The organism is Streptomyces sp. NPDC002309 (assembly GCF_053593375.1).
Genome location: NZ_JBSFCI010000033.1, coordinates 1 through 56,357, shown reverse-complemented (window position 1 = coordinate 56,357; position 56,357 = coordinate 1). Strand labels below are relative to the sequence as shown.

The window sequence follows — 56,357 nt, the reverse complement described above, 5'->3', positions numbered from 1 at the left end:
GGCGACACCGCGGCGGGCCGCTCCTGGCCCGCCCTGCTGAACGGCCTCCTGGACGGCCGTGACCTGGGTGCGGACGACACCGCGTGGGCGATGGACCTGATCATGCGGGGCGAGGCGACGGACGCGCAGATCGCCGGGTTCGCGGTGGCGCTGCGGGCCAAGGGCGAGACCGTCGAGGAGATCAGCGGGCTCGTGCGCACGATGTACGAGCACGCGAACGTGATCGAGGTGCCGGGCGAGACGGTCGACATCGTCGGCACCGGTGGCGACGGCGCGAAGACGGTGAACATCTCCACCATGTCGGCGATCGTCGTCGCCGGCACGGGCGCGAAGGTCGTCAAGCACGGCAACCGGGCGGCGTCCTCCGCCTCCGGGGCCTCCGACGTGCTGGAGAAGCTGGGCGTCAATCTGCAACTGACGCCGCAGCGGGTCGCCGAGGTCGCCGAGGAGGCGGGGATCACCTTCTGCTTCGCGGTGAAGTTCCATCCGGCGCTGCGTCATGTGGCGGCGGCGCGCGGACAGTTGGGCATCCGGACGACCTTCAACTTCCTGGGCCCGCTGACCAACCCGGCCAAGGTCAAGGCGCAGGCGGTGGGTGTCGCGGACCTCCGGATGGCGCCGATCGTCGCCGGTGTCTTCGCCGGGCGCGGCAACTCCTCGCTGGTCTTCCGCGGCGACGACGGCCTCGACGAGCTGACGACGACGTCGACCTCCCGGGTCTGGGTCGTGCGCGACGGCTCGGTGACCGAGGACGCCTTCGACCCGCGCGAGGTCGGCATCGACCTGGTGCCGGTGGAGGCGCTGCGCGGCGCGGACGCCTCGTACAACGCCGAGGTCGCCCGCCGGCTGCTGGACGGCGAGCCGGGGCCCGTGAGGGACGCGGTGCTGCTGAACGCGGCGGCGGCGCTGGTCGCCCTGGAGCCGGGCGGCGGCACGCTGGCCGAGCGGATCCGCGCCGGGATGGCGAAGGCGGCGGAGGCGATCGACTCGGGTGCCGCCAGGCGGGTGCTGGACCGCTGGGTCACGGTGAGCAACGCCTGACGCCGTGTGCGTCGGCGCGGGGCGCGGTCCAGCATCCGGACCGCCCTTGCGCGCCGAAGATCATGTGGCAGGATGCTGTACCAGGTCATGAGTGACAGCTGAAAGGCCCCGGCCGGCTGTCCGGCAACCCTCCGTCCGTGGCGGGGTGCCCCGGGTGAGGACCAGGTCGTGGGCAGCAAGGCCCACGACAAGCGCGGACCCCTCGCGTCACCAGGGGTCCTGGTCGTCGAGGGAGCCTTCCGTGAGCAAGCGAATGTCGTAGGGCGTGTTTCGGAAGTCCCTTCTGCCCCGCGAAGCCCGGCACGCACTCTCGCCGCACCGGACGAAATGCCGAGTACGCCCAGTACGAGGCATTCCGTCCGGCACGCCGAGCGCACGCACCGGACGCCGCGGGGCCGCCCTTCGGGCGACGAAGGCACTTCCGAAACACGCCCTGGGGCCGCAGAGCCCCGCCTCCGCATCCCCCTTTTCCCCATCGCCGCGCTCGAGCGTGCCGCTCGCGTGGTGGTGTCCCTCCGTCTCACGGGAGTGCACCCATGTCCGTCTCCACCCCTGCCGCCGGCCTGTCCGTCCGTGCCCCGCTGCCCGTGCTGGGCCTGGACGTCACCGTCCCGCTCGTGACCGGCGGCGAGGTCACCTACGCGGCCCTCGACTACGCCGCCAGCGCCCCCGCCCTCCAGCGCGTCTGGGACGACGTCGCCGCGTACGCGCCGTACTACGGCAGCGTCCACCGCGGTGCCGGCTACCTCTCCCAGCTCTCCACCGACCTGTTCGAGAACGCCCGCGCGACCGTCGCCGAGTTCCTCGACTGCCGTGACGACGACCAGGTGATCTTCACGCGGGCCACCACCGACTCGCTGAACCTGCTCGCCGGCGCCCTCCCCGCCGGCTGCCAGGTCTTCGTCTTCGAGACCGAGCACCACGCCGCGCTGCTGCCCTGGCGAAACGCCGACGTCACCTGCCTCGAGGCCCCGCGCAGCCCCCGGCAGGCGGTGCGGACCCTGGAGCGCGCGCTGGCCACCCGCGAGTCCCACCGCCCGGCCCTGGTCTGCGTCACCGGCGCCTCCAACGTCACCGGCGAGCTGTGGCCCGTGCGGGAACTGGCCGAGGCCGCGCACGCGCACGGCGCCCGGATCGTGCTGGACGCCGCCCAGCTCGCGCCCCACCGCCCGGTCTCCGTGCGGGAGCTGGACGTCGACTGGGTCGCCTTCTCCGGGCACAAGCTGTACGCCCCGTTCGGCTCCGGCGTGCTCGCCGGCCGCGCCGACTGGCTGCGCGAGGCCGAGCCGTACCTCGCGGGCGGCGGCGCGAGCCGCACCGTCGCCCGGCGCGCCGACGGCGGCGTCGACGTGGAGTGGCACGACAGCGCCGCCCGGCACGAGGCGGGCTCCCCGAACGTCATCGGCGCCCACGCCCTCGCGTCGGCCTGCAAGGCGCTCACCGAGGCCGGCCACGACACCCTGGTCGCCCGGGAGCAGCGTCTGATCCGCACGGTCCGGGACGGCCTCGCCGGGATTCCCGGGGTCCGGATCCTGTCCCTGTTCGGCGACGACGCCCCCCGCGTCGGGGTGCTCTCCTTCGTCGTCGAGGGCTGGAACAGCTCGCACTTCGCCGCCGCGCTGTCCGCCGAGTACGGCATCGGCGTCCGTGACGGGCTCTTCTGCGCGCACCCCCTGGTGCGTACGCTGCTCGGCAGCGACCCGCAGACCCAGGGCGCGTGCGGCGCCCCCGAGGCGGCGCCCGGCGAGAAGTCGCTGAACGCCGTCCGGGTCAGCTTCGGCGCGGGGACGCCGGACGAGCACGTCGAGCGGTTCGTCGGGGCGGTGCGGGAACTGGTCCGGGACGGCGCGAAGTGGAACTACCGCACGGTGGAAGGGCGTTGCGTCCCCGCCGTGTGATCCGCCGTCGCGCCCCCGGCGTATACGCTCCCCTCGGCAGCCGTACGCGGGACAGGGGGAGCACAGGGTGCAGGCGCTGCGGGACACGGATCCTCGGCGGATCGGGCCCTACGAGGTCCGGGGCAGACTCGGCGCCGGCGGCATGGGCGAGGTCTATCTCGCCGAGGCCCGGGACGGAGTACGGCTGGCGGTGAAGGTGGTGCGGGCCGAGCACGCGCAGGACCGCACCTTCCGGGCCCGGTTCCGGCAGGAGGTGCGGGCCGCGCAGACGGTCGGCGGGACGGGGACCTACACCGCGCGGGTCGTCGACGCCGACACGGAGGCCGAACGGCCCTGGATGGCGACGGAGTTCGTCGACGGGCCGAACCTGCGGGACGCCGTGCTGGACCACGGGGCGCTCCCCGCGCAGGCCGTGCTGCTGCTCGCGGCCGCGCTGGGCGAGGCGCTCGCCGCGATCCACGCCAAGGGGATGGTGCACCGCGACCTCAAGCCGTCCAACATCCTGCTGGCCCCCGACGGTCCGCGCGTCATCGACTTCGGCATCGTCCGGGCACTGGAGGCGACCGCGCTGACCCGGACCGGGGCCATCGTCGGGTCGGTCGGATACGTCGCCCCGGAGCAGGTCCGCAACGGCGGGCAGGTCGGGCCGGCCAGCGACGTCTTCGCCCTGGGCGCGGTGCTGGCGTACGCGTCCGGCGGCCGGGAGCCGTTCGGCGAGGGGCAGGACCCGGTGGTCCTGCTGCGCATCCTGACCGGTGACGTCGACCTCGCGGCGGTGCCGCAGGACGTGCGGCCGCTGGTGGAGTCCTGTCTGTCCGAGGACCCGGCCGCACGGCCCGCGCCCGCCCAGGTGGTCGAGGCGACCGGGCACACCGCGCAGTCCCTGCGCGCCGGGCTGCGGCGCGGCTGGCACACCGGCGCCGCCCCGCCCGGGCCGGCCGACGGGGCCGAGCGCTGGCTCCCCGAGCGGGACTCGGGGGAGCGGGCGAGCGGCGTGGAGTACGCGGCGCCGATGACCGTCACCGACGCTCCCACGCCCGCGCCGCCGTCGCGGCGCCGGTTGCTGAGGGGCCTCACGGGCGGTGCGACGGCCGCGGTGACGGCTGGGACGGGGGCGTGGCTGTGGCTGCGGGCGCAGGACGGTGGCGGCGGCCCGACGGGCGGCCCCGGTCCCGGTGCGGCCGTCCCGCGCACGGGCTGGGAGTACCGGGTCCAAGGGCTCGGCGGCCACCGGGGGCCCTGTGCCGCGCCGGCACCGCGCGGTGACCGGCTGTACGTGGGAGGCGCCGACGGCGCGCTGCACGCCGTCGGGCTGGACGGCACGGGCGTGTGGGACACCGATCTGGGCGGGGTGGTCATGTCCCCGCTGGCCACGGCGGAGGGTGTGTACTGCCTGCTGGCCGACGCCACCGACGGCGGTGCCGAGGCCACCGCGGTGTGCGCCGTGGGCCACGACGGCGAGGTCCGCTGGACCGAGGAGATCGAGGGCGGCAACGGGCAGTTCCCGGTGGCCGCGGGCGACCTGGTAGTCGTCGCGTACGGCGCGTCGGCCGAGGCGGGCGGGGTGCGCGCCTACGCCGCCGACGGGGCGGTGCGCTGGGACAGGGCGACCGGGGCGGCACCGACCGGCGACCCGACCTGGGCGGACGGCGTGGTGTACGTCGGCACGTTCGGGGACGAGGTGGAGGCCCTGGACGCCGGCAGCGGGCGGCGGCTGTGGGCGACGGAGGCGGGCTCCGACACCGGGCGGCCCATGGTGATCGGCGACCGGTTGCTGGTCGGGTCCGGCGGGGAGAAGTCGCTGCACGCCATCGGCCTGTCCGGCGAACAGCTGTGGCACGTGGGCAACGAGGACGTGTTCATCGGCCGGGACTTCACCTGTGTCGCGTTCGCCGGACTCGCGGTCATGTCCACCTCCTCCGAGCTGTCCGCCCTCGACCCGGCGGACGGCTCCGCGGTCTGGTCCTTTCCGCTGACCGGGAACAGCAGCCTCTACAGCGACCCCGTGGTCGCCGACGACACCGTCCACGTACGCCACGGCTCGATGCTCTTCGGCGTGGACCGCGAGGGCGGACAGCGGTGGGCGAAGCGGATCGAGGGCGGGGCGTCGGGCGGCACGCACAGCCCGGTCGTGGTCGGCGACCGCGCCTATGTGCCGACCGCGGACGGCATCACCGCGGTGCGGCTCGGCGCGCGGTAGGAACGCTAGCTGTCCAGCCCGATGGCGAACGCCGCCTCCAGGTCGTGCTGGGAGTAGGTCCGGAACGCCACGTGGGTGTCCGTGGCCTCCACGCCGGCGATCTTGCTGATGCTGCCGGGGATGACGTCCGCGAGGTTCTCGTGCCGGTTCACCCGCACCATGGCGATCAGGTCGTAGGTGCCGGTGACGGAGAAGACCTCGCTGACGGAGTCCAGCGCGGCGATCTGCTCGGCGATCTCGGGGATCCGGTCCACGCTGGTCTTGATCAGGACGATCGCGGTGATCACGGCTGGTTCTCTCCCTCAGGGGCCGGAGCAGGGGCGGCCTTCACTCTAGTCCCACGGCCGTACCGGGCCCACGCGTAGGCGAAGCCCAGGCCGAAGCCCACCAGGTGGGCCAGATAGGCCACCCCCGGACCGCTCGACGCCTGGCCCGCCGCGAACCACTGGAGGGCCACCCAGAAGGGCAGCACCACCCAGGCCGGGAAGCGCAGCGGGAGAAAGAACAGGAAGGGCAGCAGGCTGGTCACCCGGGCCCGGGGGAAGAGGAAGAGGAACGCGCCGAGGACCGCCGAGATCGCCCCCGACGCGCCGACCAGGGACTGCTCGGAGTCGGCGTTGGCCACCGCGTACCCCAGCAGCGCGAGGTAGCCGCAGCCGAGGTAGAAGAGGGTGAACTCGACGCGGCCCATCCGCTCCTCGGTCATCACGCCGAAGACGTAGAGGAAGAGCATGTTGCCGAGCAGGTGTACCCAGGTGCCGTGCACGAACAGGCCCGTGGCCGGGGTGAGGGCGGCCCGGGGGGAACCGTCGAACAGTTCTGCGGGCACCACTCCCCAGCGGCGGAAGTACGCGCGCTGCGCGGCGAGCAGCTCGTCGCCCAGGCCGTAGACCGGGTTCAGGCCCGAGGCGGGCCCGATCAGGAAGATCAGGCAGCACAGGGCGATCAGTGCGTACATCACCGGCGCCTGCCGTCGGTGGCCCGTCCCGCGGCCCGCCGTGCTCCAGAAGCTGATCATGGACACAGAGCATGACGTAAGTGGACGCAACCGTGCAGACCGCCTCGCCGCCCGGGAGGGGCGGGCGTCAAGGACCCGCCAGGCCGTAGGGTTACGAGCCACACGCTCCAGGGAAACTGGCGCGGCACGGAATCCAGGCATCACCGAAACTAGAAGGAAAGCGAACAGCCACGATGACGGTCCCCCTGCCGACGGACACCACGCGGTGGCGCTGCACCCTCTGCGGCAATCTGACCCGCTTCGACGTGACGCGCTCCTCGAAGGTCGTCGAGTACGTCCACCTCGACCTCGCCGGTGAGCCGAAGGTCGAGGAACGCGAGGTGGTCAGTGAGACCATCGAGTCGGTGCGGTGCCGGTGGTGCAACGCCGTGGATCAGGTGGAACTCGTGGACAGGCCGGGCGCCGACTCCTGACAGGGGCCGGCCCCGAAGGGGTAGTGGGGTGACGGATGGTGGAGACCGCAGGCGGGGGGCCGGGCGACGGCGCCGCTGAGGTGCTCGACCGCCCGCTGCCCGAAGGCGTGCGGCGCAAGGTCGTGCAGATCGTCTCCGACGGTTTCGGCGGGCTGACGATGGCCGAACTGCCCGCACAGCTGAGGCAGTACGCCCGTTTCGCACCGAATCGCCGGGCCAAGTTCGCCGGCAACGCGATGGCCGCGGCGCTGGAGACCGATCCGCTGTTCCGGCAGCGCATCGGGGAGAAGTTCCGCGAGGCCCAGCCCGAGCTGGCCGACGCGCTGGCCGCCGGTTCGCCGCCCCCGGCCGCGGACCCGCTGGACGTGGCCGCCGCCGCCTATGTGCTGCGTCCGGCCGACTGGGTCAAGCTGGTCGCGGCCGCGGGCGAGGAGGCCCAGCGGGCCGACGCCGAACGCGCCGACGAGGAGAGCCGCGCCGAACTGGAGCGGCTGCGCGCCGAGCTCGCCGCGGCCCGCGAGCACACCCGCGCCGAGACCGAGCGGCTGCGCTCCGACCTGGACAGCGCCCGTAAGGAAGCCGAATCGCTTCAGCGCAAGCTGCGCGCCGCGTTCAGCGACGTCAAGCGAGGCGAGGCGGCGCTGCGCAAGGCGCACGGCGAGATGGAGGCCGTGCGCGCGGAGGGGCACGCCCAGGTGTCGGCCGCCGAGAGCGAGACGCGGCGGCTCAAGGCCCGGCTCGGAGAGGTCGAGGCCGCCCTGGAGGCCACCCGGCGGGCCGCGCGCGAGGGTCGCAGCGTCGAGGACATGCGGGTGCGGCTGCTGCTCGACACCGTGCTCGACGCGGCGCAGGGACTGCGGCGGGAACTGGCGCTGCCCCCGGTGTCCGTACGCCCCGCCGAGACCGTGGACGCGGTCGAACCGGGACGGATGACCCCGAAGGACATCGCGGCGCGGGCGCTGTCCGACAGCGACCCCGCGGTCCTCGACCAGCTGCTCGCGCTGCCGCAGGTCCATCTGGTCGTCGACGGCTACAACGTCACCAAGACCGGTTATCCCCAAATGCCCCTGGAGAAGCAGCGGCTGCGGCTGCTCGGGCAGCTCTCGCAGCTCGCCGCCCAGTCCGGCGCCGAGGTGACCTGTGTCTTCGACGGTGCCGAACTGGCCGCGCCGGTGCTGCTGGCGCCGCCGCGCGGGGTGCGGGTGCTGTTCTCCAAGCCGGGTGTCACCGCCGACGAGCTGATCCGCCGGCTGGTGCGCGCCGAACCGCCCGGGCGGCCGGTCGTCGTCGTCTCCACCGACCGCGAGGTGGCCGACGGGGTGGCCCGGTCGGGGGCGCGGCCGGTGGCGTCGGCGGTCCTGCTGAAGCGTTTCTCGCGCGGCTGATACGCGCCCCTTGCGCGCCCTTGGTCCCCATCGTGGCTGAAACGCGTCCCTTGTGCACCCTTGGTCCCCACCGTGGCTGACACGCGCCCCTTGCGCACCCTTGGTCCCAACCGTGGAATGTGCCCCGGGAATGCCCGAATTGAGGGGACCGTGACGCAACGTAGCGTCAACACGCATCACTGCACGTGAGTTGTAGGTAAAGGATGCGCTCGGTCACCGAGATTTTTCAGGTGAGGATTTGATCTGATCACAGCTGGGTCACTAGGGTCTGGGCTCGAACCTCCGATCGGGTGATCACTCACAAGAAGGAGATTGCCCCCGTGGCGTCCCACCGTCGACCCAAGCAGCCGAGTCGCACCCGTGTGACCGTGCTGACCACCGCAGCCGCCGCTGCCGTCGCCCTCAGCTCGCAGGCCGCCAACGCGGCACCGAGCGAGAAGCCGAGCAAGGACGAGGTCAAGGCCAAGGTCGACAAGCTGTACGAGGAGGCCGAGCAGGCCACCGAGAAGTACAACGGCGCCAAGGAGAAGCAGGAGAAGCTCCAGAAGGAGATCTCCACGATCCAGGACAACGTCGCCCGTGGCCAGGAAGAGGTCAACGAGCTGCGCGACGGACTGGGTTCGATGGCCAGCGCCCAGTACCGCTCGGGCGGCATCGACCCCGCCCTGCAGCTCTTCCTCTCCGCCGACCCGGACGACTACCTGGACAAGGCCTCCACCCTCGACCAGCTGAGCGCCCAGCAGGTCGAGGCGCTGAAGGAGATCCAGGGGAAGCAGCGCGAACTCGCGCAGGACCGTGCCGAGGCCTCGGACAAGCTCAAGGACCTCGCCACCACCCGCACCGAACTCGGCAAGAAGAAGAGCGAGGTGCAGGGCAAGCTCGCCGAGGCGCAGAAGCTGCTCAACTCGCTGACCGCCGCGGAGAAGGCGGCCCTGGCGGCCGAGGAGGACCGGGCGAGCCGGGCCAGTGAGCGCACCGCCCTCGGCGGCTCGGGCGCCCCCGCCACCGGCCGCGCGTCCTCGGCGTACGCCGCCGCCCAGAGCGTGATCGGCTCGCCCTACGTGTACGGAGCCTCCGGCCCGTCCTCCTTCGACTGCTCGGGCCTGACCTCCTGGGCCTTCGCGCAGGCCGGCATCCAGATCCCGCGCATCTCGCAGGCGCAGGCCAACGCCGGCACCCGGATCTACTCGCAGAGCGACCTCCAGGTCGGCGACCTGGTCATCTTCTACGGCGACCTGCACCACGTCGGCTTCTACGCGGGCAACGGCCAGGTGCTGCACGCCCCGCGCTCCGGCACGGTCGTCCGCTACGAGTCGATCAACAACATGCCGTACCAGTTCGGCGTCCGGATCTGAGGCCTCCCGGGCCCCTTCGCGATCAGGACCCCGTACCGCCCGTTCGGGCGAATTACGGAAACGGGCTGTGACCCCGCACCCCGCCGATGACCTGCGTCAGCGGCGGGGTGTCACGTTGTGTGCCCGCCCGCGTCTTTGGCCGGTACCCCACCGCGGGGCTACTGTCTGCCGCGTTTCCCCCACCACCGGGCCGCCGCCCGGGGCCGGGGGATTTTCCTGTCCGCCAGTGGAAGGAGCGCGGCTTCCCGTGGGGTCCCATCGCCGCCTTGCACCGTCCGGGTTCGACCGGGGCGCCTGCGTGGCCCGTCTCGCCGTCGGTGTGCTCTCCGCCGCCGCGGCCGCCGTCGCCGCCCTGCCGGCGCACGCCGCTCCGCACGACGACACGCGCTCCGAGGTGGACCGCCTGTACGCGGAGGCGGAGAAGGCCACCGAGGCGTACAACAAGGCCGACGAGCGCGCCGACGTGCTGCGCGGGGAGGTGGGCCGGGCGCAGGACCGGATCGCCCTCCAGCAGGAGCGCATCAACTCCCTGCGTGAGGCGCTGGGTTCGCTGGCCGGGGCCCAGTACCGCTCCGGCGGTCTCGACCCCTCCCTCGCGCTGCTGTTCTCCGACGACCCGGAGGACTACCTGGACAAGGCCGCCGCCCTGGACCGGATCACCGTCCACCAGGCCGGGCAGCTGCGCGAGCTCCAGGAGGCCATGCGCGACCTGACCCAGGACCGCCTCCAGGCCGCCGGGAAACTCGGTGAACTGGAGCGGAGCCGCAAGGCCGTCGCCTCCCACAAGCGCACCGTCGAGAAGAAGCTCGCCACGGCCCGCGAGCTCCTCAACACCCTCCCGGCCGGCGAGCGCGCCGCCTACGACCGGGCGTCCCGTTCCGGCCGCGACGACATGCCCGGACTCGGCGAGACCGGCCCCGCCTCGGGCCGGGCGGCCGCCGCGGTCGCCGCCGCCCGTGCCGCGCTCGGCCGGCCCTACGTCTGGGGCGCGTCCGGGCCGAGCGGCTTCGACTGCTCCGGCCTGATGCAGTGGTCGTACGCCCAGGCCGGGGTCGCGCTGCCGCGCACCTCGCAGGGCCAGCGCGCGGCCGGCCACCAGGTCCCGCTCTCCCAGGCCCGGCCCGGCGACCTGATCACCTACCGGGGCGACGCCAGCCATGTCGCGATGTACATGGGCAACGGCCAGGTGGTCCACGCCCCCTACCCTGGCGCGCCGGTGCGCTACGACCCGGTCGGCATGATGGCGGTCTCGGGGGTCACCAGGGTCTGACCCGGCGCGGCCCGCCCCCGTACGATCGGGAACGTGGCAGGTCGAAGGCGGGCGTCGGGTTCCTCGGTGAGGGCGCTCTGCCTGCTGCTCGTCGCCCTGGTCGGCTGCGGGGCCGGGCCCGTCGCCGACAGTGCCCGCGAGGACGTGCAGCGGCTGCTCGACCGGCGGGCGGCCGCGGTCCTCGGGCGGGACGAGAGCGGATACCGGCGCACCGGGTCGGCGTCCGGGTTCGCCGCCGTGCGGGCACTGCCGCTGGCGGACTGGTCGTACCGGCTGACGGGTCTGGACCGCATCGGCGACCGGGCGAGCGCCGAGGCCGAACTGCGGTACCGGATCGACGGGTTCGACGCGGCGCCCGTGACGGCCAGGCGCACCCTGGGCCTGAGCCGGGACGCGGAGGGCGGCTGGTCCGTCACCTCCGACCGGCCCGCGCCGGAGTCGCCCGAGCAGTTGTGGGACCGGGGCGAGGTGACGGCCGTCCGCGGCGAGCACACCCTGGTGCTCGGGGCCGGGCAGCCGCGGCGGACGCTCGGGGCCTACGCCGATCTCGGCGACCGGGCCGTGCCCGCGGTGTCGAGGGCGTGGGGGGCGGACTGGAGCGGGCGCGTGGTCGTGCTCGTACCGGGCTCGCTGGAGGCGATGGGCGCCCTGCTCGGGTCGCCCGCGTCCTCGTACCGGGGGATCGCCGCCGTGACCACCGGGGAGACGGGAGCGGCGCGGGCGCCCGCCGACCGGATCGTCGTCAACCCCGAGGCGTACGGTGACCTGGGCTCCGTCGGCAAGCAGGTGGTCCTCACCCATGAGACCACCCATGTCGCCACCCGCGCCCACACCGGCAGCGGTACCCCGCTGTGGCTGTCCGAGGGGTACGCCGACTGGATCGGCTACCGCGACAGCGGGCACGGCCCGGCCGACGCGGCGCCGGAGCTGGCCCGCGCGGTGGCCGCGGGGGACGTCCCGGCCGCACTGCCGGACGACGCCGGCTTCGGTTTTACCGGCGACGCCACCGCGCTGGCCCGGGCGTACGAGGGCGGCTGGCTGGCCTGCCGGCTGATCGCGGAGCGGTGGGGAGAGGGTCGGCTGGGCGAGTTCTACCGCGCGGTGGGGGCCGGGGGTGTGGACGCCGCGACGGCGGATGTGCTGGGGACCACGCCGGGGGAGTTCACCCGGCTGTGGCGCGAGTACCTGCGGGACCGGCTCGGCTGAGGCGCGGCGGACGGGGCCCCGGAACGGTCAGGAATCGAGAAGCGCCGGCCTCCTGGGCACGCCTAGCGTGACGGGCATGGACAGAGGCGCTGGATCACGGTCGGCCCCACGGGTCAGGCTCGGCGCATCCCTCGTGCTCCGCGGCCGGCCGCCGGACCCGGCGTCACCGACGACGAGCGGCGCACCGTCGCCGAGATGACGGCCAAGGACACCTACGCCGGGATCCTCCTGCCGCGCACGACCTCGACGCGTCCTCGTCCGGCTGCGGGCCCGCGACGCCGGGGTCGTGCGGGTGCCGGGCGGGCGGCCCTGCGGAGGCTGGTACCGCGCCGCCCGGGACCTCGCGGGCGGCATGATCCGGGTCCAGGAACCCCGCTGAGCCGCTGACCTGGGCGGATGCCCAGGCCGACGAAGCACTGTCACGCGTGACGCCCGAAGCTGGTTGGATCGAGCGAGGCGACACCGGCGGAGACCGCGACGGTGGACCCGCCCCGAAGGATGGAGAGACGAGCATGCCCACGAGGAAGAACCCTCAGTCGCCCGCGCCGCACGCCGCCGACAGCCACGACATGATCCGTGTGCACGGCGCGCGCGAGAACAATCTCAAGGACGTCAGCATCGAGATCCCCAAGCGCAGGCTGACGGTGTTCACCGGTGTGTCCGGCTCGGGCAAGAGCTCCCTGGTGTTCGACACGATCGCCGCCGAGTCGCAGCGGCTGATCAACGAGACGTACAGCGCCTTCGTGCAGGGCTTCATGCCGACGTCGGCGCGGCCCGAGGTGGACGTGCTGGACGGGCTGACCACCGTGATCAGCGTCGACCAGCAGCGGATGGGCGCCGACCCGCGTTCCACCGTCGGCACCGCCACCGACGCCGACGCCATGCTGCGGATCCTCTTCAGCCGCCTCGGCGAGCCGCACATCGGCCCGCCCAGCGCCTACTCCTTCAACACCGCCTCCGTCCGGGCGAGCGGTGCGATCACCGTGCAGCGTGGCGCCAAGACCAAGTCCGAGAAGGCGACCTTCGAGCGCACCGGCGGCATGTGCGTACGCTGCGAGGGCCGCGGCGCGATCTCCGACATCGACCTCACCCAGCTCTACGACGACTCCAAGTCGATCTCCGAGGGCGCCTTCACCATCCCCGGCTGGAAGTCCGACAACGTCTGGACGGTGGGTCTCTACGCCCAGTCCGGCTTCCTCGACCCGGACAAGCCGATCAGCCGGTTCACCAAGAAGGAGATGCACGCCTTCCTCTACGGCGAGCCGACGAAGGTCAAGGTCAACGGCGTCAACCTCACCTACGAGGGCCTGATCCCCAAGATCCAGAAGTCGTTCCTGTCCAAGGACAAGGAGGCGATGCAGCCGCACATCCGGGCGTTCGTGGAGCGGGCCGTCACCTTCACCGTCTGCCCCGAGTGCGACGGCACCCGGCTCAGCGAGGGCGCCCGGTCCTCGAAGATCAACAAGATCAGCATCGCCGACGCCTGCGCGATGGAGATCCGGGACCTGGCCGAATGGGTCCGCGCCCTGCGGGAACCCTCGGTGGCGCCGCTGCTCACCGCGCTCCAGCAGACCCTCGACTCGTTCGTGGAGATCGGCCTCGGCTATCTCTCGCTGAACCGGCCCTCCGGCTCGCTGTCCGGCGGTGAGGCGCAGCGCGTGAAGATGATCCGCCACCTCGGCTCCTCGCTCACCGACGTGACCTATGTCTTCGACGAGCCCACCGTCGGTCTGCACCCGCACGACATCCAGCGGATGAACGACCTGCTGCTGCGGCTGCGCGACAAGGGCAACACGGTGCTCGTCGTGGAGCACAAGCCCGAGGCGATCGCCATCGCCGACCACGTCGTCGACCTCGGCCCCGGCGCCGGCACGGCGGGCGGCGCCGTCTGCTTCGAGGGCACCCTCGAGGGCCTGCGGGGCAGCGGCACCGTGACGGGCCGCCACCTCGACGACCGGGCGTCCCTGAAGGAGACCGTGCGGACGCCGAAGGGCGCGCTGGAGATCCGCGGGGCGGGCGCGAACAACCTGCGCGACGTCGACGTCGACATCCCGCTCGGGGTCCTGTGCGTCGTCACGGGCGTCGCCGGGTCCGGCAAGAGCTCACTCATCCACGGCTCGATCCCGGCCCGCGAGGGCGTGGTCTCGGTCGACCAGAGCCCCATCCGCGGCTCCCGGCGCAGCAACCCCGCCACCTACACCGGGTTGCTCGACCCGATCCGCAAGGCCTTCGCCAAGGCCAACGGCGTCAAGCCCGCGCTGTTCAGCGCCAACTCCGAGGGTGCCTGCCCCACCTGCAACGGCGCCGGGGTCATCTACACCGACCTGGCGATGATGGCCGGCGTGGCCACCACCTGCGAGGACTGCGACGGGAAGCGGTTCCAGGCCGAGGTGCTGGAGTACCGGTTCGGCGGACGCGACATCAGCGAGGTGCTCGCGATGTCGGTGACCGAGGCGGAGGAGTTCTTCGGCTCCGGGGAGGCGGCCACACCCGCCGCGCACAAGATCCTCGACCGGCTCGCCGACGTCGGGCTCGGCTACCTCACCCTCGGCCAGCCGCTCACCACGCTGTCGGGCGGCGAGCGGCAGCGTCTGAAGCTGGCCACGCACATGGCCGACAAGGGCGGCGTGTACGTCCTGGACGAGCCGACCACCGGCCTGCACCTCGCCGACGTGGAGCAGCTGCTCGGCCTGCTGGACCGGCTCGTGGAGTCCGGGAAGTCGGTCATCGTCATCGAGCACCACCAGGCGGTCATGGCGCACGCCGACTGGATCGTCGACCTCGGCCCCGGCGCCGGTCACGACGGCGGCAAGGTCGTCTTCGAGGGCACACCGGGCGACCTGGTGGCCGCCCGCTCCACCCTCACCGGTGAGCACCTCGCGGCGTACGTCGGCGGCTGAGGGTGCTTCTCGCGGACGCCCGGGTGACGGCTCGCTCCGGCACCCGGGCCCGCGGCATGTGCGAGACTCGCCGGGTGAGACGGCAGGATCTCGACGACCTCGTCCGGCTGCGGCGGGCCCGCGACCGGATGGACCGCGACTACGCCGAGCCGCTCGACGTCCCGGCGCTCGCGCGCGAGGCCCTGATGTCGGCGGGCCACTTCTCCCGCAGCTTCCGCGCCGCCTACGGCGAGACGCCGTACAGCCATCTGATGACGCGCCGCATCGAGCGTGCCAAGGCGCTGCTGCGGCGGGGCGACCTCACGGTGACGGAGGTGTGCTTCGCGGTGGGCTGCACCTCGCTCGGGTCGTTCAGCTCGCGCTTCACGGAGCTGGTCGGCGAGAGCCCGAGCGCCTACCGGGCCCGGAGCCACGACGACGGCGCCGCCGTCCCGGCCTGCATCGCAAAGATCTACACCAGACCGGTCAGGAACGGAGAAGCCGGCCGCGTCGATCGGCCGTAGCCTCGGCCGCATGGACCTCACGCTTTCCACCTGCTTCATCGCCGTCGACGACCACGACAAGGCGATCGCCTTCTACCGCGACGTGCTCGGCCTGGAGGTACGCGCCGACGTCGGGTTCGAGGGGATGCGCTGGGTGACCGTCGGGTCGCCCGCGCAGCCCGATGTGAGCCTCGTGCTGGAACCGCCCGCCGCCGACCCGAGCACCTCGCCGGCCGACAAGCAGGCGCTGGCGGAGCTGATGGCGAAGGGCCTGCTGCGGGGCGTCATCTTCACGACACAGGACTGCGACGCCACCTTCGAGCGCGTCAGCGGCGCGGGCGCCGAGGTGCTGCAGGAGCCGATGGACCAGCCCTACGGCGTCCGTGACTGCGCCTTCCGCGACCCGGCCGGCAACCTGCTGCGCTTCAACCAGCCCCTCGGGAAGCCCGGGAACTGAGCCCGGGCACGGCCCCGCTCAGGGAATCCGCCTCCGGGGCGGGGGCCACCCGCCCGTCGCCGGTGCCCCGCGGGGCGAAGGGCTCCTCCCCCCGCCGGGGCACCGAGGCGCGCCACAGCCCGCGCGCCGCGACGAGGGCGGCCAGCACCAGCAGGCCGTTGCGGACGAACAGGAGCGTGACGCCGAGCGTGTCGCCCGCGACGACGTGCGAGAACCAGAGCGGGAACTCCAGCAGCGTCACGAACGAGGCCAGCAGGACGAGGGCGGCCGGCACGCGCATGCCGGAACGGCCGAAGCACAGGCAGACCGCGGCGAGTCCGACCAGCCACACCATGTACTGCGGGCTGATCACCCGGCTCGTGATGGTGAACAGCAGCACCGCCACGAAGGCGGCGTCCGCCGGTGTGCGCGGCCCGGGCCTCGCGGCCGTCAGCCGCCACAGCAGCAGCCAGCCGAAGGCGACCCCGGACAGCACCAGGGCGGCCGTGCTCACCATGTCGACGTAGGGGCCGACGAACTCCACCGAGCCGTAGTTGAGCAGCACCTGCCCGTCCCAGCCGTGGTGCCGCGCCACGTGGAACACCAGCGCGCCCAGCGACTCCACCTCGGTGCCCCGGTCCCGCTGGAAGGTGAGGAACGCGAAGGCACCCGGCATGGCCAGCGCGAACAGTGCCGCCAGCGTCGCCGCCGTCAGCGCCGCCGCGGCCCAGGCCCGGCGGCGCACGGCACCGATCAGCAGCAGCACCGGCCACACCTTCAGCATCGCCCCGAAGCCCACGAGCGCCCCCATGAGGCGGGGCCGGCGGGCGCCCGCGAGCAGTGCGGCCACCGCGACGGCCGTGACCATCACGTCGTAGCGCGCGTACACGGTCGGACCCAGCAGCGGGACGCCCACCACCCACACCCAGGCGCCGAGCACCGTCCCGCCGGGGCGCCGGCCCGCACGCAGCAGCAGGACGAGGACGGCCAGGTCGGCGAGGAGGGCGAGGACGAAGAAGGCGTGCGTGTAGTCGAGGAAGAACAGCAGCGCCGGGGAGAGGACCGCGAGGGCCGCCGCGGGCGGGTACTGCCAGGTGATGTCGTCGAGGGGGAACGTCCCGGTGCGCAGCACCTCGTACCAGCTCTGGTAGATCACGGAGACGTCGCTCGTGACGTCCGGGCCGGGGAAGACGCGCACCTTGAGGACGAGCAGGAGCAGCAGCAGCCGGGTCGGCGCCCAGAGCGCGAGGGGTCCGGTCACGGATCGTGTCCCGTCCGTCCTGTCCACCTGCGCCCCTGTTCGTCTCGCCGCGGCCCGCGGCGCGCGGGTGCCGCCCGTCGTCCGACGGAGCCATGATCCCCGGCCATGGGTGCGGGAGCGGCGCAGCGCGGCCGTGCCGGGCCGCGTGTGTGCGTTCGGTAGGGTCGGCGCTGATGCGCAAGACCTTGATCGTGACGAACGACTTCCCGCCCAGACCCGGCGGCATCCAGGCGTTTCTGCACAACATGGCGCTGCGGCTGGATCCCGGCCGGCTCGTCGTGTACGCCTCGACATGGAAGCGGACCGGCGAGGGCCTGGAGGCCACCGCCGCGTTCGACGCCGAGCAGCCCTTCACCGTTGTGCGCGACCGGACGACCATGCTGCTGCCGACGCCCGCCGTGACCCGGCAGGCCGTCGCCCTGCTGCGGGCGCACGAGTGCACGGCGGTGTGGTTCGGCGCCGCGGCGCCCCTCGGCCTGATGGCGCCCGCGCTGCGCCGGGCGGGCGCCGAGCGGCTGGTGGCCACCACCCACGGGCACGAGGCGGGTTGGGCCGCGCTGCCCGCCGCCCGGCAGTTGCTGCGCCGGATCGGCGACTCCACCGACACCCTCACCTACCTCGGCGAGTACACCCGCTCGCGGATCGCGGGGGCGCTCACCCGGGACGCCGCCGCGCGGATGACCCGGCTGCCGCCCGGTGTCGACGAGAAGACCTTCCATCCCGGCTCCGGCGGCGACCGCGTGCGGGCCCGGCTCGGGCTCAGCGGCCGGCCCGTCGTCGTCTGCGTCTCCCGGCTCGTGCCGCGCAAGGGGCAGGACACGCTGATCCTCGCCATGCCCCGCATCCTGTCCAAGGAGCCGGACGCCGTGCTGCTCCTGGTCGGGGGCGGTCCCTACGAGGGGGAGCTGCGCAAGCTGGCGCGGGAGACCCGGGTCGAGGACTCCGTCGTCTTCACGGGGGCCGTGCCCTGGTCGGAACTGCCGGCCCACTACGGGGCGGGCGACGTCTTCGCCATGCCGTGCCGCACCCGGCGCGGCGGGCTCGACGTCGAGGGCCTCGGCATCGTCTACCTGGAGGCGTCCGCGACCGGACTGCCGGTCGTCGCCGGGGACTCCGGGGGCGCGCCCGACGCCGTGCTCGACGGGGAGACGGGGTGGGTCGTGCGCGGGGGTTCCGTGGAGGACGCCGCCGACCGGATCGTCACGCTCCTGGGGGACGCCGAACTGCGCCGCCGGATGGGGGAGCGGGGGCGCGCCTGGGTGGAGGAGCGGTGGCGGTGGGACCTGCTGGCCGAGCGCCTGAAGGAACTGCTGTAGTCGGGGAACCGCCGGGACAGCAAGCTGCCGGGGACGAGGAACCGCCGGGGACGAGGAACCGCCGGGGACGAGGAACCGCCGGGGACGAGGAACCGCCGGGGACGAGGAACCGCCGGGGACGAGGAACCGCCGGAGATGAGGAACCGCCGGACAGCGGGCCGCCGGGGACGAGGAACCGTCGGGACAGCGAACCGCCGGGAGGGCGAGCCGCCGGAGACGAGGAACCGTCGGGGACGGGGAACCGTCGAAGAGCGAACCGCCGGGGACCAGGAACCGCCGGCGATCAGCGACCACCGTCGTGGAAACGGCGTGGCGCGGGTCTCCCGTCGAACTCGACCGGGAGACCCGCGCCATGACGTTGCGTCACATGTCGCGCTACTTCTGGTAGAGCGCCTCGATCTCGGTCGCGAAGTCCTTCGCCACCACGTTCCGCTTCAGCTTCAGCGAGGGCGTCAGATGCCCCGAGTCCTCGGTGAACTGCGAGTCCAGGATGCGGAACCTGCGCACCGACTCCGCCTTGGAGACGGCCGCGTTGCCGTCGTCGACGGCGGACTGGACCGCCGCCAGCAGGTCGGCGTCCTCGCGCAGCGACGCGGCCGTGGAACCGGCCGGCTTGCCGTGGCCGGCGGCCCAACGGCCGAGGAACTCCTCGTCGATGGTGATGAGCGCGCCGACGAACGGGCGCGCGTCGCCGACCACCATGCACTCCGCGACCAGCGCGTGCGCCCGGATACGGTCCTCGATCACGGCCGGCGCCACGTTCTTGCCGCCCGCCGTGACGATGATCTCCTTCTTGCGGCCGGTGATCGCGAGGTACCCGTCCTCGTCGAGGGTGCCGATGTCGCCGGTGTGGAACCAGCCGTCGGCGAGGGCCTCCTCGGTGGCGGCCGGGTTGTTCCAGTACTCCTTGAACAGGTGCTCGCCGTGCAGCAGCACCTCGCCGTCGTCCGCGATCCGCACGACCGATCCCGGCAGCGGCTGGCCGACCGTGCCGATCTTCTGACGGTCCCACGGGTTGAAGGCGGTGGCGGCACAGGACTCGGTCAGGCCGTAGCCCTCCAGGACCGTGAAGCCGATGCCGCGGAAGAAGTGGCCGAGCCGCTCGCCGAGCGGTGCGCCGCCGGAGATGGCGTACTCGCCACGGCCGCCGAGGACCGCGCGCAGCTTGTTGTAGACGAGCTTGTCGAAGACCTTGTGCTTGATCCGCAGGCCCAGCGAGGGACCGGACGGCGTGTCCAGGGCCTTGCTGTACGCGATGGCCGTGTCCGTGGCCTTGTCGAAGATCTTGCCCTTGCCGTCCGCCTCGGCCTTGGCGCGGGCCGAGTTGTAGACCTTCTCGAAGACACGCGGCACACCGAGGATCAACGTCGGCCGGAACGAGGCCAGTTCGTCGGTGAGGTTCGAGATGTCCGGGAGGCAGCCCAGCTTGATCGGCGCCATCATCGGGGCGACCTGGACCAGCCGGCCGAAGACATGGGCGAGCGGCAGGAAGAGCAGCACGCTGCACTCGCCGGTGCGGAACAGCGGGCGCAGACGCTCGACCACGTTGCCGCACTCCGCGAAGAAGCTGCGGTGCGAGAGCACACAGCCCTTGGGGCGACCCGTCGTGCCGGAGGTGTAGACGATCGTCGCGGGGTCGTCGGCCTTCGCCAGCGAGCTGCGCTCCTCGACGGTCGCGTCGCTGACGTCCTGTCCGAGGCGGCGCAACTCGTCGACGCCGCCGCCCTCGATCTGCCAGACGTGCTTGAGCCCGGGCAGCCCGTCGCGCACCGACTCGACGGCGGCCGTGTGGCCGTCCGTCTCGACGACGCAGGCGGTCGCGCCCGAGTCGCCGAGGATCCACTGCACCTGCTCCGGCGAGCTGGTCTCGTAGACCGGCACGGTGACCGCGCCCGCGCTCCAGATCGCGAAGTCCAGCAGTGTCCACTCGTAGCGGCTGCGGGACATCAGGCCGACCCGGTCCCCCGGCTGCACGCCGGAGGCGATCAGGCCCTTGGCGGCGGCCCGGACCTCGTCGAGGAAGGCGGTCGCCGTCACGTCCTGCCAGACGGCGCCCTCCTTGCGGGCGATCACGGCGACGTCCGGATGCTGCGCGGCGTTTCTGCGGACGATGTCCGTCAGATTGCCGTCCGAGGGGACCTCGTACAAAGCCGGAAGGCTGAACTCGCGCAAGACTGCTGCTCCTCAAAGGGCGCCGGCGCCACGACGTTGTGTGGTTGAAAACCTGAGCTCGACTGGACTGGCCGGACGTTACCCGTCGGTATGGCCGCTAGGACAGGGGGGTCCGGCGAGATGTTCGCTGCGTCACACAGGGGGGTGCGTCGACGATGTTCCTGATGGTGCTCCTGCGCGCACAGTAGTCGACGGCTTTCCTGACTGGCGAGTAATCGCAGGTCCGGCCGCCACTGTTCACGTTTGTCCCACACGCTTACCCTTGATCGCCATGGCACCCACACCAGCCGGCGACCGCAGGACGCGCATCCACGTGGTCAGCGACGTGCACGGCAACGCGCGCGACCTGGCACGGGCAGGGGACGGCGCGGACGCGCTCGTCTGCCTCGGGGACCTGGTCCTGTTCCTGGACTACGCCGACCACTCACGCGGCATCTTCCCCGATCTGTTCGGGGTCGAGAACGCCGACCGCATCGTCGAACTGCGCACCGCCCGACGCTTCGAGGAGGCGCGTGAGCTGGGCGCACGGCTGTGGGCGGGGGTGGGGGAGGACCGGGCCGCGGTGATCGAGCGGGCGGTGCGCAAGCAGTACGCCGAGTTGTTCGCGGCCTTCCCGACACCGACGTACGCCACCTACGGCAACGTCGACATGCCGAAGTTGTGGCGCGAGTACGCCGGACCGGGCACGACGGTGCTGGACGGCGAGCGGGTGGAGATCGGCGGCTGGGTCTTCGGCTTCGTGGGCGGTGGCCTGCGCACGCCGATGCGCACGCCGTACGAGATCGGCGACGAGGAGTTCGCGGCGAAGATCGAGGCGGTGGGCGAGGTCGACGTGCTGTGCACGCACATCCCGCCGGAGGTGCCGGACCTGGTCTACGACACGGTGGCGCGGCGCTTCGAGCGGGGGAGCCGGGCGCTGCTCGACGCCATCCGCCGCACCCGGCCCCGCTATTCCCTCTTCGGACATGTCCACCAGCCGCTCGCCGCCCGGATGCGGATCGGGGCCACCGAGTGCGTGAACGTGGGGCACTTCGCGAGCACCGGGCGGCCATGGGCGCTGGAGTGGTGAGGGCGGTGCAGGTCGGCGCGGGCAGTGGTGACGGCGGCGGGTGCGCCGCGCGGTAGCCTTCACGCTGCACACACGTGCGCACTACCACCTCTTGCCCGACCACGTTCGGAGGAGCCACGGCGATGGCGGAACACACCAGCTCGAGCATCGAGATCGAGGCGGCTCCGGCCGACGTCATGGCGGTGATCGCCGACTTCGCCCGCTACCCGGACTGGACCGGTGAGGTGAAGGAGGCCGAGGTCCTCAAGACCGACGGACAGGGCCGTGCCGAGCACGTCCGGCTCGTCATGGACGCCGGCGCGATCAAGGACGACCAGACGCTGGCCTACACCTGGACCGGCGAGCACGAGGTCTCCTGGACGCTGGTGAAGTCCCAGATGCTGCGCTCCCTGGACGGTTCCTACCTCCTCAAGCCGGCCGGCGCCGGTGGTACCGAGGTCACCTACCAGCTCACGGTGGACGTCAAGATCCCGATGCTGGGGATGATCAAGCGCAAGGCGGAGAAGGTGATCACCGATCGCGCGCTGGCGGGGCTGAAGAAGCGCGTGGAGTCCGGCCGGTAGCTCCCCTCACGCCGCCGCCCGCGAGCGCCCGGGCCCCCACGCCCCGGTACGGTTCACCCTCATGCGCACCATCCTGATCACCGGTCCCGGCGGCAGCGGTCGTACCACCGTCGCCGCGGCCACCGCGCTCGCCGCCGCCCGTGAGGGCGCCCGCACCCTCCTCCTCGGCACCGACCAGGGGGACAGCCTCGGGAGCGCGCTGGGGACCGCGACCGGTCCGGACCCCGTGGTGGCCGCGCCCGGACTCACGGCCTGGCGGCCCGACCCCGCCACCGGCTTCCGCGAAGATCTCACCGGACTCCAGGAACGCGCCTCCGGACTGCTCGACCTGCTCGGCGCGACTCCCCTCGACCCGGAGGAGTTCACCCCCCTGCCCGGAGCCGGGGAACTCGCCGTGCTCCGCGCCCTGCGCGACGCCGCCCTGGCCGAGGCGCACGACCTGCTGGTCGTCGACCTGCCGCCCACCCCGGCGGCCCTCGCCCTCCTCGCCCTCCCGGAGGAACTGCGCCGGCTTCTGCGCCGGCTCCTCCCGCCCGAGCGGCAGGCCGCCCGCGCCCTGCGCCCCGTGCTCGGCCGGCTGGCCGGCGTGCCGATGCCCGCGGACCGGCTGTACGAGACGGCCGCCCGGTGGGACCTCGAACTCGCCGCCGTGGAAGCCGTGCTGGCCGATCGGGCGACGACCGTACGGCTCGTCGCCGAACCCTCACCGGCCGGTGGCGACGCCGTCCGCACCGCCACCCTCGGTCTCGCCCTGCGCGGGCTGCGCCCGGACGCGCTGATCGCCAACCGGGTGCTCCCCGAGAGCGAGGGCGACGGCTGGCTCGCCGGTCCGCTCGCCCAGCAGCGCAAGGCCCTCGACGACTGGCGCACCGCCCACGACCTGCACACCGTCCCCCACCTGGGGCACGACCCGCGCGGCACGGACGACCTCGCCGGCCTGGGGGCGCCCGTGCTCGGGACCGCCCCCGACAGGCCCGAGTGGCCCGTCGAGGACCGGCTCGCCGAGGACGGCCTGCTCGTCTGGCGCCTCCCGCTGCCCGGCGCCGTGCGCGAGGAGCTCGACCTCGTCCGGCGGGGCGACGAACTGGTCGTCGTCGCCGGTCCGTTCCGCCGGGTCCTGCGGCTGCCGTCCGCCCTGCGCCGCTGCGCCGTCGACGGGGCGGGGCTGCGCGAGGGCGAGCTGCGCGTCCGGTTCGCGCCGGACCCGGAGCTGTGGCCGCGGGCGCGGTGAAACCGCCGCGCCTGTTCGGGTAACGTCGTAAGGACGAGACGTAGTCAGGAGTCCGCCATGAGCGAAGAGCGCCCCTTCTCCGACGCCGCTCAGGACCAGCCGTCCGGCGAGCCGCTGCCCACGGGTGACGCCGACGCGTGGGCGACCGCGTGCGCCGAGGACCTGGAGGCGGAGAAGGTCCGCCGCCGGGAACAGCACGGGCCGCCGCCCGGATCGGCCGCCGAGGAGCTGCGCCGGCTCGTCGACACCGTCGCCGACAAGCTGTCCGGACTTCAGGCGCCGCTGTTCGGCGCGGTCGCCGGGCCCGCCGCCCAGCAGGTGGTGCAGCAGGTCGTGCAGCAGGCCAAGGCCGCCGTGGAACCCGTGATCGAGCGCAACCCGGACGTCTTCGACCACCTCGCCGCCGCCGGCCACGAACTGCTCGCCGCGTACCGCTCCGCGGTCCAGGTCCAGGAGCGCCGATGGACGGCCGGCCCGGACGCGGGCGACGCCTCCGACGAGCTGAAGAACCTCGACGAGACCGAGCGCGACCCCGGTGAGGGCACGGGTCCGGGGCAGCGCATCGACCTGGACTGAGCCCTGCTCGGGTACGGTTGGCCGTAGCGGGGCTCGACCGGAACTGAGGGATTCATGGGACTCACCATCGGCGTCGACATCGGCGGCACGAAGATCGCGGCCGGCGTGGTAGACGAGGAAGGCAACATCCTCTCGACCCACAAGGTGCCGACCCCGGGCACGCCCGAGGGCATCGTGGACGCCATCGCCTCCGCGGTGGAAGGCGCACGCGCGGGGCACGAGATCGTCGGCGTGGGCATCGGTGCCGCCGGATATGTCAACCGGCAGCGCTCGACGGTCTACTTCGCGCCCAACATCGACTGGCGCAACGAGCCGCTGAAGGAAAAGGTCGAGGCACGTACGGGGCTGCCCGTCGTGGTGGAGAACGACGCCAACGCCGCCGCCTGGGGCGAGTACAAGTTCGGCGCGGGCAAGGGCCACCGCAACGTCATCTGCATCACGCTCGGCACCGGCCTCGGCGGCGGCATCATCATCGGCAACAAGCTGCGCCGCGGCCACTTCGGCGTGGCCGCCGAGTTCGGCCACATCCGGATGGTGCCGGACGGGCTGCTGTGCGGCTGCGGTTCGCAGGGCTGCTGGGAGCAGTACGCCTCCGGCCGCGCCCTCGTGCGGTACGCCAAGCAGCGCGCCAACGCCACCCCGGAGAACGCCGAGGTGCTGCTCGGCCTCGGCGACGGCACCCCCGACGGCATCGAGGGCAAGCACATCTCCATGGCCGCCCGTCAGGGCGACGCCGTCGCCGTCGACTCCTACCGCGAGCTCGCCCGCTGGGCCGGCGCGGGTCTGGCCGACCTCGCCTCGCTCTTCGACCCGTCCGCGTTCATCGTCGGCGGCGGGCTGTCCGACGAGGGCGAGCTGGTCCTCGACCCGATCCGCAAGTCGTACAAGCGCTGGCTGGTCGGCGGCAACTGGCGTCCCGTCGCCGAGGTGATCGCCGCGCAGCTGGGCAACGATGCCGGACTGGTGGGCGCCGCCGACCTGGCCCGGGAGCCCGACCCGATCATGTAGCCGCCCGCCTCGGGGGTGCGCGGCATCCTGCGGGGACGGAGCTGACAGGCTTCTCAGGGGCGCGGGGAACCGTGCGGCCGGCCACGGTCGCCCACGGATCCCGCGCCCCGAGTCGTCGGGCGCCCCGGCCCCCGCCCCACTAGATTGACCCGCATGGCAACCTCCTCGCCGCTCCCCAACTCCCGCACCGAGGAAGACGGTTCCGTGATCCTCCGGGTGCTCAGCTACAACATCCGCTCGATGCGCGACGACACCGCCGCGCTCGCCCGTGTGATCGGCGCCTGCGACCCCGACCTGGTCCTCGTCCAGGAAGCCCCCCGCTTCTTCCGCTGGCGCAAGAAGCTGGCCCGCCTCGCCGCCGCCTCCGGGCGGATGATCCTCTCCGGCGGTGCCACCGCCGCGGGCCCGGCGCTGCTGTGCGCGCCGCGGGCGACGGTGGAGCGCACCGAGGACGTGCTGCTGCCGCTCACCCCCGGACTGCACCGGCGCGGCTTCGCGACGGCCGTGGTCCGTTTCGGCGGCGTCCGCGTCGGGGTGCTGAGCTGCCATCTCTCGCTCCAGCAGGACGAACGCCACACCCAGGGCGGCATGCTCCTCGACAGGCTCGCCGGCCTCGGGACGGAGCACGTGATCGCGGGCGGCGACCTCAACGAACGGCCCGGCGGACGCACCTTCCGGCTCCTGGCCGACGGGCTCCAGGACTGCTGGGCCACCGCTCCCTGGGGCGGCGAGAACACCTCGACGCCGTACGACCCCCACCAGCGCATCGACGCGATCTTCGCGACCAATGGGATCGAGGTGCTCGGCTGCGGCGTGCCGCACGGCCGGCCGGGCGTGACGCAGACAGACCTGAGGGCGGCCACGGACCATCTTCCGGTCCTGGCCGCCCTCAGAGTCCCGGGTGTGTGAGCGGGGTCAGACCACCGCGCCGCGCCCCGGATCGTCGTCGTCGTCCTCGTCGGTGCGCATCCGCATCACCAGGGTCGCGAAACCGCCCAGGAAGCCGCCGACGGCGAGGGTCGTCAGCCACCACGTCATGTCCCAGCCGAGCAGCACCGCCAGCAGAAGCAGCACCGGACCGCCCAGCACGCCCAGCCATCCGAACTTCGCCGTGGCGTCGGCCGCGGGCAGCGGCGGCGGCTCCGGCGGCACGAAGTGGCCCTCGTCGTCCGCGGTGAAGTCGTCCTCGGACGGCTCGGGCGGCGTGTAGTCGCGGGGACCGCCGCCCACGCCCGGCGCGAAGGTCACGGAGCTGCCGAGCGGCTCCGGCGTCTCCTTCTTCGGCTCCGGCTCCGGCTCACGCCCGGCCGGCTCTTCGCCGCCGTCGTTCGTCTCGGGCTCCAGCAGCGCCAGGTCCTCGACCGACTTGAAGGGCTTGGACCCGGGCGGGTCCGCCGGCTCCTCACCGAAGCCGGCGACGATCGCGGCCCAGGCGGCGTCCTCGTCGAACGGTACGTGCTGCTCGGCGGGCTCGCGCCCGTCCTCGGGGCGCGTCTCCCGATCCTCCCGCTCCTCGCGGTCCTCGCGATCGGAGTCGTGCTCAGCCACCTGCAGCCGTCCCTTCCATGCCGACACTGGGTGCGAGCCGGCCGATGAACGCGAGGCTCTCCTCGAAGATCCGGTCCGCGTCGTAGTCCAACGTCGCCACGTGGTAGCTCTGTTCCAGCAGGCGCTCGCCGACATCCGTGGAGGACACCCGGCCGAGGATGCGCGCCGAGTCGGCCGGCGGCACCACATGGTCCTGCGGGCTGTGCAGAAGCAGCAGTGGCTGGGTGACCTGGGGAAGCTCGCCGTCGACGACCCCGAAGAAGTTCCGCAGCGAGTGCGCGGCCCGCAGCGGGATGCGGTCGTAGCCGACCTCCACCACATCGGGCCGGGCGATGTCGCTGGTGATCCCCTTCGTCGACCGCACGAGATGGCGGGCGAGCGGCAGGGCGTACGCGGACAGCCCGTGCATCTTGATGGCCGGGTTGACGACCACGACACCGCTGACCGCGTCCCCGTGCCGGGCCGCGAGCCGCAGTGCGAGGGCGCCGCCCATCGACAGGCCGAACACGAACACCTGCGCGTACCGGCGGCTGAGTGCGCGCAGCTCGCGGTCCACCTCGGCGTACCAGTCCTGCCAGCCCGTGAGCTCCATGTCCTCCCATCGCGTGCCGTGTCCGGGCAGCAGCGGCAGGGTGACGGACAGACCGCGTTCCGCGAGGTATTCCGCCCAGGGACGCAGCGACTGGGGGGAACCGGTGAAGCCGTGGCAGAGCAGGACGCCGACTTCTCCACCGTCGTGGCGGTACGGCTCGGCTCCAGGAAGGACCGGCACCTTCGGTCTCCTGTTCATGTGAGAGGGGCGTGGGAAGAGTTCAGGTTGCTTCACCGTACGCGACCGCACTGACACCGACCAGGGCCGTCGGAGTCTTCGCAAGACCGCCGGGTTAAGGTCTGGTCGACAGACACAGGAGGCACTCGGTTGTTGTACGGCGCGATGAAGGTTTCCATCGGGGGACCGTTGAAGCTTGTCTTCCGGCCCTGGGTGGAGGGTCTGGAGAACGTCCCCGCCGAGGGCCCCGCCATCCTGGCGAGCAACCACCTGTCCTTCTCGGACTCGTTCTTCCTGCCCGCGGTGCTGGACCGCAAGGTCACCTTCATCGCGAAGGCCGAGTACTTCACGACGCCCGGCATCAAGGGGCGTCTGACCGCGGCCTTCTTCAAGGGCGTCGGCCAGCTCCCGGTGGACCGCTCCGGCGGCCGCGGCGCGGGCGAGGCGGCGATCAAGAGCGGGATAGAGGTCATCGAGCAGGGTGAGCTGTTCGGCATCTACCCGGAGGGCACCCGCTCGCCCGACGGCCGCCTCTACCGCGGCAAGCCCGGCGGGCTGGCGCGTGTGGCGCTCGCCACCGGCGCGCCCGTCATCCCGGTCGCGATGATCGACACCGAGAAGATCCAGCCGCCCGGCAAGGTCCTGCCGAAGCTCATGCGGCCCGGCATCCGGATCGGCAAGCCGCTGGACTTCCGCCGCTACCGCGGCATGGAACACGACCGTTTCGTGCTCCGGGCGGTGACCGACGAGGTCATGTACGAAATCATGAAGCTCTCCGGCCAGGAGTACGTGGACGTGTACGCGACCGCCGCCAAGCGGGAGATCGCGGAAGCGGCCAAGGCGGAGAGGGAAGCGGCCAAGGCCGCCAGGGCGGCGCTCTCGCAGGCCGAGAAGGATCAGGCGCAGAAGGAAAAGGACCAGGCCGACCAGGGGTGACGGCCGATCCGGGGGTGGGGGGACATGGCGGCGCGCGAGCGGGTCATGAGGATGTCGGTCGAGCAGCCGCTGTGGCGCGCGCTCGCCGGGTACCGCGTACTGACCATGCTGTACGCGATCGGGGTGTTCGCCACCTCCTACCGTGAGTTCGCCCGTCCCTGGGTCGCCGTCGGCTACTTCGCCGTCCTGTTCGTCTGGACCCTGGCGACCCTGCCGCTGGTCTCCGGCGCCGCGAGGTGCACCAAGCGCTTCCTCGCGGCGGACCTCGCCGTCGCCCTCACCGGCATCCTGCTCACCCTGGTCGCGGACACCCCGGAGCGGATCGCCGACGGCCGCCTGACCCTGCCGACGATATGGACGGCCGGCTCGGTGCTGGCCTTCGCGATCAAGGGCGGCTGGCGCTGGGCGGCCGTCGCCTCCAGCCTGGTCGCCGCCGCCAACCTGGTGCAGCGCGGCAGCCCGGCCCGCGACACCGTGCACAACGTGCTCCTCGTCTGGATCGCCTCCATCGCCATCGGCTACGTCGTCCAGGTCGCCCGTGCCTCCGAGCGCACCCTCGCGCGGGCCCTGGAGATCGAGGCCGCCACCCGGGAGCGGGAGCGGCTCGCCCGGGACATCCACGACAGCGTGCTCCAGGTGCTGGCGATGGTGCAGCGGCGTGGCGCGGTCATCGGCGGCGAGGCGGCCGAACTCGGGCGCCTCGCCGGTGAGCAGGAGGTCGCCTTGCGCACGCTGGTCTCCGGCGGCCTGCTGCGCGTCTCCCGGGTGTCGGAGGACGCCGCCGAGGGGGCGCTCGTACGCGCCGTGGAGGAACCGGACGACGACGGCGGGCCGGTCGATCTGCGGACGCTGCTCGCCCCGTTCGCCGCCGCCCGGGTCAGCCTCGCCGAGCCCGGCGCACCGGTCCGGCTGCCGCCGCCGGCCGCGCGGGAGCTGGCCGCCGCCGTGTCGGCGGCCCTGGACAACGTCCGCGAGCACGCCGGCGATCAAGCGCGGGCCTGGATCCTGGTCGAGGACGAGCCGGACGCGGTGATCGTGACCGTCCGCGACGACGGCCCCGGCATCCCCGAGGGCCGTCTCGCGCAGGCCGAGGGCGAGGGGCGGCTGGGCGTGGCGCTGTCGATCCGGGGCCGGCTGCGCGACCTGGGCGGCACGGCCGAGCTGGTCTCGACGCCGGGGCAGGGCACGGAAGTAGAGCTGAAGGTACCGAAGCAGACGGCACGGGGGCAGCGATGAACGCACAGCAGGGACCGATCAGGGTGATGGTCGTCGACGACCACCCCATGTGGCGCGATGCCGTCGCCCGCGATCTCGCCGAGGCGGGTTTCGAGGTGGTCGCCACCGCCGGCGACGGCGAGCAGGCGGTACGCCGTGCCAAGGCGGCGGCGCCCGACGTCCTCGTCCTGGATCTGAACTTGCCCGCCAAACCCGGCGTCCAGGTCTGCAAGGAGCTCGTCGCGCACCATCCGGCGCTGCGTGTGCTGGTGCTGTCGGCGAGCGGGGAGCACGCCGATGTGCTGGAGGCCGTGAAGTCCGGTGCGACCGGCTATCTGCTGAAGTCGGCGTCCACGGAGGAACTGCAGGACGCGGTCCGCCGTACGGCCGTCGGGGACCCGGTCTTCACGCCGGGCCTGGCCGGACTGGTTCTCGGCGAGTACCGGCGCCTCGCCTCGGACCCCGCGCCCGGTGCCGCGACCGGCGCCGCTGAGCCGGGGGCGCCCCGGCTGACCGACCGTGAGACCGAGGTGCTGCGGCTGGTGGCCAAGGGCCTCAGCTACAAGCAGATCGCCGAGCGGCTCGTCATCTCGCACCGCACGGTCCAGAACCACGTCCAGAACACCCTCGGCAAGCTCCAGTTGCACAACCGGGTGGAGCTGGTGCGGTACGCGATAGAGCGCGGCCTCGACGAGGAGTGAGGCGGGCGCGGCCCGGCCCAACCGGTCGCCGACTCACCGGAATTGCCCTTACGGGCCATGCCGTAGTGACCTGAGTCACCATTAGCGTGCTCGTACGGCACACGGCAACCGCGGCGAAGGGACATTTCCATGCGGGTCGGAGTACTGACCGGAGGCGGCGACTGCCCCGGGCTCAACGCCGTCATCAGGGGCATCGTCCGCAAGGGCGTGCAGGAGTACGGCTACGACTTCGTCGGGTTCCGGGACGGCTGGCGCGGTCCGCTCGAAGGCGACCTCATGCGCCTCGACATCCCGGCCGTGCGGGGCATCCTGCCCCGCGGCGGCACGATCCTCGGCTCCTCGCGCACCAACCCGTTCCAGCACGAGAACGGCGTCGCCCGGATCAAGGAGAACCTCGCCAAGCAGGAGGTCGACGCGCTGATCGTGATCGGCGGCGAGGACACCCTGGGCGTCGCCGCTCGTCTGTCCGACGACTACGGCGTGCCCTGCGTCGGAGTCCCGAAGACGATAGACAACGACCTGTCCGCCACCGACTACACCTTCGGCTTCGACACCGCCGTCGGCATCGCGACCGAGGCGATCGACCGCCTGCACACCACCGCCGAGTCCCATATGCGCGTCCTGGTGGTCGAGGTGATGGGCCGGCACACCGGCTGGATCGCCCTCCACTCCGGCCTGGCCGGCGGCGCCAACGTCATCCTCATCCCGGAGCAGCGCTTCGACGTCGGCCAGGTGTGCGCCTGGGTGACGTCCCGGTTCAAGGCGTCGTACGCGCCGATCGTCGTCGTCGCCGAGGGGGCCATGCCCAAGGACGGTGACATGGTGCTCAAGGACGGGTCCCGCGACTCCTTCGGGCATGTGCGGCTGTCGGGGGTCGGCGAGTGGCTGGCCAAGGAGATCGAGCGGCGGACCGGCAAGGAGGCCCGCACGACGGTCCTCGGGCACGTGCAGCGCGGCGGTACGCCGAGCGCCTTCGACCGCTGGCTCGCCACCCGCTTCGGCCTGCACGCCGTCGACTGCGTCCGCGACGGCGACTTCGGGTCGATGGTCGCCCTGCGCGGCACCGACATCGTCAGGGTCCCGATCGCCGCCGCGACGGCCCGTCTGAAGACGGTCGACCTGACGCTCTACGAGGAGGTCGGGGTGTTCTTCGGCTGACCGGCCCCGTACGGGTATGGGCCCTGCGTCCGGGATGCCCGGCCCATACCCGTACGGAAGGGGGATCGCGTGAAGTCCCCGCAGGCCGGCTACACCGCGGGCCGCCCCTCGGAGAACGCGCCGGCGCCGCGCAGCTGACCGATCAGCTCCCGCAGAATCCCGGGGCCGTCCAGCGTCAGCACCGACTCCGGATGGAACTGCACCCCGGCGAACCCGGGCCCGCGCAGCGCGTGCACCTCGCCCGTGCCGCCGCGGGCGACCTCGATGCCGTGCGCGGCCAGCTCCGCCGCCGCCCCGTCGTCGCAGTGCGCCACGAAGCTGTTGTAGAAGCCGACGGTCTCGGTCCGGCCGAAGAGGTCGACCGTCGTCTGCGCGCCCTGGTACGGCACCTCCTTGCGCACGATGTCCAGCCCCAGCCCGGCCGCGATCAGCTCGTGCCCCAGGCAGACGCCGAGCACCCCGTGCCGACGGGCCGGCAGCACCTCGGCCGTCAGCTCCCGCAGCAGACGCATCTTCGGATCCCCCGGGTCGGACGGGTCGCCCGGGCCGGGCCCGATGACGAGCGGCCCCTCGTGCGCGCGCACGGCCGCGCGCAGTCCGGGCTCGTCGTAGCGGCGGACGGTGACGGTGAGACCCGTGGAGCGCAGCACATGGGCGAGCATCACCGTGAAGGTGTCCTCGCCGTCGACGACCAGGGCGTGCCCCGTGAGGTCCGACGTCGGCTCCTGCATCCGCAGCCAGAAGGGCGCGAGGGACGCCCGGCGCCCGTCCAGCGCGGCCCGCACCCGGGGGTCGTCGGCCAGCACCGGCCGCGCGGTCTCCGTGCTCGGCCGCCGGTCGCGCACGCCCAGCGCCGCCAGCACCCCCGCCGCCTTGGCGTGGGTCTCCGCGACCTCGCCGGCGGGGTCCGAGCCGCGCACCAGCGTGGCGCCCACCGGCACCCGCAGCCGGCCGGCCGCGTCGATGTCGGCGGTGCGGATGAGGATCGGGGAGTCGAGCGTCTGCGCACCGCCGGAGTCCCTGCCGAGCAGGGCGAGCGCGCCGCCGTAGTAGCCGCGCCCGCCGGTCTCGTGCCGTTCGATGACCCGGCAGGCGTTCTGCACCGGCGAGCCGGTGACGGTCGCCGCGAACATGGTCTCCTTCAGTACCTCGCGCACATCGAGCGAGGACCGGCCGCGCAGCTCGTACTCGGTGTGCGCGAGGTGCGCCATCTCCTTCAGCCGGGGCCCGACGACCACGCCGCCCATGTCGCCGACCGCGCACATCATCTTGAGCTCCTCGTCGACGACCATCGACAGCTCCTCGATCTCCTTGCCGTCGGCGAGGAAGGCGAGCAGGTGCTCCGGGGTGGGGCCCTGGGCGGGATAGCGGTACGTGCCGCTGATCGGGTTCATCACGACGGTGCCGCCGGACATCCGCACATGCACCTCCGGGCTGGCCCCGACGAGGGTCCGGTCCCCGGTGTGCACGAGGAACGTCCAGTAGGCGCCCCGCTCCCCGACCAGCAGCCGCCGGAACAGCGCCAGCGCGTCCGCACGGCCGAACCCCGGGATCTCCCCCTCGTACGTCCGCCGGACGACGAAGTTGGCGCCCTCGCCCCGGCCGATCTCCTCCCGCAGCACCCGCTCCACGATCCCGGCGTACTCCTCGTCCCCCACGTCGAAGCCACCGCCCTCGACGCGCACCTCGTGCGCCGGGAGCCGCCGCAGCGCCTCGGCGAGCGGGACGGTGTACGTCTCCTCGGGGGTCAGCGCCAGCAGCGGGGTGCCGTCGTCGCGGACTTCGAAGCCGCGCTCGCGGATCTGGCGGTGCGGGACGAGCGCGAGGCTCTCACCGGGGAGGTCGGCGAGGCGGTCGTAGGAGGTCACCGGGCCGAGCAGCAGTTCCACGGTGTCGTGGTCGTGGCCCGGGGTGCGGCGGCGGAGCAGGGCGAAGGGGCGGTCGCCGTGCGCGAGCTGTGCCAGGTCCATGGGTTCCTCATCCGTCGTCGTGATCGGTTCGAGGAACGGCTCCGCAAAACGCCGAAGGCCGCCCCTCGGGCGGCCTTCGCGAAGTCTTTCGTACGCGCAGTCAGCGGGCCGCCGGAGAAGCGGTCCACCACCAGTTCTGGATCGAGTGCGCGAACATGTCGGGCACCTTACCCCATGTCCGCGGAGCGGCACCGATGTCTCACTTGCTGGGCAACGGGCCGGAAGGCGGCACCGCACCCCGTAGTGTTGAGGTTGTGACCGTGAACGCTAAGACCGGCGCGAGCGCCGGCAACACCTGGCGAGACCTGCCCGCGGCGCAGCAGCCCGAGTACCCCGACACCGAGGCTCTGCGCGCAGTGATCGCGGACCTCGAGTCGTATCCGCCGCTCGTCTTCGCGGGTGAGTGCGACCAGCTGCGCGCCCGGATGGCGGCCGTCGCCAAGGGAGAGGCGTTCCTCCTCCAGGGCGGGGACTGCGCCGAGGCGTTCGACGCGGTGTCCGCGGACCAGATCCGCAGCAAGCTCAAGACCCTGCTCCAGATGGGCGCCGTGCTCACGTACGCCGCGTCCGTGCCCGTGGTCAAGGTCGGCCGGATCGCCGGCCAGTACTCCAAGCCGCGCTCCAAGCCGACCGAGACCCGCGACGGCCTGACGCTGCCGACCTACCGGGGCGACTCCGTCAACGGCTTCGACTTCACCGAGGCGGCCCGCGTCCCCGACCCGGAGCGGCTGAAGCGGATGTACCACGCGTCCGCCTCCACGCTGAACCTGGTGCGCGCCTTCACCACCGGCGGCTACGCCGACCTGCGCCAGGTGCACGCCTGGAACCAGGACTTCGTGAGGTCGTCCCCGTCCGGCCAGCGCTACGAGCAGCTCGCCCGCGAGATCGACAACGCGCTGAACTTCATGCACGCCTGCGGTGCCGACCCGGAGGAGTTCAAGACAGTCGAGTTCTTCTCCTCGCACGAGGCGCTGCTGCTCGACTACGAGTCCGCGCTCACCCGTGTCGACTCGCGCACCGGGCAGCTGTACGACGTCTCCGGCCACATGGTGTGGGTCGGTGAGCGCACACGGCAGCTGGACCACGCGCACATCGAGTTCGCCTCGAGGATCCGCAACCCCATCGGCATCAAGCTCGGCCCGACGACCACGCCGGAGGAGGCGCTCCAGTACATCGACCGCCTCGACCCCGAGCGCGAGCCGGGCCGGCTGACCTTCATCGTCCGGATGGGCGCGGACAAGATCCGCGACCGGCTGCCCGAGCTGGTGGAGAAGGTCACGGCGTCCGGCGCGGCGGTGGCCTGGGTGACCGATCCGATGCACGGCAACACCTTCGAGGCGGCTTCCGGCCACAAGACCCGCCGTTTCGACGACGTGCTCGACGAGGTCAAGGGCTTCTTCGAGGTGCACAAGGGGCTCGGCACCCACCCGGGCGGCATCCATGTCGAGCTGACCGGTGACGACGTCACCGAGTGCGTGGGCGGCGGCGACGAGATCTTCGTCGACGATCTGCACCAGCGTTACGAGACGGCCTGCGACCCGCGGCTGAACCGCAGCCAGTCGCTCGACCTGGCGTTCCTGGTGGCGGAGATGTACCGGGACCAGTAGCCGTCGAAGGCGGTGACCAGGGCATGCGATGGGGCGCGGATCACAAATGATCCGCGCCCCTCCACTTTTGCGGTCCGGAACTGCCGGGTAAGGTTAGGTTAGCCTCACCGACTCAACGGGGACGGCGCCAACGAATCGACCCCGGCGGGAGGTGATCCGCGTGTATGTCTGCAGTTGCTTCGGAGTGACCGAGCAGCAGGTCAAGAAGCACGCGGAGGACGGCGCCTGCACCCCCCGCCAGATAGCCTCGGCCTGCAAGGCGGGCACGGACTGCGGCGGCTGCGTACGCCGTATCCAGGCGCTCCTCGGCCGCGGCGGCTGTCCGCGCCGGGAGCCGGCGGAGCAGAGCAGGTCGCCCCTGACCGGGGTCGCGCAGATGACCGCAGAGGCCGCCTGAGTCCTGAGCTCCGGGGCCGGTGTCGCGGCGCGCTAGGCGTCCGGCTGGCTCTGCTCGATCAGCGTCGACAGATAGAGCGCCTCGCCCAGCTTGTCGATCAGTTCGAGCTGGGTGTCGAGGTAGTCGATGTGGTGCTCCTCGTCGGCGAGGATCGCCTCGAAGATGTTCGCCGAGGTGGCGTCGCCCTTGGCCCGCATGATCTCCACACCCCGCCGCAGCCGGTCGATGGCCTCGACCTCGATCTGCCGGTCCGCCTGGAACATCTCGGTCACCGTCTGGCCGACGCTGACGTGGAACAGCCGCTGGTAGTTGGGCAGGCCGTCCAGCAGCAGGATGCGGTCGGTCAGCACCTCCGCGTGCCGCATCTCGTCGAAGGACTCTTCCCGGGTGTACTTGGCGAGCTTCGGCCACCCCTTGTGGTCCTGCAGCTTGGAGTGCAGGAAGTACTGGTTGATCGCGGTCAGCTCGGCGGTCAGCTGCTCGTTGAGCAGTTCGAGCACCTCGGGGTCGCCCTGCATGAGGGGGCTCCTTCCACGTCGGGGGGTCGCAACTGGAGGTTGCGCCGCATGATTGCACCGGGCGTCGAAGATCGTCCAGTAAGTGCGTACTTAGTAAGTAAGTGCATGCTTAGTCTGAATTGGGCGAGTTGGAGGTCTTATCCGATTCCGAACGGGGTTGGTCCTGGGTACCGTCAACCGTCTGTCAGGATGGAGCCATGGGTCACCCGGAGGAGCGCGAATCTGCGGCAGCGGCATCGTTCGAGCTTCCGCCGGGGCAGCGGGTGCAGCGCGGCTGGCCGGTGACGCACTACGGTCCGGTGCCCAAGTTCCGGCCCGAGCGCTGGGAGTTCAGGGTCTTCGGCGCCACCGCCGACGGGGACAAGCGCTGCTGGACCCACGAGGAGTTCACGGGCCTGCCGTACACCTCCGTGGTGGCCGATCTGCACTGTGTCACCAAGTTCAGCATGCTCGGCGCGGAATGGGGCGGCGTCCCCGCCCGGACCGTCCTGGACCTCGCGCCGCCCGCCGCGAATGTCACCCATGTGATGGTGTGGGCGGAGTACGGCTTCAGCTCGAACCTGCGGCTCGTGGACTTCGCCTCCGAGCGCGCGCTCTTCGCCACCCACAAGGACGGTGAACTGCTGACCGCCGAACACGGCTTCCCGCTCCGCCTGATCGTGCCGCACCTGTACGCCTGGAAGGGCCCGAAGTGGGTGCGCGGTGTGGAGTACATGACCGCCGACCGCCGCGGCTTCTGGGAGGAACGCGGCTACCACAACATCGGCGACCCCTGGCTGGAGCAGCGCTACTCCTACCAGGAGGAGCCCGGGGACGGCCCCGAACTCTGAGGCCTCGCGCTCAGTGGTGGTACCGGTGCACCACCGCGTGGCCCTTGCCCCGTCCGATCATCCACTTGTTGACCGGGACGGTGACCACGAAGGCGACGGCGAGGGCGATCGCCAGGACGATCCAGAAGAACGCGGTGTCGAGCCCCGCGTCCATCGCTCCCGGCCAGAAGGCGATCACGCCGTTGTCGACCAGCTCCATCACGGCGATCGACAGTGTGTCCGCGGCGAGCGCCACCCGGATGCCGGCCCGCAGGCCCACGCCCGCCTTCAGTACCCCGCGCAGGGTGAGGGCGTAGCCGAAGAAGAAGGCCAGCGCGATCGCCAGGGCCACGGTGGACATGTCGCTCCAGCCGAGCGCGGTACCGACGACCATGCCGAGCACCTCGCCGATGGCGCAGCCGGTGAGGCAGTGCAGGGTGGCTCGCACGGCCATGGGCCAGCCGGTGGAGGTGTCGGCGTGGTGCGCGTGTGCGTGCTGCATGCGTGCCCCTGTGTCGGGTGATGGTTGCCCGTACCGGGCAGGAACCATATACCCCCAGGGGGTATTCCTGGAACATGTGGGGACGCCTGGACCGCGAGGGCTTCCTCAGCCGTCCCGGAGCTTCTTCAGCCGCTCGACGTCGGCCGCGTGCCCCTCTTTGCCGCCGGGGGTCTCGATGATGAGCGGTACGCCCTCGGTGGCGGGGTGGGTCATCAGGGCGCGGAACGGGTCCTCGCCGATGTGGCCGGCGCCGATGTTCTCGTGCCGGTCCTTGTGGGCGCCGACCAGGTCCTTGGAGTCGTTGGCGTGGATCAGCCTCAGCCTGCCCTCACCGACCGTGGAGACCAGCAGGTCCAGCGTCTGGTGCATGCCGTCGGGGCCGGTCAGGTCGTGTCCGGCGGCGAAGATGTGGCAGGTGTCGAGGCAGACGCCCAGCTTCGGGTGGGCGTCCAGGGCCTCGAAGTACGGCCCGAAGTCCCAGGTGCGCGAGCACAGCGAGGCGCCCTGGCCCGCCGTGGACTCCAGCAGGACGTACGGGTCGTCGTCGGTGAGCTCGTCGAGCAGCGGCAGCAGGTACTCCCGTACCTGCTTCAGCGCCACCGACCGCTCCCGCCCGCCGGTCGCGCTGCCGGTGTGCACGACCACGCCGAGCGCGCCGATCGCCCGCCCGCGCCGCACCGAGTGCCGCAGCGACTCCACCGACCGCTCGGCGGTGGCCTCCGTGTGCGAGCCGAAGTTGATCAGGTACGGCGCGTGCACATAGGCCGGGATCGACCGCTCGGCGCAGGCCGCGCGGAACGCCTCGTCCTGCCGCGGATCACCGGCCGGTGTGGCCCACCCGCGCGGGTTGGCGACGAAGACCTGCACCGTCTCGGCCTTCAGGTCGTCGGCGTAGGCGAGGCCCACGGAGTGCAGACCGCCGGCCACGGGGACGTGGCCGCCGACGGGGTTGCGGGAGGGACCGGGGCGCTGACTCTTCACCCGTTCAGGGTGTCATGTGCCCCGGGGTCCTCCGTCAGCGGATCCGGAGGGTGATCGTCGACCCCTCGGGCGCCTTCTCCCCGCCCTCCACCGACTGGCCGCGCACGGTGTCGCCGAACAGGCCCAGCAGGCCGCGGTCCTCCTCGACCTCGAAACCGGCGTCCTGAAGCCTCTGCTTCGCCTCGTCCACGCCGTCGCCCACCACGTCCGGGACCTCGATCATCTCCGGGCCCTTGGAGAGCGTCAGCGTGACGGTGTCGCCCTCGGCGGCCTCGCCGTCGGGTCCCGGGTCCTGCCGGGCGACCTGGCCCGCCTCGTGCTCGGAATGGATTCGCTCCGCGGCGACGCGCACCCTCAGACCCGCCTCCTGGAGCGCTTCCCTGGCCTGGGCCGGGTCGCTGCCGGTGACGTCCGGGACGTCGACCGGGGCGCCCTTGCTGACGGTGAGGGCGATCGCCGTGCCGGCCCGGGTCGTGGTGTCCGTCGCCGGGTCCGAGCCGATCACGAGACCTCGGGGCACGTCCTCGCTGAACTCCCGGGTCACCATGCCCGGCTCCAGACCGCTGTCCTTGAGCAGATCGCGCGCCTTCTCCGGCCGCAGGCCCGCGATGTCCGGCACCTTCACCGTCTCGGGGCCGTCGGAGACGGTGAGCGTCACGGTGTCGTTGTGCCGGATCCGGGCTCCCGGCGCCGGGTCGGTGCTGATGACCGTGCCGCGCTGCACCGTGTCGCTGTAGGCGTGCTTCACCCGCCCGACCTCCAGACCGACCTCCGCGAGCCGGTCCTCGGCCTGCGCCTCCGTCTTCGTGAGCAGCGGCGGGACCTCGGTGAACTGCCCGGAGTTGATGTACCAGACGCCCACGCCGAGGCAGATTGCCAGCAGGACCGCGGCGGCGAGGGTGACGACCGTGCGCCGGGGGCGGGGCCGGCGGTGCGGGGTGTCCAGGGGAGGCGACTCGAGCCGGCTGGTCCTGTCGTACCGCTCGTCGTCCTCGTTCACCGGCAGGTGCCGCAGCGCCGTCAGCGCGCGCGGGATGACGCTCGTGCGGTCGTGGGCGTTGTCGTGCTCCGCGGTCACCGCCCGCGGGGGCACCGCGTCGAGCTGCTCGTCGGCCAGGGCGCCCCGCGTCCCTCGGACCTGGGCGAGCAGGGCCACGGCGTGGTACGGGCGCAGTTCCGGCGCGCGGGCGGTCGCCGCGGCGACCAGCTCGTCCAGCTCGTACGCCAGTCCGGGCACGGCCGCCGAGGGCGGCGGGACGTCGTCGTGCACATGCCGGTAGAGCACCTGCGCGGGGGAGTCCCCCGTGTGCGGCTTGCCGCCGGTCAGCATCTCGTAGAGCACCACACCGCACGCGTACACGTCGACGCGGGGGTCGGCGCTGCCCTGCTCGATCTGCTCGGGGGCGAGGTAGGAGAGGGTGCCGAGGACGGACCCGGTGGTCTGCGTGACCGTGTCGACGGAACGGACGAGTCCGAAGTCGGCGACCTTGACCCGGCCGTCGTCCCCTATCAGGACGTTCTCCGGCTTCATGTCCCGGTGCACGAACCCGGCGCGGTGGGCGGCGCCCAGCGCGGCCAGGACCGGCTCCAGGATGTCCAGCGCGGCCCGGGGCTGCAGCGCCCCGCGCTCGCGCAGCACGTCCCGCAGGGTGCACCCGGAGACGTACTCCATCGCCAGGTAGACGTACGAACCGTCCGCCCCCTGGTCGAACACCTGGACGACATTGGGGTGGGCGAGCCGGGCCACCGACTTGGCCTCCCGGATGAAGCGTTCGACGAAGGAGCCGTCGGCGGCCAGGGCCGGGTGCATCACCTTGAGCGCGAGGACGCGGTCGAGGCGGGTGTCCACGGCTCGGTAGACCGTGGCCATCCCGCCGACCGCGATCCGCGCGTCGACGCGGTAACGCCCGTCGAGCACCTGCCCGACGAGAGGGTCCTGAAGGGTCCTGTCCACGCAGGCGAGTGTACGAGCCGCCACCGACACCGCTCGGCGGTTCCCCGAGCATCGGGGCGGTACTGCATCCGACCTGTGACGTGTCTGACGCGCCCGCTCCCGGTCATGTGCTACGCGATCACTGGAAGGCGGGCCGCTCCGGGTCGAGCGCGGCGATGCCGTCCACGGGCGAGGAGGCCTGCGCGAAATGGCGCCGGGGGATGCGCCCCGCCAGCCGGGCCAGCCGCCCCGCCTCCACGGCGTTGCGCATCGCGGCGGCCATCAGCACCGGTTCCTGTGCCCGGGTCACGGCCGAGGCGAGCATCACACCCGCGCACCCCAGTTCCATCGCGAGGGCGGCGTCCGACGCCGTACCCGCCCCGGCGTCCAGGATCACCGGCACGCGCGCGTCCTCGACGATCAGCTGGAAGTTGTGCGGGTTGCGGATGCCGAGGCCGGAGCCGATCGGCGACCCGAGCGGCATGATCGCGGCGCAGCCGACGTCCTGGAGCCTGCGCGCCACCACGGGGTCGTCGTTGGTGTACGGCAGCACCGTGAATCCGTCGTCCACCAGCGTCTCCGCGGCGTCCAGCAGTTCGACCGGGTCCGGCAGCAGGGTGCGCTCGTCGGCGATGACCTCCAGCTTGATCAGGTCGGTGCCGAGGGCCTCGCGCGCGAGGCGGGCGGTCAGTACGGCCTCGCCCGCGGTGAAACAGCCGGCCGTGTTGGGCAGCACCCGGATTCCCAGCCTGTCCAGCACCGACAGCACGGAACCGTGCACGTCGGGGTTGACCCGCCGCATCGCGACGGTGGTCAGCTCGGTCCCGGAGGCGACCAGCGCCCGCTCCAGCACGTCCAGGCTGGGGGCACCGCCGGTGCCCATGATCAGCCGCGAGGTGAAGGTCGTGCCCCCGAGGACGAAGGGATCGTCGGCCATGGTCAGCCTCCTTGGACTGCGGTGAGGACCTCGACACGGTCACCCTCGGACAGGGGCGTGAGCGGCCACTGCGCGCGCGGGACGACGGTTTCGTTGAGGGCGGCGGCGACACCGGAGGGCGCCGCGGTGAGGGTGCGCACGAGGGCGTCGAGAGCCGTGCCGTCGGTGATCCGGCGGGGCTCCCCGTTGACGGAGATGATCATGCGGGCTGCTCCGTGAGTGCGGCGCCGAAGCGCCTCGGCGTGAAAGGACGTGCCTCGACCGGGAGTTCACCGGTGGTCAGGACGTGCGCCATGGCGTCGCCGGTGACCGGGGTGAGCAGGACACCGTTGCGGTAATGGCCGGTGGCCAGCAGGAGGCCGTCCAGCCCGGTCGGGCCGAGCAGGGGGGCGTTGTCCGGCGACGCGGGGCGCAGGCCGGCGCGGGTCTCGGTCAGCGGCAGTTCGGTGATGCCGGGGACCAGCTCGTGCGCGTCGCGCAGGAGTTCGTACACGCCCCCGGCGGTGACCGTGGTGTCCCAGCCCAGCTCCTCGCTGGTGGCCCCGACGACCAGCTCGCCGCTCTCGCGCGGCACCAGGTAGACATGGCTGCCGCGCACCACCGCGCGCACGGTGCGGTTCAGGAACGGCGCGTGGGCCGGCGGCACGGTCAGCCGCAGCACCTGCCCCTTCACCGGCCGTACGGGCGGCAGCACGGCCTCCGGGACGCCCGCCAGCCGCCCGCTGAGGCTCCCGGCGGCCAGCACGACCTGCCCGGCGCCCACCTCGGTCCCCGCGCGCGTGACGGCGCCCGCCGCCCGCTCCCGGACGACCAGCAGCCGCTCGGCCCACTCCCGGTGGAAGACCACGCCCGCCCGCTCGCAGGCGGTCACCAGAGCCGCCGCGAGCCGCCGGGGGTCGATCTGATGGTCGCCGTCCACCCGCAGCCCGCCGCGCACCCCCGGAGCGAGCATCGGTTCCAGACGGCGGCAGTCCCGGCCCGACAGCCACTCGGAGTCCAGCCCCGACCGCCCTTGCAGGGCATGCAGTTCGCGCAGGTGGGCGCGGTCGTCGGCGTCCAGGGCGACGGCCAGGGTGCCGCACCGGCGGTAGCCGAGGTCGTGGCCGGTCAGGTCGGTGAGCTCGGCCGCGAAGTCCGGATAGCGGCGCGCCGAGGCGAGGTTCAGACCGAGCAGGGTCTGCTCGCCGTAGTGGAGTTCCGTGACGGCGGCGAGCATGCCGGCCGCCACCTGGGCGGCGCCGCCGCCGGGTCCGGGGTCCAGCACGGCGGTGGCGAGTCCGCGCTGCGCGGCCCGCCAGGCCGTGACCAGGCCGATGATTCCGCCCCCGATGACGAGGACGTCCGACGTACGTGCAAAGGACGACACGGGCTTCAGCCCCTCCCTTCGCCGGCATGACCCGGATCAGGTTCGTACGGTCGGAGGCCGGCCAGCCTCCCTCTCAGCCCGGTGCGTCCGGGCTCCCGCGAGTGCTCTACGGTGGCCACCCTAACTCCTGCCTCCGTACCTCTGTAAGGGAGCCGCCCCGGCATGCCCCGCTCACTGGACGGTCTCGTGCTCGCCCCCGTCGCCGACCAGGCCCCGGGACAGGTCGGGACGCGCACCCGGTTCACGTACCGCGAGCAGGACGGCGAGATCAGCGCCGAGTACGCCGGTGGGGACGTCGTCCGCGGATACCTCGTGGGGACCCGCGAGGGGGACCGGCTGGACTTCCGGTACGTGCAGCTGAAGCGGGACGGGACCACCTCCTCGGGGCGCTGTGTCGCGACGGTCGTGGAACTGCCCGACGGGCGGGTGCGGCTGGAGGAGGACTGGGAGTGGGAGTCGCAGGCGGGCGGCGGGACGAGCGTGGTCGAGCAGATCGGCGGGTAGCCGGATCGTCGGGAGGCGTGCGGTCGGATCGCCGGACGCGGTGCGGCCGGACGGTGTGCGGCCGGACGGTGTGCGCAAGGCCACCGGGGCCGCCCTCTTACTGACAAAGTGTCAGTTGTCTATGGTGATCAGGTGAACGAGCAGACGAGGGCACAGGCGCGGCGCGTGGTCGTCGTGGGCGCGGGCATGGCCGGGGTGCAGACCGCGGTCGCCCTGCGCGAACAGGGTTTCACCGGCACCGTCACGCTGATCGGCGCCGAGCCGCACCAGCCGTACGACCGGCCGCCGCTCTCCAAGGCGGTCCTGCTCGGCAAGGCCGAGGGCTCCGCCTTCGACGTCGACTTCGAGGAACTCGGCATCGAGCTGCACCTGGGGCGCGAGATGACCGGCCTCCGCCTCGCCGACCACGAACTGGACACCGGGTCCGGACCGGTGCCCTACGACGCGCTGGTCCTCGCCACCGGCGCCGAACCCGTCACCCTGCCCGGCGCGGAGGGCGTCCCCGGCGTGCATCTGCTGCGCACCCTGGACGACGCCGAGCGGCTGCGGCCGGTGCTCGCCCGGCAGCACGACATCGTGGTCGTCGGCGCCGGCTGGATCGGCGCGGAGTTCGCCACGGCCGCCCGGGAGGCCGGGTGCGCGGTGACCGTCGTCGAGGCCGCCGACCACCCCCTCGCCGGCGCCCTGCCCGCCGACGTGGCCGCGCCCATGACCGCCTGGTACGCCGACAGCGGCGCCGTCCTGCGCACCCGCGCGCGCGTGCGCCGGGTCGAGCCCGGAGCGGTCGTCCTCGACGACGGCGAACGGGTGCCCGCCGGCGCCGTGGTGGTCGGCATCGGCGCCCGGCCCGCCACACGACGACTCGCCGGCTCCGGTATCGAGCTCGGCCGGTACGGGGAGGTCGTGGCCGACGACCACCTGCGCACCTCGGCACCGGACGTCCACGCCGTCGGCGACTGCGCGTCCTTCCCCTCGCGGCGCTACGGCGAGCGGCTCATGGTCCACCACTGGGACAACGCCCTCCAGGGCCCCCGCACGGTCGCGGCGGACATCCTCGGCGAGGCGCCGGCGGTCTACGACCCGGTGCCGTACTTCTGGTCCGAGCAGTTCGGGCGGTTCGTGCAGTACGCCGGACACCACGCTCCGGCCGACGCCACCGTGTGGCGCGGTGACCCGGCAGGGCCGGCCTGGTCGGTGTGCTGGCTGCGCGAGGGCAGGCTGACGGCCCTGCTCGCGGTGGGCCGCCCCCGGGACCTGGCCCAGGGCCGGCGGCTGATCGAGGCCGGGACCCTGATGGACCCGGAGCTGCTGACCGACCCGGCGCGCCCCCTGAAGGCGGCCACGGCCTAACGCGTCGTCGCAGGTGGGCGGGTCGATGGGCGGGGCTGACTTCCGACTGTCAGTGGGGGATGGCAGGCTTGTTCCCGTGACCGAGATTGACGTAAAGACCGATGCTCTCGTCCCCGCCTGGCTCACCCTCCCCGACATCGCGGAAATGCTCGACGTCGAGGTGACGCGTGTGCGGCAGCTGGTCAAGGAGGGCCAGCTCATCGCCGTGCGCCGTGGTGAGAACCGCGCGCTGCACGTTCCCGCCGCCTTCATCGACGAAGACAAGGTCGTCAAGGGCCTGTCCGGGACCTTGACGCTCCTGCGGGACGACGGCTTCACGGACGAAGAGATGCTGGAATGGCTCTTCACCCCCGACCCGAGCCTGCCGGGCACGCCCGCGCAGGCGCTCAGCGAGAATCGCGGCACGGAGGTGAAGCGGCGGGCCCAGGCCCTGGCCGTCTGATCCCGGCGAGACCAGAGAAGAGCCTGTGAGGCGTACGGGCCCCGGTCCGGGGGCGAGGGCCCCCGGACGCTCCCGCCCGGCGGGGCCCGTACGCCACCGGCAGGCAGACCCAGAGGTACCGATCCACGGGGGGACCCACGCATGCCCGACACCGCCACCGCTCGTACCCGGCTCGCCGACGCCCGTGTCTACCTGTGCACGGACGCACGCGGACGCCAGGGCGACCTGCCCGCGTTCCTCGACGCCGTCCTGTCCGGCGGGGTCGACATCGTGCAGCTGCGCGACAAGGGCATGGAGGCCGCCCAGGAGCTGGAGCATCTGGAGGTCTTCGCCGACGCCTGCGCCCGGCACGGCAAACTGCTCGCGGTCAACGACCGCGCGGACGTCGCCCACGCCGCCGGCGCCGGTGTGCTCCACCTCGGCCAGGGCGACCTACCGGTCCCCGCGGCCCGGGCGATCCTCGGCGACGACGTCCTCATAGGCCGCTCCACACACGCGGAGTCCGAGGCGGAGGCGGCGGCGGTCCAGGAGGGCGTGGACTACTTCTGCACCGGCCCCTGCTGGCCCACCCCCACCAAGCCCGGCCGCCACGCTCCCGGCCTCGGCCTGGTCCGGCACACGGCCGCGCTGGGCACCGACCGCCCCTGGTTCGCCATCGGCGGCATCGACCTCGGCAACCTCGACGAGGTCCTCGACGCGGGTGCCCGCCGTGTCGTCGTCGTCCGCGCGATCACCGAGGCCGACGACCCGGGCGCCGCGGCGGCGGAGTTCGCGAAGCGCCTGCGCGAGGCCTGAGGTGTCACCCCATGTGACCGCCGGGTGTCCAAGGGGTGGACAGGAGGCCGACAATCCGGGCAAATTTCCTGCATCCGGTTGGGGGACGGACGGCCCCTGGCTAACCTGCCCGTATGGCCCTCGGAACCGCCTCCACCAGGACTGACCGCGCACGCACCGTGCGCGACATGCTCGCCGCCGGCAAGAAGACGTACTCGTTCGAGTTCTACGCGCCGAAGACCGCCAAGGGTGAGCGCAGCCTGTGGGAGGCGCTGCGCAGGGTCGAAGCGGTGGCCCCCGACTTCGTCTCCGTGACGTACGGGGCCGGCGGTTCCACCCGTGCGAGCACGGTCAAGGAGACGCAGCAGATCGTCGCCGACACCACGCTCACCCCGGTCGCCCATCTCACGGCCGTCGACCACTCGATCGGCGAGCTGCGCAACGTCATCGGCCAGTTCGCCGACGCCGGCATCCGCAACATGCTCGCCCTGCGCGGCGACCCGCCCGGCGACCCCATGGGCGACTGGGTGCCGCACCCCAAGGGCCTGGCCTACGCCGCCGAACTCGTGCGCCTCATCAAGGAGTCGGGCGACTTCTGCGTCGGTGTCGCGGCGTTCCCGGAGATGCACCCGCGCTCCGCCGACTGGGACACGGACGCCCGCCACTTCGTCGACAAGTGCCGGGCCGGTGCCGACTACGCGATCACACAGATGTTCTTCCAGCCGGAGTCCTATCTTCGACTGCGTGACCGAGTGGCCGCCGCGGGCTGCGAGACGCCGGTCATCCCCGAGGTCATGCCCGTGACCAGCGTGCGGATGCTGGAGCGGCTGCCGCAGCTCAGCAACGCTCACATCCCGTCCACCCTGAAAGAGCGGATCCTCACAGCGAAAGAGAATCCGTCCGCTGTACGCTCCTTGGGGATCGAGTTCGCCACGGAGTTCTGCGCACGACTGCTGGCGGAGGGAGTGCCTGGTCTGCACTTCATCACGCTCAACAACTCCACGGCGACCCTGGAAATCTACGAGAACCTGGGCCTGCACCATCCACCGCGGGCCTAGACCGGTCGCACACTCATACGACACACTGCGTAGCGGCCACTGGGAGAGGGGCGTACATGGGCTGGACGGTCCTCTACATCGCGTTCGGCATCGTCGCGCTGTGGCTGCTCGGCGAGGTGCTGCTGCAGTACAAGGCGCGGCTGCGCTGGCGTCTGCTGGCGTTCGGCGGCTTCCTCGGCGTCGTCGTCGGCGTGCTGATCCCGTCCGTCATCGTGATCGGACTGGGCGCCGCCGCCTTCGCGGTCGGGCAGACCTACGTCACCCTGTCGTTCCGCCGTGGCTTCGCCGCCGGCTGGGCGGTCACCGGACGCCCGAGCCTGGGCGGCAGCAAGCGCCGCCGCGGTGAGCCGGAGCACGAGGACCCGTCGCTGGAGGTGTCCGACCTCGAGGCGTCCGGTTACGGCGACGAGGACGGCACGTACGAGCAGGGCGGCGCCGGGCACGGCCAGGACGACTACGAGCGGGACGACGTGTTCGCGCCCGCCCGTCCCGGCGCCGCGACCGCCGCCGAGTCCACCTCGGTGTACGAGCCGCAGCCGATGCCCGACGACACCGGCTCCTACGGCGTGTACGGGGACACCGGCGGGTACGCCACGCAGGGTCAGCCCCAGGACCAGCTCCAGGACCAGTACGCGGCGACCGCCCAGTCCACCGACCAGGCCGCCTACGCCTACGACGGCTACTCGGGCTACGGCCAGCAGCAGTACGGCTACGACACCGGTGGTCAGCAGCAGTACGCCGCCTACTCCGACCCGTACATCGGCACCCAGACCTACAGCGGGTCCTACGACGCCGGGTACGAACAGCAGCAGTACGGCCAGCAGGGCTACGGGCAGGACCCGTACGCAGGCGGCGGCTACGGCGGCGAGACCCCGGCCGGCGGCGTGTGGGTGCCGCAGCAGCGCAGCACCGACGACCCGTACGGGGGCGAGCTGCCGCAGGAGCAGCCCTATCCGCACCAGGGGGACGGTCAGGCGCAGCAGGGGAACGAGTACGACGAGCGATACCGGTTCTGAGTCACCGGGCGTGCACCGGCGGCTGGAGCCGTGGGAGCCCCGTGGATCCCTGTGAGGGGAACCGCGGGGCTCACCCGTGTCCGCGCGTCCGTCTCACCGGGAGCCGCGGAACTCCGGTCCTTCCACGATCAGTCCCGACACCAGTGCGCCCGACATCCCGGCGTGCGGGAGGCCACCGCCCGGATGGGACCAGCCGCCGACGGTGAACAGCCCCGGCAGAGCCGTGCTGTTGGCAGGATGCAGCAGTCGGCCCCCGGCCGCCGCCAGCGCCGGGGCCGGGACGGCCCCGCCCCGTGCGCCGGTCGCCCCGGCGATGTCGGCCGGGGTGTTTTGCTCGTGCCACAGGAGGCGGGAGCGGAGGTCCGGTATCGCGCGCCCGGCGGTGGTGATCATGGCCTCGGCGTGTTCGGCGTGGTCTTCCGGTGCGGTCGCCGCCGGGACGGTGGCCGTCAGGGTGACCGCCTCGTGGCCGGAGTCCGGGACCAGGCGCGGGTCGTCCGGGCGCAGGACGGTGACCGTGGGGTGCGCGGCCCGCGCTCCCGGCCGCCCGGCGGCGAAGACGGCCGCCAACTCGCCGTCCCTGTCCGGGGTGTGCACCACCGTCCGGTGCGCTGTGCCCTCCGGTCGGGGGCCGCGCAGCGCCAGCAGCACCGTCAGACGGCTCGGCAGCCCGCTCTGCGGCGGGACCTCGCCGGTGGTCCGCGGCGGCAGGTCCGGCAGCGCGCCGGGGGCGACACCGGCGACCACGAAGTCCGCCTCCGCCGCCGTCCCGTCGGCCAGCCGCACGCCCACCGCCCGGCCGTCCTTCTCCAGGAGTCCGGTGACCTCGGTGCCGAAGACGAACGCGACCCGGCGGGCGAGACACCGCTCGTACACCGCGCGTGCCAGCTCCCGGATGCCGCCGCGCACGTACCAGGCGCCGAAGGCGTGCTCCATGTACGGCAGCACGGCCGCGCCCGCCGGTGCGACGCGCGGGTCGAGACCGTACGCCAGCGCGTGGCTCTCCAGCAGGGCGATCAGCCGGGGGTCGCGCAGCTCCCAGGCGCCGACCTCGGCGAGCGTGCCGGCCCGGCGGGTGCGCAGCAGCTTCTTGTGCGGGACCGAGGGGTAGGGCTCGCGCTCGGCCAGCACCTGCCAGTCGGACCAGAGCGGCTCCTCCAGGAGCGGCCGGCGCGTCCGGTCCCAGGCCTCGCGGGCGCGCACCAGGAAGTCGCCCCAGCGGGCGCCCGCGCCGGATCCCAGCGCCTCGTCAAGGGCGGCGACGACGCCGGCGCGCGAGGCGTTCGGCACGGACAGCTCGGTGCCGTCGGCGAAGACGTGCCGGGACGACGGGTCGACCTGCGTCAGCTCGACGCACGCTTCCAGGGGCTCCTTGCCGGTCTTGAGGAACAGGTCCCGCCAGACCGCGGGCAACGGCAGCAGGCCGGGACCGGTGTCGAAGGCGAACCCGTCCCGCTCCCGCCGGCGCACCGCTCCGCCGTAGGTCTCCGTACGCTCGTACACCGTCACCCGGTGGCCCGCCACGGCCAGCCGCGCGGCGGCCGCCATGGCGCCCATCCCGGCGCCGATCACCGCAATCCCTGCCATGCCCGCGACTTTATCCGCCACCACTGACACTCCGTGACCGGGTCCGTGACCGGGCGCCGACGCCCGGTCTCAGCCCGGTGGACCTGCCTCACGCGCCGCCAACCGCCGCTCCTCCCGGCGTTGCGCCCTGCGGCGCAGGAAGCGGTGGATGCGGGAGGCGAGGAAGTACAGGGTGATCAGGCCGGTGACCAGGAGAACCGCCGCGATGATCGCCGCGGCCTCGGGGTAGAAGATCGCGAACGTCACGAGCCCCCCGACGCCGAGATCCTCGGCGATGCTGATGATCACGTTGCTGAAGGGCTCGGGCGACGCGTTGACCGCCATCCGTGTCCCGGCCTTGACCGCGTGGCTGGCCAGTGCGGTGGAACCCCCGATCGCGCCCGCCGCCAGCTCCGACAGCGAAGCGCTCTGCCCGGCGAGCAGTGCCCCGACCCAGGCGCCCGCGGCGGGCCGGATCAGCGTGTGCACGGAGTCCCAGGCGGAGTCGACGTACGGGATCTTGTCGGCGACGGTCTCGCCGAGGAACAGCACACCGGCCGTGATGAGGACCTCGGGGCGTTGCAGCGTCTCCGGGATCTCGTCGCTCAGCCCCGTCGCACCGAAGAAGCCGAGCAGCAGCACCACGGCGTAGGCGTTGACGCCGCTGGCCCAGCCGCTGGTGAAGACAAGAGGGAGTACGGCCACGGACGCGATCGTAACCACCGGGCCGCCGCGCGTCCTGGGGAGCGAGGCGGAGGGCTGAGTACCCGTACTCAGTGACGGAGATGAGTACGCGCGCGGATGGGGCCGGACCTGCCTGAAGGGGAGAGTGGTGGCACGGAAAGGGGACCGGTGCCGGTACCGCCGACACGGGGCGGCGGAACGGCGCGGGCCCCGGACCTCTCCCCTTGCGGGTCCGGACCGGCGGGAGCGAGGCACGGGGGAACCCCGGACGCGACGACGGGAGGGGGCCCGACGGGCGGAACGGGAAACACGGGCCGGTCCGGGGATATCGGGGAAACGGGGGAATCGGGAGAATCGGGGGAGCACGAAGGAAGCGCCGGTCCGGCGTGGCCCGCGGGGGACGCGGCCACGATCCGAACCGGCGCTTCCTTCGTGTCCGCGGGGCCTGTACGGGGCGTCCGCGGTTCTGCGCTTCCGTTTCCGCGGGGCCTGTACGGGCGTCCGCTGCTTTGCGCTTTCCGTTTCCGCGGGGCCTGCGCAGGGCGTCCGTGGCCGTTCGCTTCCGTTGCCTCGGGGCCGGGTGCCTACGGTCGTCCGCTCACCCGTCCCTGCAGGAGCCGCGACAGCGCCGCGTGCACCTCGTCCAGGGAGCGCTCCGGCTGGAAGGCCTGCCAGTCCAGCGCGGCCACCAGCACCATGCCGACCAGCGCCGCGGCCGTCAGCGGCACATCGATCTCCTCGCTGAACTCACCCTGGGCGATGCCCTCGCGCAGCACGTCCTCGACGACGGCGACCGCCTCCTGCCGGACCACCAGCAGCGTCGACTGCCAGGCCCGGTTGGTGCGCCACAGCTCGGCCACGTACAGCTGTGTGAAGGCCGGATAGCGGTCGATGAAGACGAGCCCGGCCCGGACCATCGCGTCCAGCGCGGCCACCCGGGAGCCGCCTTCCTTCGCCGTCCGCTCGGCCGCCTCCTTCAGGGAGGCGGTGAGCAGGCCCACTCCGTGCCGGAGCAGCTCCTCGAAGAGGACGGACTTGCTGGCGAAGTTGTAGTACACGGTGCCCTTGGCGACCCCGGCCCGCTCGGCGATCTGGTCCACCGTGGTCGCGGAGAACCCCTGCTCCGCGATGAGCGTGACGGCCGCCTCGTAGAGCTTCTGCCGGGTCGTCTCGCGGCGGGTGCTCGCCCCCGACGTGGCGCTGCTGCTTTCCATGGCCTTGATTGTCACAGGAACGGCATCCGTGCAGGGAGCAGCTGTCGAGGTCACAGGCTCAGCTCCGGATGCAGCCGGTCCAGTGTCCACACCTGGCGGCGGCGGGCCGACAGCGCGGTCAGGGCGAGGGCACCGGCGGTGAACGCGGTCAGCACCACGCACGCGTGCCACACGGGACCGAGGCCACCACCCGTGATCAGTCTCCTGAGCGCCTCGACGACGTAGCTCATGGGCAGGAACGGGTGCAGCGCGTTGAAGAAGCCCGGACTGGTCTGCACGGGGTACGTGCCCCCGGCGGACGTCAGCTGCAGCATCAGCAGGGCCAGCACCAGGATCCGGCCGGCGGCGCCGAAGCGCGCGTTCAGCCACTGGACGATCGCCGCGAAGCACGCCGTCACCAGGAACAGGAAGCCCACCGTCCCGGCCGACCGCGCCATCTCCAGCCCGACCGCCCAGTGCAGCACCGACATCAGGGCCACCGTCTGGAGCACGCCGATCGCCAGCACCGGCAGCCAGCCCGCCAGCGCGATCCGCCAGGCCGAGGCGTCCGTGGCCAGCGCCCGCCGATTGAGCGGCGCGATCAGCATGTAGGCCACCATCGCGCCCACCCACAGGGACAGCGGGATGAAGTACGGGGCGAAGCCCGTGCCGTAGTTGGGCGCCTCGTGCAGCGACGTGGAGGCGAGCCGGACGGGGTCCGCCATGACCTCCGTGCGCGCGTCGCGCTCCCGCTCGTCGTAGTCGGGGATCCGCTCCGCGCCGTCGTGCAGTCCGTCCGCGAGCTTCACGGAGCCGTCGACCAGCTTGAACATGCCCCCGCTGAGGTCGTCCGCGCCCGTCTTGAGCTCACCGACGCCCGTGTCGAGGTCCAGCGCCCCGGTACGGGCGGTGGCCAGTCCCTTGTGCAGGGCCTCGGCGCCCTTGGCGACCTTCCCGGCACCCTCGTTCAGCTTGTTGATCTTCGCGACGGCCTCGTCGAGGTCCTCCGACAGATGAGGGGCGTCCCGGGCGAGCGCCCGGGCCTGCTCCTCCAGAGTGGCCAGATGCCCGTCGAGCTTGTCCATGTCGCCGTCGTAGCCGCTGATCGCCGTGTCGAGGTCGTCCGCGACGGTCGCCACGTCGGCCGCCGAGTCCATGGCCTTCTCCAGGTCGGCGCAGGCCGCGTCGGGCACCGCAGGGGTCTCGCAGCGCCTCTTGTGGATGTCGCTCAGCGTGCCGGAGGCCAGCTGGGCTCCCTCGGCGGCGGCAGGGGCCCGCTTCACGAGCGTGTCGAGGTCGTCCCGGACGGCGCCGGACGCGTCGGCGACCAGCCGTGCCGTGTCACCGATGGTCTTCTCGTTGTCCTCCAGGAAGGGCCCCAGCTTGTCCGCGATCCCGTTGACCTGGTCGGCGAGCGCCTGCGTACCTTCCGCCACCCGCGCCGAACCGTCCTTGAGGTCACTGGCGCCGGTGGCGAGCTTCGTCAGGCCCGTGGAGAGGTCCCCGCTGCCGTCCTTGGCCTCCTTCAGGCCGTCGGCGAGGTCCTTGGAGCCCTTCTCGGCCGTGCCGATACCGTTCTTGAGCCTGTCGGCACCGCCGGCCGCCTTCACCGTCTCGCCGTGGATGTCGGAGAACGAGATGAAGATCCGGTCCAGGAAGGACCGCGACGCCTTCGTGGACGCCGCCGTGCGGACCTCGCTGAACACCGTCCGGGATATCTGCCCGACGACGTAGTTGTTCGCGTCGTTCGTGCGGACCTGGAGCGCGCCCGTCTCCGGGGAGTCGCCGGAACTGGAGGCGATGCGCCCGCTGAAGTCCGCCGGCATGGTCAGTGACAGGTAGTACGTGCCGTCCTCCACGCCCGCGCGCGCGTCCCCGGCGCTCACCTCGTGCCAGTCGAAGACCTCGCTGTCCCGCAGCCCCGCCACGATGTCGTCGCCCGCCTCGACCCGCTTGCCGCCGGCCGTGGCGCCCCTGTCGTCGTTCACCAGCGCCACGGGGATCCGGTCAAGGCGGCCGTACGGGTCCCAGAACGACCACAGGTACAGCGCGCCGTACAGCAGCGGCAGCAGCAGAAGTGCCACCAGCGCGGCCCGGGGCAGCTTCCCCCGGCCGAACCGCCGCAGCTCAAGAGCGGCCAGTCTCGGCGAACGCATCCGCCGCCTCCTTCGTGTCGTCGCGGTCCGCCCGGCCGCCCCGGCCTTCCGGGACACCGCTGCCGGTGCCTTCCCGCGGGTCCAGGTCCTCGCCGGTGCCGTCGACCGTGTCCGAGGGAACGTCCACGGGTGCGCCGACCGCTGCCGCTGTTTCCTCCGGCAGGCCGCCACCGGCCCGCTCGGTGGACAGCGCCACGGCGTCCCCGGGCGCTTCGCTGCACACCGCCACCACCGTCGTGCCGGCCTCGGTGAGCGACCTGAGCAGCGCCCACACCTCGGCCCGTTCGGCGTCGGAGAGCTTGAGGTCCGTGTCGTCGACCCCGAGCAGCCGCGGCCGTCCGACGAGCGCCAGCGCGACGGACAGCCTCAGCGCCTCCACACGCTCCAGATCGCGCACGGCCGTCCGGGCGCCCTTGGGCAGTGCCTCCAGGCCGAGTCCGGAGGCGGTCAGGGCCCCGTCGATCCGCAGCCTCGCCTCGTTCGCGCGCTCGGTGCGCGGCCGCAGCAGACCCCGCAGCGAGACGCCGAACCGGCGTTGCAGCAGGGCCCTTTCGCGCAGGTGCTCCCCGACGGTCAGGGCGGGGTCGAGGTCGGTGACGCCGGGGACGTGCGCGAGCGCGCTGACCCGGCGCAGCGCCGCCATCTGCTGCGGCAGCCGGGCGTCGCCGACCTCCGCCGTCCCCTCGGTGGCCTTCATCCGGCCGGTGAGCGCGAGCAGCAGGCTCGTGCGCCCCGACCCGGACGGGCCTTCGATCGCGATCAGCGAGCCGGGCGCCGCGGCGAAGGAGATGCCGCGAAAGGCCCAGCCGCGGGGCCCCCTGAGCCCGAAGTCGCGGGTGGTGACGGCGAGTCCCGTCACGGTTCCCCCCACAGTGCCCCCAGGTGCTTCCGAACGGAACTATGTGAACTGACTGGTCAGTGCAAAAACTAGCCCGAACCTTCGATCGAAGCAAAAGCCCAGGTCAGAACGGATTGTCAGTGCCATACCCCACGATGGGCACATACGGCACCCCGTATGAGGGCGTGCCGTCACCAAGACGACAGGAGGTTCGTCATGGCCAGCTCCTCCGCAGCCGCCGCCCCACGGGGCCGCGCCACCGGCCCTGCCCCCTCACTGACCGGTCCGGCGGGCGATGTGCACCCCGTGCTCCGCCGGGCCACGGCCCCGCCCGCCGCCCTCGACCTGCTCGCCCAGGCCCGCACAGGGCTCGAAGAGGCGACAGCCCTCGAAACGCCGAACGAGCGCTACGCCACCGCCCACCTCGCCGCCCTGCGCACCGCCGCCGCCGTACTGGCCGTGCGGGGCCGCCCGGAGACCAGCCCCCGACGCCGGGCCCGGATCCGCAGCGCCTGGGAAGTGCTCCCCGAGATCGCCCCCGAGCTCAGCGAATGGAGCGCGCTGTTCGCCTCGGGTGCCGGGCGCCGCGCCCGGGCCGAGGCGGGCATCCAGGGCGCGGCCGGCCGCCGGGACGCCGACGACCTGATACGCGACGTGGCGATGTTCCTGCGCCTCGTCGAGCGGATGCTGGTGCTCCAGCCGGTCCTGCCCCACCCCCGGCCCGGCACGGAAGCGGCGGTGGGGCGCGGCTCGCGCGCGGGCCGGGACCGTGGCCTGCCCGACGTGGGGTGACGCACCGGCCGGGCCCGTCGAAACCACTCTTGGTCAGGAGGAATACGTGCCCGGCGCGGTGACCGGCCGCCGCGCCGGAGGCAATAGGGTGGAGGGCGCCTGAAGCCTTCCCTCCCGCGCCTGGGGGCGGGAAGGCAGCCCGTTCGCTCCGCCCGCACGAGGGCGGTGCCGCGCCGAGGAGTCAACTGCCGTGTCGGACCCGATGCGCCCGCCCGCCTCCCACCGCCATCCGCAAGCGGCGTCGCTGGCTTCCGACCCTCCTCGTCCTCGCACCGCGCTCCGTACCGCCGTGGTGTGGGAGGTCCTCCAGGACGCCCTGGACCGCCGGGTCAAGGCCACCGGCCGGGAGTCGCTGGACGTCCTCGACACCGGGGGCGGCAGCGGCAAGTTCGCGGTGCCCGTCGCCGGCCTCGGCCACCGCGTCACCGTCGTCGATCCCAGCCCCAACGCGCTGTTCGCCCTGGAGCGCCGCGCCGCCGAGGCCGGCGTCGCCGAGCGGGTCAAGGGCGTGCAGGGCGACGCCCGCGGCCTCTTCGACGTGGTCGAGCGCGGCGGCTACGACGCGGTGCTGTGCCACGGCGTCCTGGAGTACGTGGACGACCCGGCGGAGGCTCTGCGCAACGCGGTGGCCGCCCTCCGCCAGGACGGCTTCCTCAGCCTGCTCGCCGCCGGTCTGGGCGGCGCCGTGCTCGCGCGCGCCCTCGCGGGTCACTTCACGGAGGCCAAGCAGGCCCTCGACGACCCGAACGGCCGCTGGGGCTCGGGTGACCCGATGCCGCGCCGCTTCACCGCCGAGCAGCTCACCGAACTGGTCGGGGACGCCGGCCTCGCCGTCGGCGCCGTGCACGGCGTCCGGGTCTTCGCCGATCTCGTGCCCGGAGTCCTCGTGGACACCGAGCCGGGCGCCATGGACGCCCTGCTCAAGCTGGAGGCCGCCGCGGCCGAGCTGCCCGCGTTCCACGCGGTGGCCACGCAGCTTCATGTGCTCGGCGAGACGCAGGCGCCCACCGGGGCCTGAGTGACTCCCGTGAGACGGCCCTGATCAGCGCGTTGCTAGCGGATGGAGTACGCCACAGGCCCTCCGATCGGGGCGTTCCCGCCGTATGATCGAGGGAGACCGCCCGGCATGACGGGTCGGCCGCCGGGGAATGTCCATCTCAGCGGGCCGGTCCGGTCATGGCGGGTTCCGGTTGGCCAATTGGCGTAGAGGGGCGGGTTTCACGGGGGCGATTCCCTGCCTATCCTGAAGGGACCCCCCGGGTCGCCCCGGCGACTGCACGATGAGGAGGACTCCGTGCCGCTCTCAGAGCACGAGCAGCGCATGCTCGAGCAGATGGAGCGAGCGCTGTACGCCGAAGATCCCAAGTTCGCGACAGCGCTTGAGGGAAGCGGGCTGCGTACGTACACCCGGCGACGGGTCTACCAGGCGGTCGCGGGCTTCCTCGTAGGTATCGCGCTCCTCATGGCCGGAATGGTCGCCAAGCAGGTCTGGCTCAGCGTGGTGGGATTCCTCGTCATGCTGGCTTGCGCGGTACTCGCCGTGACCGGTTGGCGCAAGGCCCCCAAGCCGGGTGAGCAGCCCGCCGCGGGAGCCCCCCACGCCGGCCGTCAGGGACGTCAGCGGCGTTCGATGATGGACCGTATCGAGCAGCGCTGGCAGCGACGCCGCGACGAGCAACAGGGCCACTGACTCCCTACCGCTCCCACCGACGTTTGTGAGGGGTTGCCGTCCGCCGGACGGCAACCCCTCACGCATGCGACGCCCCCGGGCCGGCGCACGCCGCACGCCCCGGGCATCGCGAGGGGGCGGCACCCGACCGAACGGGAGAGCGGCGGG

At 72.7% G+C, this 56,357-nt stretch carries 54 protein-coding genes and 2 riboswitches (1 of these 56 running past the window's edge); of the genes, 34 read left to right on the top strand and 20 right to left on the bottom strand.

The features are described from left to right. The 3 genes from trpD to ACWCPM_RS25590 all read left to right on the top strand — a co-directional run. Positions 1-1,041 carry the 3' portion of an anthranilate phosphoribosyltransferase gene (gene trpD / locus ACWCPM_RS25600; RefSeq protein WP_450978603.1) on the top strand. Its footprint begins 24 nt before the window's first position, so 1,041 of the gene's 1,065 nt are visible here — the last part of the coding sequence; the start codon falls outside the window, past its left edge; the stop codon is at positions 1,039-1,041. 83 nt (positions 1,042-1,124) lie between these two features. Next, positions 1,125-1,241: riboswitch (SAM riboswitch) on the top strand. 336 nt (positions 1,242-1,577) lie between these two features. Further along, complete coding sequence (locus ACWCPM_RS25595) at positions 1,578-2,939, top strand: aminotransferase class V-fold PLP-dependent enzyme (RefSeq protein WP_450978602.1); 1,362 nt, start codon at positions 1,578-1,580, stop codon at positions 2,937-2,939. A gap of 67 nt (positions 2,940-3,006) precedes the next feature. Then, on the top strand, positions 3,007-5,139 hold the full coding sequence (locus ACWCPM_RS25590; protein ID WP_450978601.1) for a serine/threonine-protein kinase: 2,133 nt from the start codon (positions 3,007-3,009) through the stop codon (positions 5,137-5,139). Positions 5,140-5,144: 5 nt separating this feature from the next. Here the strand turns inward: ACWCPM_RS25590 and ACWCPM_RS25585 are convergent, their stop codons facing one another. Continuing rightward, complete coding sequence (locus ACWCPM_RS25585; protein ID WP_450978600.1) at positions 5,145-5,426, bottom strand: Lrp/AsnC family transcriptional regulator; 282 nt, start codon at positions 5,424-5,426, stop codon at positions 5,145-5,147. Further along, positions 5,423-6,157, bottom strand: coding sequence for a rhomboid family intramembrane serine protease (locus ACWCPM_RS25580; protein WP_450978599.1), 735 nt, complete (start codon positions 6,155-6,157; stop codon positions 5,423-5,425). The genes ACWCPM_RS25585 and ACWCPM_RS25580 overlap by 4 nt, the downstream gene beginning before the upstream one ends. Positions 6,158-6,330: 173 nt before the next feature. On the opposite strand from ACWCPM_RS25580, the gene ACWCPM_RS25575 reads away from it, so the two are divergent. The 8 genes from ACWCPM_RS25575 (at position 6,331) to ACWCPM_RS25540 (ending at position 15,625) form a co-directional block, all read left to right on the top strand. Next, positions 6,331-6,570, top strand: a complete 240-nt coding sequence (locus ACWCPM_RS25575) for a hypothetical protein (protein ID WP_356345526.1) — start codon at positions 6,331-6,333, stop codon at positions 6,568-6,570. A gap of 35 nt (positions 6,571-6,605) precedes the next feature. After that, the gene (locus ACWCPM_RS25570; protein ID WP_450978598.1) at positions 6,606-7,955 is read left to right on the top strand and encodes an NYN domain-containing protein; all 1,350 of its coding nucleotides are present in this window, start codon (positions 6,606-6,608) and stop codon (positions 7,953-7,955) included. 320 nt (positions 7,956-8,275) lie between these two features. Then, positions 8,276-9,310, top strand: coding sequence for an NlpC/P60 family protein (locus ACWCPM_RS25565; protein WP_450978597.1), 1,035 nt, complete (start codon positions 8,276-8,278; stop codon positions 9,308-9,310). A 247-nt stretch (positions 9,311-9,557) separates the two neighbouring features. Then, positions 9,558-10,580 carry an NlpC/P60 family protein gene (locus ACWCPM_RS25560; RefSeq protein ID WP_450978596.1) on the top strand — a complete coding sequence of 341 codons (1,023 nt, stop codon included), beginning with the start codon at positions 9,558-9,560 and terminating at the stop codon, positions 10,578-10,580. Positions 10,581-10,613: 33 nt separating this feature from the next. Further along, a complete protein-coding gene (locus ACWCPM_RS25555) occupies positions 10,614-11,786 on the top strand; it encodes a hypothetical protein (protein WP_450978595.1) in 1,173 nt (390 codons plus the stop codon). Between the two features lie 512 nt (positions 11,787-12,298). Beyond that, the gene (locus ACWCPM_RS25550; RefSeq protein WP_450978594.1) at positions 12,299-14,686 is read left to right on the top strand and encodes an ATP-binding cassette domain-containing protein; all 2,388 of its coding nucleotides are present in this window, start codon (positions 12,299-12,301) and stop codon (positions 14,684-14,686) included. Between the two features lie 56 nt (positions 14,687-14,742). Then, on the top strand, positions 14,743-15,189 hold the full coding sequence (locus ACWCPM_RS25545) for a helix-turn-helix transcriptional regulator (protein ID WP_450978593.1): 447 nt from the start codon (positions 14,743-14,745) through the stop codon (positions 15,187-15,189). Between the two features lie 10 nt (positions 15,190-15,199). Continuing rightward, the gene (locus ACWCPM_RS25540) at positions 15,200-15,625 is read left to right on the top strand and encodes a VOC family protein (protein WP_450978592.1); all 426 of its coding nucleotides are present in this window, start codon (positions 15,200-15,202) and stop codon (positions 15,623-15,625) included. On the opposite strand, the gene ACWCPM_RS25535 is transcribed toward ACWCPM_RS25540, so the two are convergent. Continuing rightward, positions 15,594-16,865, bottom strand: a complete 1,272-nt coding sequence (locus ACWCPM_RS25535) for a glycosyltransferase 87 family protein (RefSeq protein ID WP_450978591.1) — start codon at positions 16,863-16,865, stop codon at positions 15,594-15,596. The genes ACWCPM_RS25540 and ACWCPM_RS25535 overlap by 32 nt on opposite strands. Before the next feature lie 173 nt (positions 16,866-17,038). Here ACWCPM_RS25535 and ACWCPM_RS25530 point away from each other — a divergent pair, with 173 nt between their 5' ends. Next, the gene (locus ACWCPM_RS25530; protein WP_450978590.1) at positions 17,039-18,181 is read left to right on the top strand and encodes a glycosyltransferase family 4 protein; all 1,143 of its coding nucleotides are present in this window, start codon (positions 17,039-17,041) and stop codon (positions 18,179-18,181) included. A gap of 375 nt (positions 18,182-18,556) precedes the next feature. On the opposite strand, the gene ACWCPM_RS25525 is transcribed toward ACWCPM_RS25530, so the two are convergent. Next, a complete protein-coding gene (locus tag ACWCPM_RS25525) occupies positions 18,557-20,353 on the bottom strand; it encodes an AMP-dependent synthetase/ligase (protein ID WP_450978589.1) in 1,797 nt (598 codons plus the stop codon). A gap of 271 nt (positions 20,354-20,624) precedes the next feature. On the opposite strand from ACWCPM_RS25525, the gene ACWCPM_RS25520 reads away from it, so the two are divergent. From ACWCPM_RS25520 to ACWCPM_RS25495, 6 genes are all read left to right on the top strand, one after another. Beyond that, positions 20,625-21,422: a metallophosphoesterase family protein gene (locus ACWCPM_RS25520; protein ID WP_450978588.1), complete on the top strand. Its 798-nt coding sequence runs from the start codon at positions 20,625-20,627 to the stop codon at positions 21,420-21,422. Between the two features lie 122 nt (positions 21,423-21,544). Then, on the top strand, positions 21,545-21,985 hold the full coding sequence (locus ACWCPM_RS25515; RefSeq protein WP_450978587.1) for an SRPBCC family protein: 441 nt from the start codon (positions 21,545-21,547) through the stop codon (positions 21,983-21,985). A gap of 61 nt (positions 21,986-22,046) precedes the next feature. Further along, positions 22,047-23,216 (top strand): ArsA family ATPase, encoded by a 1,170-nt coding sequence (locus ACWCPM_RS25510; RefSeq protein WP_450978586.1) that lies wholly within the window; start codon positions 22,047-22,049, stop codon positions 23,214-23,216. A 57-nt stretch (positions 23,217-23,273) separates the two neighbouring features. Continuing rightward, entirely contained in the window at positions 23,274-23,792 is a 519-nt protein-coding gene (locus ACWCPM_RS25505) for a DUF5304 domain-containing protein (RefSeq protein ID WP_450978585.1), read from the top strand. Positions 23,793-23,846: 54 nt separating this feature from the next. After that, positions 23,847-24,800 (top strand): ROK family glucokinase, encoded by a 954-nt coding sequence (locus ACWCPM_RS25500; RefSeq protein ID WP_450978584.1) that lies wholly within the window; start codon positions 23,847-23,849, stop codon positions 24,798-24,800. 153 nt (positions 24,801-24,953) lie between these two features. Then, entirely contained in the window at positions 24,954-25,709 is a 756-nt protein-coding gene (locus tag ACWCPM_RS25495; RefSeq protein ID WP_450978583.1) for an endonuclease/exonuclease/phosphatase family protein, read from the top strand. A 6-nt stretch (positions 25,710-25,715) separates the two neighbouring features. Here ACWCPM_RS25495 and ACWCPM_RS25490 read toward each other — a convergent pair whose 3' ends face one another. Further along, positions 25,716-26,348 carry a hypothetical protein gene (locus tag ACWCPM_RS25490; protein ID WP_450978582.1) on the bottom strand — a complete coding sequence of 211 codons (633 nt, stop codon included), beginning with the start codon at positions 26,346-26,348 and terminating at the stop codon, positions 25,716-25,718. Further along, the gene (locus ACWCPM_RS25485; RefSeq protein WP_450978581.1) at positions 26,341-27,120 is read right to left on the bottom strand and encodes an alpha/beta hydrolase; all 780 of its coding nucleotides are present in this window, start codon (positions 27,118-27,120) and stop codon (positions 26,341-26,343) included. Before ACWCPM_RS25485 ends, ACWCPM_RS25490 begins: the two co-directional genes overlap by 8 nt. 162 nt (positions 27,121-27,282) lie before the next feature. Between ACWCPM_RS25485 and ACWCPM_RS25480 the strand changes: the two genes are divergently transcribed. The 4 genes from ACWCPM_RS25480 to ACWCPM_RS25465 all read left to right on the top strand — a co-directional run bounded on the left by ACWCPM_RS25480 (position 27,283) and on the right by ACWCPM_RS25465 (position 31,127). Beyond that, positions 27,283-28,053, top strand: coding sequence for a lysophospholipid acyltransferase family protein (locus ACWCPM_RS25480; protein WP_450978580.1), 771 nt, complete (start codon positions 27,283-27,285; stop codon positions 28,051-28,053). A 24-nt stretch (positions 28,054-28,077) separates the two neighbouring features. Further along, positions 28,078-29,289, top strand: coding sequence for a MacS family sensor histidine kinase (macS, locus tag ACWCPM_RS25475; protein ID WP_450978579.1), 1,212 nt, complete (start codon positions 28,078-28,080; stop codon positions 29,287-29,289). Beyond that, on the top strand, positions 29,286-29,969 hold the full coding sequence (locus tag ACWCPM_RS25470; protein ID WP_450978578.1) for a response regulator: 684 nt from the start codon (positions 29,286-29,288) through the stop codon (positions 29,967-29,969). The genes macS and ACWCPM_RS25470 overlap by 4 nt, the downstream gene beginning before the upstream one ends. 129 nt (positions 29,970-30,098) lie before the next feature. Further along, positions 30,099-31,127, top strand: a complete 1,029-nt coding sequence (locus ACWCPM_RS25465; protein WP_450978577.1) for a 6-phosphofructokinase — start codon at positions 30,099-30,101, stop codon at positions 31,125-31,127. Positions 31,128-31,216: 89 nt separating this feature from the next. Here ACWCPM_RS25465 and ACWCPM_RS25460 read toward each other — a convergent pair whose 3' ends face one another. Beyond that, complete coding sequence (locus ACWCPM_RS25460; protein ID WP_450978576.1) at positions 31,217-33,097, bottom strand: anthranilate synthase family protein; 1,881 nt, start codon at positions 33,095-33,097, stop codon at positions 31,217-31,219. 100 nt (positions 33,098-33,197) lie between these two features. Then, entirely contained in the window at positions 33,198-33,254 is a 57-nt protein-coding gene (locus ACWCPM_RS25455; RefSeq protein WP_189697087.1) for a trp operon leader peptide, read from the bottom strand. A 97-nt stretch (positions 33,255-33,351) separates the two neighbouring features. Here ACWCPM_RS25455 and ACWCPM_RS25450 point away from each other — a divergent pair, with 97 nt between their 5' ends. Both ACWCPM_RS25450 and ACWCPM_RS25445 read left to right on the top strand, forming a co-directional pair. Next, positions 33,352-34,704: a class II 3-deoxy-7-phosphoheptulonate synthase gene (locus ACWCPM_RS25450; RefSeq protein ID WP_450978575.1), complete on the top strand. Its 1,353-nt coding sequence runs from the start codon at positions 33,352-33,354 to the stop codon at positions 34,702-34,704. Positions 34,705-34,855: 151 nt separating this feature from the next. Further along, positions 34,856-35,101 (top strand): (2Fe-2S)-binding protein, encoded by a 246-nt coding sequence (locus tag ACWCPM_RS25445; protein WP_450978574.1) that lies wholly within the window; start codon positions 34,856-34,858, stop codon positions 35,099-35,101. Positions 35,102-35,133: 32 nt separating this feature from the next. Here the strand turns inward: ACWCPM_RS25445 and bfr are convergent, their stop codons facing one another. Continuing rightward, positions 35,134-35,619: a bacterioferritin gene (bfr, locus tag ACWCPM_RS25440; RefSeq protein ID WP_450978573.1), complete on the bottom strand. Its 486-nt coding sequence runs from the start codon at positions 35,617-35,619 to the stop codon at positions 35,134-35,136. A gap of 197 nt (positions 35,620-35,816) precedes the next feature. Here bfr and ACWCPM_RS25435 point away from each other — a divergent pair, with 197 nt between their 5' ends. Then, a complete protein-coding gene (locus ACWCPM_RS25435) occupies positions 35,817-36,449 on the top strand; it encodes a sulfite oxidase-like oxidoreductase (RefSeq protein WP_450978572.1) in 633 nt (210 codons plus the stop codon). A 10-nt stretch (positions 36,450-36,459) separates the two neighbouring features. On the opposite strand, the gene ACWCPM_RS25430 is transcribed toward ACWCPM_RS25435, so the two are convergent. From ACWCPM_RS25430 to thiO, 6 genes are all read right to left on the bottom strand, one after another. Further along, entirely contained in the window at positions 36,460-36,930 is a 471-nt protein-coding gene (locus tag ACWCPM_RS25430; protein WP_450978571.1) for a DUF4396 domain-containing protein, read from the bottom strand. Between the two features lie 105 nt (positions 36,931-37,035). Further along, on the bottom strand, positions 37,036-37,911 hold the full coding sequence (locus ACWCPM_RS25425; RefSeq protein ID WP_450978570.1) for a deoxyribonuclease IV: 876 nt from the start codon (positions 37,909-37,911) through the stop codon (positions 37,036-37,038). Between the two features lie 34 nt (positions 37,912-37,945). Beyond that, positions 37,946-39,865, bottom strand: a complete 1,920-nt coding sequence (pknB, locus tag ACWCPM_RS25420; protein ID WP_450978569.1) for a Stk1 family PASTA domain-containing Ser/Thr kinase — start codon at positions 39,863-39,865, stop codon at positions 37,946-37,948. Positions 39,866-39,983: 118 nt separating this feature from the next. Next, on the bottom strand, positions 39,984-40,781 hold the full coding sequence (locus tag ACWCPM_RS25415; RefSeq protein WP_450978568.1) for a thiazole synthase: 798 nt from the start codon (positions 40,779-40,781) through the stop codon (positions 39,984-39,986). 2 nt (positions 40,782-40,783) lie between these two features. Then, entirely contained in the window at positions 40,784-40,984 is a 201-nt protein-coding gene (gene thiS / locus ACWCPM_RS25410) for a sulfur carrier protein ThiS (protein ID WP_450978567.1), read from the bottom strand. Beyond that, positions 40,981-42,147, bottom strand: a complete 1,167-nt coding sequence (thiO, locus tag ACWCPM_RS25405; RefSeq protein WP_450978566.1) for a glycine oxidase ThiO — start codon at positions 42,145-42,147, stop codon at positions 40,981-40,983. The genes thiS and thiO overlap by 4 nt, the downstream gene beginning before the upstream one ends. Next, a riboswitch (TPP riboswitch) is annotated at positions 42,144-42,256 on the bottom strand. (Overlaps the previous gene by 4 nt.) A 53-nt stretch (positions 42,257-42,309) precedes the next feature. Here thiO and ACWCPM_RS25400 point away from each other — a divergent pair. The 6 genes from ACWCPM_RS25400 (at position 42,310) to ACWCPM_RS25375 (ending at position 47,291) form a co-directional block, all read left to right on the top strand. Further along, on the top strand, positions 42,310-42,651 hold the full coding sequence (locus ACWCPM_RS25400; protein ID WP_450978565.1) for a hypothetical protein: 342 nt from the start codon (positions 42,310-42,312) through the stop codon (positions 42,649-42,651). 186 nt (positions 42,652-42,837) lie between these two features. Then, positions 42,838-44,001, top strand: coding sequence for an NAD(P)/FAD-dependent oxidoreductase (locus tag ACWCPM_RS25395; protein WP_450978640.1), 1,164 nt, complete (start codon positions 42,838-42,840; stop codon positions 43,999-44,001). 76 nt (positions 44,002-44,077) lie between these two features. Continuing rightward, positions 44,078-44,443 carry an Rv2175c family DNA-binding protein gene (locus tag ACWCPM_RS25390; protein WP_450978564.1) on the top strand — a complete coding sequence of 122 codons (366 nt, stop codon included), beginning with the start codon at positions 44,078-44,080 and terminating at the stop codon, positions 44,441-44,443. A gap of 141 nt (positions 44,444-44,584) precedes the next feature. Further along, positions 44,585-45,238 carry a thiamine phosphate synthase gene (gene thiE / locus ACWCPM_RS25385; RefSeq protein WP_450978563.1) on the top strand — a complete coding sequence of 218 codons (654 nt, stop codon included), beginning with the start codon at positions 44,585-44,587 and terminating at the stop codon, positions 45,236-45,238. A 113-nt stretch (positions 45,239-45,351) separates the two neighbouring features. Further along, complete coding sequence (metF, locus tag ACWCPM_RS25380) at positions 45,352-46,275, top strand: methylenetetrahydrofolate reductase [NAD(P)H] (RefSeq protein ID WP_450978562.1); 924 nt, start codon at positions 45,352-45,354, stop codon at positions 46,273-46,275. A 56-nt stretch (positions 46,276-46,331) separates the two neighbouring features. Next, positions 46,332-47,291, top strand: a complete 960-nt coding sequence (locus tag ACWCPM_RS25375; protein ID WP_450978561.1) for an SCO2102 family sporulation regulator — start codon at positions 46,332-46,334, stop codon at positions 47,289-47,291. 93 nt (positions 47,292-47,384) lie between these two features. On the opposite strand, the gene ACWCPM_RS25370 is transcribed toward ACWCPM_RS25375, so the two are convergent. From ACWCPM_RS25370 to ACWCPM_RS25350, 5 genes are all read right to left on the bottom strand, one after another. Continuing rightward, positions 47,385-48,878: a phytoene desaturase family protein gene (locus ACWCPM_RS25370; RefSeq protein WP_450978560.1), complete on the bottom strand. Its 1,494-nt coding sequence runs from the start codon at positions 48,876-48,878 to the stop codon at positions 47,385-47,387. 69 nt (positions 48,879-48,947) lie between these two features. Continuing rightward, complete coding sequence (locus ACWCPM_RS25365; protein WP_450978559.1) at positions 48,948-49,562, bottom strand: DUF4126 domain-containing protein; 615 nt, start codon at positions 49,560-49,562, stop codon at positions 48,948-48,950. 563 nt (positions 49,563-50,125) lie between these two features. After that, positions 50,126-50,755 (bottom strand): TetR/AcrR family transcriptional regulator, encoded by a 630-nt coding sequence (locus ACWCPM_RS25360; protein WP_450978558.1) that lies wholly within the window; start codon positions 50,753-50,755, stop codon positions 50,126-50,128. A gap of 50 nt (positions 50,756-50,805) precedes the next feature. After that, positions 50,806-52,890, bottom strand: coding sequence for a YhgE/Pip family protein (locus ACWCPM_RS25355; RefSeq protein WP_450978557.1), 2,085 nt, complete (start codon positions 52,888-52,890; stop codon positions 50,806-50,808). Then, positions 52,862-53,749 (bottom strand): ABC transporter ATP-binding protein, encoded by an 888-nt coding sequence (locus ACWCPM_RS25350; protein ID WP_450978556.1) that lies wholly within the window; start codon positions 53,747-53,749, stop codon positions 52,862-52,864. The genes ACWCPM_RS25355 and ACWCPM_RS25350 overlap by 29 nt, the downstream gene beginning before the upstream one ends. A 195-nt stretch (positions 53,750-53,944) precedes the next feature. Here ACWCPM_RS25350 and ACWCPM_RS25345 point away from each other — a divergent pair, with 195 nt between their 5' ends. The 3 genes from ACWCPM_RS25345 to ACWCPM_RS25335 all read left to right on the top strand — a co-directional run bounded on the left by ACWCPM_RS25345 (position 53,945) and on the right by ACWCPM_RS25335 (position 56,210). Continuing rightward, positions 53,945-54,520 (top strand): SAV_6107 family HEPN domain-containing protein, encoded by a 576-nt coding sequence (locus ACWCPM_RS25345; protein WP_450978555.1) that lies wholly within the window; start codon positions 53,945-53,947, stop codon positions 54,518-54,520. Between the two features lie 190 nt (positions 54,521-54,710). Then, positions 54,711-55,538, top strand: coding sequence for a class I SAM-dependent methyltransferase (locus ACWCPM_RS25340; protein WP_450978554.1), 828 nt, complete (start codon positions 54,711-54,713; stop codon positions 55,536-55,538). A 276-nt stretch (positions 55,539-55,814) separates the two neighbouring features. Beyond that, positions 55,815-56,210: a DUF3040 domain-containing protein gene (locus ACWCPM_RS25335; protein WP_450978553.1), complete on the top strand. Its 396-nt coding sequence runs from the start codon at positions 55,815-55,817 to the stop codon at positions 56,208-56,210. The last annotated feature ends 147 nt before the right edge of the window (positions 56,211-56,357 follow it).

Excerpts from the sequence above, each read along its gene's own strand:
- ACWCPM_RS25595 (WP_450978602.1), top strand. The coding sequence starts at position 1,578 with ATGTCCGTCTCCACCCCTGCCGCCGGCCTGTCCGTCCGTGCCCCGCTG.
- ACWCPM_RS25580 (WP_450978599.1), bottom strand. The coding sequence starts at position 6,157 with ATGATCAGCTTCTGGAGCACGGCGGGCCGCGGGACGGGCCACCGACGG.
- ACWCPM_RS25575 (WP_356345526.1), top strand. The coding sequence starts at position 6,331 with ATGACGGTCCCCCTGCCGACGGACACCACGCGGTGGCGCTGCACCCTC.
- ACWCPM_RS25570 (WP_450978598.1), top strand. The coding sequence starts at position 6,606 with ATGGTGGAGACCGCAGGCGGGGGGCCGGGCGACGGCGCCGCTGAGGTG.
- ACWCPM_RS25550 (WP_450978594.1), top strand. The coding sequence starts at position 12,299 with ATGCCCACGAGGAAGAACCCTCAGTCGCCCGCGCCGCACGCCGCCGAC.
- ACWCPM_RS25545 (WP_450978593.1), top strand. The coding sequence starts at position 14,743 with ATGTGCGAGACTCGCCGGGTGAGACGGCAGGATCTCGACGACCTCGTC.
- ACWCPM_RS25540 (WP_450978592.1), top strand. The coding sequence starts at position 15,200 with ATGGACCTCACGCTTTCCACCTGCTTCATCGCCGTCGACGACCACGAC.
- ACWCPM_RS25530 (WP_450978590.1), top strand. The coding sequence starts at position 17,039 with ATGCGCAAGACCTTGATCGTGACGAACGACTTCCCGCCCAGACCCGGC.
- ACWCPM_RS25520 (WP_450978588.1), top strand. The coding sequence starts at position 20,625 with ATGGCACCCACACCAGCCGGCGACCGCAGGACGCGCATCCACGTGGTC.
- ACWCPM_RS25515 (WP_450978587.1), top strand. The coding sequence starts at position 21,545 with ATGGCGGAACACACCAGCTCGAGCATCGAGATCGAGGCGGCTCCGGCC.
- ACWCPM_RS25510 (WP_450978586.1), top strand. The coding sequence starts at position 22,047 with ATGCGCACCATCCTGATCACCGGTCCCGGCGGCAGCGGTCGTACCACC.
- ACWCPM_RS25505 (WP_450978585.1), top strand. The coding sequence starts at position 23,274 with ATGAGCGAAGAGCGCCCCTTCTCCGACGCCGCTCAGGACCAGCCGTCC.
- ACWCPM_RS25500 (WP_450978584.1), top strand. The coding sequence starts at position 23,847 with ATGGGACTCACCATCGGCGTCGACATCGGCGGCACGAAGATCGCGGCC.
- ACWCPM_RS25495 (WP_450978583.1), top strand. The coding sequence starts at position 24,954 with ATGGCAACCTCCTCGCCGCTCCCCAACTCCCGCACCGAGGAAGACGGT.
- ACWCPM_RS25480 (WP_450978580.1), top strand. The coding sequence starts at position 27,283 with ATGAAGGTTTCCATCGGGGGACCGTTGAAGCTTGTCTTCCGGCCCTGG.
- macS (WP_450978579.1), top strand. The coding sequence starts at position 28,078 with ATGGCGGCGCGCGAGCGGGTCATGAGGATGTCGGTCGAGCAGCCGCTG.
- ACWCPM_RS25470 (WP_450978578.1), top strand. The coding sequence starts at position 29,286 with ATGAACGCACAGCAGGGACCGATCAGGGTGATGGTCGTCGACGACCAC.
- ACWCPM_RS25465 (WP_450978577.1), top strand. The coding sequence starts at position 30,099 with ATGCGGGTCGGAGTACTGACCGGAGGCGGCGACTGCCCCGGGCTCAAC.
- ACWCPM_RS25460 (WP_450978576.1), bottom strand. The coding sequence starts at position 33,097 with ATGGACCTGGCACAGCTCGCGCACGGCGACCGCCCCTTCGCCCTGCTC.
- bfr (WP_450978573.1), bottom strand. The coding sequence starts at position 35,619 with ATGCAGGGCGACCCCGAGGTGCTCGAACTGCTCAACGAGCAGCTGACC.
- ACWCPM_RS25435 (WP_450978572.1), top strand. The coding sequence starts at position 35,817 with ATGGGTCACCCGGAGGAGCGCGAATCTGCGGCAGCGGCATCGTTCGAG.
- ACWCPM_RS25430 (WP_450978571.1), bottom strand. The coding sequence starts at position 36,930 with ATGCAGCACGCACACGCGCACCACGCCGACACCTCCACCGGCTGGCCC.
- ACWCPM_RS25415 (WP_450978568.1), bottom strand. The coding sequence starts at position 40,781 with ATGGCCGACGATCCCTTCGTCCTCGGGGGCACGACCTTCACCTCGCGG.
- thiS (WP_450978567.1), bottom strand. The coding sequence starts at position 40,984 with ATGATCATCTCCGTCAACGGGGAGCCCCGCCGGATCACCGACGGCACG.
- ACWCPM_RS25400 (WP_450978565.1), top strand. The coding sequence starts at position 42,310 with ATGCCCCGCTCACTGGACGGTCTCGTGCTCGCCCCCGTCGCCGACCAG.
- ACWCPM_RS25395 (WP_450978640.1), top strand. The coding sequence starts at position 42,838 with ATGGCCGGGGTGCAGACCGCGGTCGCCCTGCGCGAACAGGGTTTCACC.
- thiE (WP_450978563.1), top strand. The coding sequence starts at position 44,585 with ATGCCCGACACCGCCACCGCTCGTACCCGGCTCGCCGACGCCCGTGTC.
- metF (WP_450978562.1), top strand. The coding sequence starts at position 45,352 with ATGGCCCTCGGAACCGCCTCCACCAGGACTGACCGCGCACGCACCGTG.
- ACWCPM_RS25375 (WP_450978561.1), top strand. The coding sequence starts at position 46,332 with ATGGGCTGGACGGTCCTCTACATCGCGTTCGGCATCGTCGCGCTGTGG.
- ACWCPM_RS25370 (WP_450978560.1), bottom strand. The coding sequence starts at position 48,878 with ATGGCAGGGATTGCGGTGATCGGCGCCGGGATGGGCGCCATGGCGGCC.
- ACWCPM_RS25360 (WP_450978558.1), bottom strand. The coding sequence starts at position 50,755 with ATGGAAAGCAGCAGCGCCACGTCGGGGGCGAGCACCCGCCGCGAGACG.
- ACWCPM_RS25355 (WP_450978557.1), bottom strand. The coding sequence starts at position 52,890 with ATGCGTTCGCCGAGACTGGCCGCTCTTGAGCTGCGGCGGTTCGGCCGG.
- ACWCPM_RS25345 (WP_450978555.1), top strand. The coding sequence starts at position 53,945 with ATGGCCAGCTCCTCCGCAGCCGCCGCCCCACGGGGCCGCGCCACCGGC.